The organism is Acinetobacter sp. Gutcm_16 (assembly GCF_028649355.1).
Taxonomy (GTDB): Bacteria; Pseudomonadota; Gammaproteobacteria; order Pseudomonadales; family Moraxellaceae; genus Acinetobacter; species Acinetobacter johnsonii.
This window is the reverse complement of sequence record NZ_JAQSUV010000035.1, coordinates 1-57,671: the sequence shown is the minus strand read 5'-3', so window position 1 is coordinate 57,671 and position 57,671 is coordinate 1. Positions and strand designations below refer to the sequence as shown.

Genomic DNA, 57,671 nt, shown 5'->3' with positions numbered 1-57,671 from the left:
CCAGCACGCGAACGACGAACTGCATTGGATACTGCAACTACAGCATCATCCTGCCCAACGACACGGTTATGTAAGAACTCTTCCATATGCAGAAGTTTCTCACGTTCACCTTGCATCATTTTGGCTACTGGAATCCCCGTAGCAGCACTAACGACTTCTGCAATTTCATTGTCAGTGACTTTGTTACGCAGTAGTTTCGGCTCTTCTTTTTCCTCAACGACTTCTTCTTCATTGAGACGTTTTTCCAGCTCTGGAATCACACCATACTGAAGGCGCGACATTTCACCCAAGTCGTTTTCACGCTGCGCTTTTTGCAACGCAATACGAGCCTGATCCAATTCAGCTTGAACTTGTTTGGTACCTTCAACTAAGGTTTTTTCAGCTTTCCAAACTTCTTCTAAATCATTGTATTCGCGTTGAACTTCGATAATTTGCTTTTCAAGATGAGCGACTTCCGCACGACTACCTGCATCTTCATCTTTTTTCACTGCTTCAAGTTGTAGTTTCAATTGAATCAAACGACGTTCAAGTTTATCCAGAGCTTCTGGCTTAGAGTCCAGCTCCATTTTGATACGAGAAGCCGCTTCATCAATCAAATCAATTGCTTTATCAGGCAATTGACGGTCGGTGATATAACGATGTGACATTTTCGCTGCTGCAATGATGGCAGAGTCTAAAATTTTCACACCATGGTGCACTTCGTAGCGCTCTTTCAACCCACGTAAAATCGCAATGGTATCTTCCACACTCGGCTCATCGACCAACACTTTTTGGAAACGACGCTCTAGCGCAGCATCTTTTTCAATGAATTGGCGATATTCATCTAATGTGGTTGCACCAACACAGCGTAGCTCACCACGTGCCAGAGCAGGTTTGAGCATATTACCTGCATCCATCGCACCATCGCCTTTACCAGCGCCTACCAGCGTGTGTAATTCATCGATAAATAAAATGACTTCACCATCTTGTTTAGACAAATCTTTCAGTACTGCTTTTAAGCGCTCTTCAAACTCGCCACGATATTTAGCACCCGCAAGCAATGAACCCAAATCTAAGGATAAAACACGTTTACCTTGTAGGCTTTCAGGCACTTCGCGGTTAATAATCCGCTGTGCCAAGCCTTCAACAATGGCTGTTTTACCCACCCCTGGTTCACCAATCAACACTGGGTTATTTTTGGTACGACGCGACAAAACTTGAATGGTACGACGAATTTCATCATCACGCCCAATCACAGGATCTAACTTACCTGCAAGTGCGCGTTCAGTTAAATCAATGGTGTATTTATTCAGAGAATCACGTTGATCTTCATGATTGTTGCTCATGACTTTCTCATCACCTCGAATTTTTAAAATGACTTTGCGTAAGCTTTCTGCTTGCACGCCCACACTGTTGAGTAGCGTTTTAGTTGCCCCCACTTCGGCCAAGGCTTGCATCACCCAATCGGTAGACAAAAACTCATCGCCTGCTTTTTGCGCGAAGCTATCTGCCAAATTCAGTGCTTTGACTGCCTCTGAACTTAAGTTGACGTCCCCTGTGGGATTAGTCAGTGTTGGTGCATCAGCTAGTGCTTGTTTTAATTTGCTTTGTAAAGCAGGTAAATTGGCACCCGCTTGTTGCAACAAACTCAGATTAGAGGTTTCTTCTAACAATGTTGATAAGATATGAATACCTTCAATTGCGGTATGGTCTTTCCCCACTGCAAGTGATTGAGCATCTGAGAGAGCTTGCTGTAAGCGGTTTGTGAATTTTTCAAATCGCATTCTTGTTTTCCTCACAACAAATTTCGAACTTGATGGATATATGGGAACAATTGCTCAAAATTCAATTCAAATTTAATTAATTTTTCTACATTTTAACTTATTTTTCATTAGCTTATCTTAACAATAAATTCATAAGACTCGGTTATAAGATGGGTCTTATCCGCCTTATTTTCAAGCGCCAACCTAGATTATTTATGTATTAAAGACCACGACGACCTATCAATCCGTGACAACCAAAATCATTTGATCAATTATTAATCAAACAAACAACGCATTTTTCTATTTATTCGTGTGATGAATTGTGTCCCAGTTTACGGAATCAAAACAAAAGCGTGAAGCATGAAAAAGGCCGATCACTAGATCAGCCTCAAATGACTTAAAAGTCAGCGTTTAATTTGCTTCAATAATCTCAAAATCATGGGTGATTTCAACCCCACCATCCATCAACATTTTGCTCGCAGAACAGTACTTTTCTGCCGATAATTCCACAGCTTTTGCGACTTGTTTTTCCTTCACCGCATGACCCGTAATCACGAAATGTAAGTGGATTTTTGTGAACACTGCAGGGATGCTATCTGCCCGCTCTGCCTTGAGTTCACAGCGTACATCGGTAATTTCTTGGCGTGATTTTTTAAGTATGGTTACGATGTCAAAAGAGGCACAACCACCCAGTCCCGTCAGGATCAATTCCATTGGTCTTGGACCACGGTTTTCACCCCCATATTCTGGCGATCCATCCATGATAACACTGTGACCACTTTGAGTTTTTGCTTCGAAAGCAACATTCTCTAACCAATGAACAGTTGTTTGCATTGCAAGTACCTAAAAAAAGCTATAGATTGACGAAGTGACTGTACACTAACATAAATTGAGTTGATAAGGAATTTCAGCTCTGACTGTGTGACAAGTTCACCCTAGGTCTGTGCGATCTATATTTTATCCATTTTCGGAACCGTTAGCATGACTTCAAGCTTTTCACAATTAAGCACTGATGCGCTGTCTCCAGGTCAACTCCCCGAGTCAGTCAAAGCATTATTAAAACGCGCATATATTAATCGTTATCCTAAGCGTACCACCATCGTAGACGCAGGCTCAGAATCTAAATCTTTATATTTGATTTTAAAAGGTTCGGTCTCCATTATTCTGCGTGAAGACGATGAACGTGAAATCGTGGTCGCTTATTTAAATGCGGGTGATTTTTTTGGGGAAATGGGTCTATTCGAAGCAAACTCACAACGTACTGCTGAAGTGCGTACCCGTGATGTCTGCGAAATTGCTGAAGTGACTTATGAAAACTTCCATGAGCTCAGCAAACAATACCCTGACCTAAGCTATGCAGTATTTGCACAGCTAGTTCGCCGTTTAAAAAATACCACTCGTAAAGTGACTGACCTTGCATTTATCGACGTTTCAGGTCGTATTGCACGTTGCCTAATCGACTTATCTTCGCAACCTGAAGCGATGATTTTACCAAATGGCCGCCAAATTCGTATTACGCGTCAAGAGATTGGACGTATTGTCGGTTGTTCACGTGAAATGGTTGGTCGTGTTTTGAAAACACTCGAAGAGCAAGGCATGATCGAAACTGATGGTAAAGCCATCTTAATTTTTGATGCCTCTTTAGAAGAGTCAAAAGCGAATGCTGATGACTATGAAGACGAAGAATAAGACTTTTCTTCGTAGCTGATACAGCCAAAAGCAAATCTTAGGATTTGCTTTTTTTTGCCTTTAAATCTGCTTCTGTTTTGACAAATTCATGACAAACTTTGTAAAAATAGTGATTTAACCTACTGGGCATAACTGTGTAACCTAATTCGACCGGAAAAACGCAGTCCATAAAAGGAAATGTTGAATGCAATTTAAACCTTTAGCCAATACAGGCATTTTGGTGCCTGAAATTTGTCTCGGCACCATGACCTTTGGTGAGCAAAACACTCAAGCTGAAGCCTTTGAGCAACTTGACTATGCTTTGGCGCAAGGCATTAACTTTTGGGATACTGCTGAAATGTACCCTGTTCCTCCAAAACCTGAAACACAAGGTGCAACCGAAAGTATTATTGGCCAATGGATTGCCCAGCGCGGCGGTCGGGACAAGTTATTTCTAGCCTCTAAAATTGCAGGGCCATCTCAAGGTGGTAGTCATATTCGTGATGGACAGACTCGTTTTAATGCAAGCGACATTTCTTCGGCTCTAGATGGCAACCTAAAGCGTTTACAGACCGATTATATCGATTTATATCAGCTACACTGGCCACAACGTCCAACCAACTTTTTTGGCAAATTAGGCTATGAAAACAGTGAAGCTCATAACACGCAAACCGTGACCTCTTTGCAAGAAACACTACAAGCACTAGAAGCAGAGATTCAAAAAGGACGTATTCGTTATATTGGCTTATCTAATGAAACACCATGGGGCACCATGAAGTTTCTACAAATTGCAGAACAGCTCGGCCTGTCTAAATTTGTCAGTGTGCAAAATCCATATAGCCTATTGAACCGTACTTATGAAATTGGTATGTCAGAAATTGCGAAATATGAAGGCGTTGGTTTACTCGCCTATTCCCCACTCGCTTTTGGCTATCTCACAGGTAAATTCCGTAATGGTGCACGCCCAGCGAATGCTCGCGTGACGCTTTTCAGCCGCTTTAGTCGTTATAGCAACCCAGAGAGTGAATGGGCTACGGAACAGTATGCACAATTAGCTGAACGGCATGGTTTAACGCCGACGCAACTGGCTTTAGCCTTCATCAAGCAGCAGTTTTTTGTGACCAGTACGATTATTGGTGCGACCAACTTAGACCAGTTGAAAGAAAATATCCAAGCCTTTGAGATAGATTTATCGGAAGAAGTTTTACAGGGTATTCAAGCTATCCATCAGCAACAACCTAATCCTGCGCCATAGATATTTCTTAGTCAGCTGTTCAGGTGAAATACGACTTCACCTGTCACAAATAATTGATGATTTTCAAAATCATCAACTGACAATAAAAAAGGACGCCATGGCGTCCTTTTTTACTCAAAAACAAATTAACGTCTTTGATTATAAACCGCTTGAGCAGCGGCTAAGTTCTTACGCATTGCTTCAATACGTTGGCTATTTGACGGGTGTGTCGACAGGAATGAAGAACCGCCTGCTCCATCAAGCTTATTCATTTTTTCCCACAGACTAATTGCGGCTTGAGGGTTATAGCCTGCTTTAGCCATCAACATTAAGCCGCCTTGGTCTGCACGACTTTCTAGGCTACGTGAGTAAGGCAAACCAATACCAATTTGACTACCTAGCTGCGCTGCTGCTGAACCCGTTTGACCTACACCTGCTGCACTTAGACCAATTCCCAATGCCAAATCCGTTAATGCCTGCGCACCAACCTTACTCTTCGAGTGCTCTTCTAAAGCATGCACCATCTCATGTCCCATCACCGCTGCAATTTCAGCATCCGTTAGGTTCAATTTATCGACAATACCTGTGTAGAACACCACCTTACCACCAGGTGCAACATAGGCGTTGACCTGATTTGACTTAAGTACCGCCAACTGCCAGTCAAATTTCGTTCCAGTTTGGTTCATTTGATCGGCATATGGCTTCAAGCGATTGAATACACCATAAATACGCTTATAGGTCGTAGATGAGGTATCTAAGGTCTTTGTGCTTCGCGCTTCATTCACTGTTTTGTTGAAGCCTTGGGTTGCTGCTGCATTTAATGTTGCAGTGTCTGCACCTGCCACTTCCGCAAAAGTTGCACAACCTGAAATGGTAACAACACTTGCTGCACACAAACTCATTAATATTTTATTTTTCATTATTGCTTAACTCCATCCATCTCAAAGCATTTTACATAATGTGCTGAATTATATTGAATAGATTTAAAGTGTTAAATATCATCACCGCGTTTTATCATAGCAATTATGTAAAAATATCTTCACAATTAAGTACAATAAGCCAAATTTCAGCGGTAAAGCTTTATCTACACGCCACCTTAAACCTAGTTACATAAACTGAATTAAAAGCCAATAAACCAAACACAGGATATTTAAACCCAAATACAGGTGGCTTAAGGGTTCAATTTTTTCCTCAAGGGTCGCACTTTTACGCTTTGCAAACAGAAATGCATTTTGGAGCAGTATGATTGGCACCAAGATACAAGCAATAATCACAGACAATCCAATGAGTGCACTATAAATCACATCTGGATCAGTGGTTTGCCCTTGAATAATCATCATCGCGATTGTTGGCGCACCACCCATAGCAAAAAGTAGTGAGTAAAAAATAGTTCCCGCGATATTCTTTTGCATCCTGCCTGCTCATCTGTTTATTGTGCATTTTATTCTATCAAGCACGTATACATTATGTCGTGCTTATTCATGCAACTTTAGTCGGGAAAATCATTCCAGCTCAGCAGCTTAAATCAATATCTGTAACGCTCATGTACAGATGGATCGCACAAATAAAAAACCCTGTACGAGACAGGGTTTTTTACTCAATGCTTTATCGTTTAAGCGTCAAATGGATGACGTAAAACAATCGTTTCTTCACGGTCTGGACCTGTAGAAATGATATCGATTGGGCATTCGATTAATTGTTCAATGCGTTTTACATAGTTGATCGCTGCTTGTGGCAATTGATCCATTGATTTCGCACCAAAGGTAGACTCAGACCAACCCGGCATCGTTTCGTAAATTGGTTTTAAAGTTTCAAATGCAAGCGCATCAGAAGAACCAACACAACCAGAATCTGCCGCTTCGTAACCTACGCAGATTTTCACTTCTTCTAAACCATCAAGAACGTCAAGTTTAGTTAAGCAAATACCTGAAAGTGAGTTTACGTCTACAGAACGACGAAGGATTTCAGCATCGAACCAACCACAACGACGTTGACGACCCGTAGAGGCGCCAAATTCAGAACCTACAGTCCCTAAGTGCTTACCAATCGCATCACCTACGTCATTTGCAGCGTCATAAACCAACTCAGTTGGGAACGGACCTGCACCTACACGTGTTGTGTATGCTTTGGTAATACCCAATACATAGTCAAGATGTAATGGACCCAAACCAGAACCTGAGCTTACGCCACCAGCAGTCGTGTTTGAAGACGTTACATACGGATATGTACCATGGTCAACATCTAGAAGAGAACCTTGAGCACCTTCAAACATGATGTTATCACCGTTTTTACGGTAATTATGCAGCTCAGTAGTGACATCAATCACAAGTGGTGCAACCACTTCACGCCATTGATCACACAGCGCAAGTACATCTTCTAATTTAACTGCTTCTACGCCGTAGAATTGCGTTAATTGGAAGTTATGGTACTCAAGAAGTTCAGTTAACTGAGCTTTAAGATGCTCACCACCACGAACCAAGTCTGCAACACGAATTGCACGGCGTGCAACTTTGTCTTCATACGCAGGACCAATACCACGACCAGTGGTACCAATTTTCGCATTACCGCGCTTGATTTCACGCGCTTGGTCAAGTGCAATATGGTTTGGCAAAATCAGTGGACAGTTCGGAGAAATACGTAGACGTTCTTTAACTGGCACGCCTTCTTTTTCAAGAATGTCCATCTCTTTGATGAGCGCTTCAGGAGAAAGCACCACACCATTACCAATTAAGCACAGTACGTTTTCACGTAAAATACCAGATGGAATGAGGTGTAATACAGTTTTCTTACCACCAACGACAAGTGTATGACCTGCGTTATGTCCGCCTTGATAACGAACGACCGCAGCCGCTTGATCTGTGAGCAGGTCGACGATTTTACCTTTACCTTCGTCGCCCCATTGGGTACCGAGTACCACAACATTCTTGCCCATAATAGCCTCATTGCATCATGCTGTTAAAATTGAAGAACTTCTCAGGTTTTAGCTTACCTGAAGAAGTGATTAAATCTGTTCTACAGTCCATTGACCTGCAACATTCACCAACTGGTGCGTTGCATATGGAAGCGTAGTTAAATCATCCTGCCCCAAAAGTTGAATCACGCTCATGCCTTGAGCACGCGTGTGTTCAATCGCTTGGATCAAATCTGTTTGAGTACCTTTGGGAGCAACCACAAGACTGTTTTGCTGAAAACGACCTGCACTAAGTGCATATAAGTCACAACTAAAGCCTGTTGCTGGGCGTGCACGCCCAAAGTGCTCACCAATTCCGTCATAGCGTCCACCTTGTGCCAATGGCGCAGCACGGTTTGGTGCATAAACGGCATACATTAAGCCCGTATGGTAGTGATATGAGCGCAGCTCAACCACATCAATACCCATCTGAAGATTTGGCCAACGTGCTTGAATCTCAGATTGTGTAGTTTTTAATGCATCAAAAGCGTGCTTAAATTCTGCATCGGCAAGGACTTCTGAACTTAAATGCATTTGCAAGGCATCTAAGTCACTTGCATAACGACCTAAAGTATAAAAGTCAGCACCAAAGTTTAAATCTTGGGTAAATTCAGCCAATTCTGGCAGAGCTTTACGTTGGTATAAATCAGAGAGTTGGCGTTCAGTCGCTTTGTTTAAACCCGCAACCTTCACCATACTACGGAATAAGCCCACATGGCCTAAATCCAAATGGATACCGTCTGCAAAACCTGTTTTTTCAAGCAGGCTGATCATCACATCAATCAGTTCCACATCGGCATCGATGCTGTCTGAACCGAATAGCTCAGCACCTAGCTGCAAAGGTGTACGCGTGGTATTAAAGCCCTGTGGTTTGGTATGTAGGACTGTTCCTGCATAGCAATAGCGAGCGACGCCTTCAACTGGATGTACATGCGCATCAATACGAGCCACTTGTGGTGTCATATCGGCACGCACACCAAGCAAACGACCAGAAAGCTGATCAATCACTTTAAAAGTGGCTAAGTCTAAATCTTGATTCGATTCTGAAAGAGAAGATAACGATTCGATGTATTCAATGAATGGCGTGTACACCAACTGATAACCTCGAGTTGCGAGGAAATCTAATGCTTGACGACGCAAAGTTTCAATCACTTGCGCCTGTTCTGGTAGTACATCAGCTACACCATCAGGTAATAACCATGTCTCTGAAATGGGCATGTTGTAAACCTAAAATCTTGTCTGCGCGGAACGAATCCGCATAAAAAAATCGGGGCACACCCGATTTCTCTTAGTCTATCACGATACAATGTGCTGTGCATTAGACAATTTCGGAAAATTTAATTTATCGTTTCGATGTCATCGTTAACAACTTTATAAATTCTTACCGATTTTGAGCGAGCCATTCAAAACATGGCTTTAGACAATGCCCAAGTATCAGAATAAATAATATTAACTCATCCTAGTGCTCTGCACAGATTGGAAAAATTCATATAAGACTTTGTTTTATATTTTATTTCCAATTATACCTGTGCTTGCACAAAAAACACATTATTTTATACTTCAGCTCAATTTAACAGCAACAATAAATACAACGGCGTTATACAGATAACACTTTTAATCACATATTTTTTACTTGGGGAAAATTCGATGGAAATGCACAGCAACTTATATTACAAGCATTCAGATGCTCAAATCATGTCAAAATTAGACCGATTATTTCAAGAACATCGCGGCGATGCGAGTCAATTTACGGCTTTAGTCTGTGACATCAATCCAGAACATGGTGCTGAACTGGCCGAAGATATTTTAAATACCGTCGATAATATCGAGTTTGACTTAGGTCCTGAATCGCTATACTCCCTCGCGGGTTATTCCATCGCACACTTTGTCCATGGTTCATCAGGTGATGAGTTCATGGAAGCTATTTTATTCTTCCTGAAAGCCTTGCTTCCAGACATCCATGCGCAAGCATGGGGTTGCGGTGATGATGATCCTTGGGAGTTTTGGTTCAAATTTGAAGGTGATGAACTGGTTCGTGAAGATGATGAACCTTTAAATGATCCTGAAGAAGATGAAGAAATTAAAGCCAGTATTTATGCATGGTGGCACGCAGATCTGCCTAAAGAAATTAAAGAAGGCTTTTTAAACGAAGAGTCATAATATCCTAAGTAGCATGACTAGAGTACAAGTCCTATCACTTTGAGTCATGCTGTCACATTCACGGGCAATTTCGCTATCAACTTTTGAGTTACCAAATCGGCAATTCTGTGGTTTGTTTGATATTTTGTAATGGAATTTCTGTTTTAATACTTTGTATATTGGGGATTTTATTTAGACGATGGATTTGAAACTGTCGATAGGCGTCTAAGTCTGCAACCACAATACGTAAAAAGAAATCACAATCCCCTGCCATTAAATGACACTCGACCACTTCAGGAACTTCACGAATCGATTCAACAAATTGGTTCACCGTTTGCGGATCCTGACTCTTTAGCCAAATGCGTGCAAACACGGTCAATCGCAGATTCACTTTAGCAGGATCTACCAAAGCCACATAAGCCCGAATAATCCCGTCTTCTTCTAGTTGTCTTACTCGTCTTAAACACGGTGAAGCAGACAGTCCAATGCGCTGAGCCAGTTCATTATTTTGAAGTTTCCCATCGACTTGTAGTACTTGTAATATACGCTTATCTGTTTGATCCATAAATTCCACCCCTAAAGCATAATTTTGCTCAGACTTAACCAATCACAGCATATTATTCCAAACAAGCTCTATATTAAGCTAAATAAAGCAAAAAATATCTCTGGAAAAACCCTACACTTATTCACCTACTGCACCAAAACCTAGCACGCATAGGCGATTTAAAATGTTCTCCCTTAGAAATACAACTCAAGAACTCAATGATTCTACCGATTACGTCGAGTTTAAACGCGGTATTAAAACATCTATCCCCATGCTGCTAGGCATTATTCCTTTTGCTTTGGTCTTAGGTACACAAGCCACTCAAAAAGGCTTTAGCCATTTAGAAGTTCCATTATTTACTGGCCTAAACTTTGCGGGCGGTTCCGAGTTTGCCGTACTCGAAGTCTGGACCAATCCACCAAATTTTCTCGTTTTAATTTTCATTACGTTCCTAGTCAATAGCCGTCACTTACTCATGGGTGCAAGTCTCGTGCCCTATTTACGCCATTTGCCTAATCGACAGGTTTTCCCTGCCCTGTTTTTCATGTGTGATGAAAGTTGGGCCGCAGCGCTTGCCGATGCAGAAAAGAAGAAAAGATTTGGGCTACAACAGGCCTTTAGCATGTCCTACTACGCAGGCATCTGTTTTGCTCTGTATTTGATGTGGGTCAGTTTTACCAGCTTAGGAGCCATTCTTGGTCCTTTGCTAGGCGATGTTCACCGTTATGGATTTGATATGGCCTTTGCTGCAGTATTTTTGGTTTTACTACGTGGTATGTGGAAAGGCTTCAGCGCCGCACGCCCTTGGCTTATCAGTCTAATCAGTGCGGCCATTGCTTATTTATATTTACCGACGGGTTGGTATGTGCCTATTGGGGCAATCTGTGGCATCGCCTCTGCCTTCTTATTTATTCAGGAGGATGAGCTATGATCCACAGCACAACACTTATCGCGATTTTATTGGTCGCAGCAACCACTTATCTGACGCGTATATTGGGCTATGTTTTGCTGAAAAATAAAACTTTAAGCAACAAACAACGAAAGATTTTGGAAGTTGTTCCCGGCTGCGTACTTATTTCAGTAATTGCACCTTATTTTGTCAAAGACAATGTCGCAGATCTACTCGCCATTGCCATCACATTGATTGCAGCTTCACGCTTTTCACTTTTACCAACCGTTGTGATTAGTATGCTGAGCGCGGCATTATTACGTACCGTGCTCATCTAAACTTAATTTTTAGCGTTCAGGCTGTACGGCTTTAGCGAGAATATTCACCAATTCAGCGTTTTGTAACTCAACTTTTTGCAACTTAGACGTGGTCTGTTCGATCACTTCCTGTTGCACATGCATCTTTTTTGCAAGATCTTGCATAATTTCCAAGGTCTTTTTTAAGTTTTCTTCAAGATGATGTACTTTTTCTTGCAGTTGATTCTGCTCTACGCTTGGATCAGTTTTATCTGCCTGATTTTTAAATTGAAACCAAATTAAAAATACGACAGCAACCGCCAACAGCAAAATAAATCCCCAAATTAAGATCAACATAAGCACCGCTCTACATTATTTTCGTTTATAGATTCATGATAACCACAAGTCAGTATTCGGTCTATGCCTATCATCTTGTTTTCAGAGTAAAAGATGCTTAAAAATAAAGCCCTTTATGTGGTTGACGTACTAAAAGATTCACACAAATCTAATAAGCGGTTTGCATAGCCCCATTCATTGTCATACCACGCAAAGACTTTGGCTTGATGCCCGACCACCATGGTTTGCGTTAAATCAACAATAAGTGAATAGGGTGAATGATTAAAATCTGAAGATACCAAAGGTTCATCCGTCACATCCATAATTTCACGGTAGTCCGACTTCGCCGCCTGAATCAGTACTTCATTGATTTTATGGTCGGTAATCGGTGTTTGCGAAATAAAAGTTAAATCAATTGCAGCTACATTAATAGTCGGCACACGGATGGAATAACCATCAATACGATCGGCCATTTTTGGCATGACTTGTTTTAAAGCACCGAGGGCTGACGATGTGGTGGGAATAATATTTTGACCTGAAGCACGAGCACGTCTTAAATCACGATGCGCATGATCTAATACAGACTGATCGGCAGTCACTGCATGAATTTCGGTCATGAGTGCAGTATCAATTCCAAAAGCATCATCAATGATTTTAACCAAAGGCACTAAGGCCTGTGTTGTACATGACACACTGGAAATGATTTGGTCACTGGCTTTGACCTCATGATGATTCACCCCATACACAATGGCGGCATCAACCGAATCAAAAGGTGCCGCGCCAATAATCACCCGCTTTGCACCTGCGCTGATATGCCCTGTTGCCGCTTCGCGCGAGCGAAATAAACCTGTGCACTCTAGAACCACGTCTACATGGAGACTTGCCCAAGGTAAATCTTGCGGGCTTTCCTGACGCAAGACTTCAACTTTGAGTTGTGCTTGATTATTTGATAAATGCAGAAAAATACGTTCATTTTCATAACTTAAATCGACTTTCCCCGGAAAGCGCCCATGCGTGGTGTCATATTTAAATAAATGCAATAAGGTTTCTACATCTGCTACATCATTTACCGCGACGATTTCAAACTGAAAGTTCTTTGGATTTTCAAACCAAGCGCGTAGTACATTACGTCCGATTCGACCAAATCCATTTATCGCCACTCGTTGCATGACTTGCCCTTATGTATAAAATGATGAAAGATAAAGCAGGCCTATATTAATGGATTTATACAGATTTGGTTAAGCTTTCTTTTTCTATGACCCATCAGTGAAGATGATGAATATGAACCCTTAAGTCATAAGTTGACCAGCCTGACCACCTCGCACTAATCACCTCATCTCCACGAAATGATATAAATATCCAACAATAACAAGCAAAATCTTAGAACTATCGAATACATAGAAATGTCATCAATTCGCCTTAAAGTGATTGGTGCAACATCCTTTTTCCGTTATAATTTGGCGTTTTAAAAATTTTAAGCCAGTATCTGAAGTCAGCGTATTTAGAATAAGACTTTCTTCAGATACTATTAGCCAAATCGAAATTATGGAGTGACTTGGTTGTGAGTACTCGTTTTATGACATCAGCTGAAATTCGCGAAGCTTTTTTAAGCTACTTTGAATCGCAAGGGCATACACGTGTCGCGTCGAGTTCTCTAGTTCCCGCCAACGACCCTACTTTGTTGTTTACCAATGCGGGTATGAACCAATTTAAAGATTGTTTCTTAGGCCTAGAAAAACGTGATTATGTCCGCGCAGTGTCTTCACAAAAATGTGTCCGCGCAGGTGGTAAACACAACGACTTAGACAATGTCGGTTATACCGCACGTCACCATACCTTCTTTGAAATGTTAGGTAACTTCTCATTTGGCGACTATTTCAAACGTGATGCGATCAAATTTGCATGGGATTTTCTAACAGGTGAAGCTTGGTTAGCACTGCCTAAAGACAAACTCTATGCAACGGTTTACCACACCGACGACGAAGCATTTGACATCTGGAACAAAGAAATTGGTTTAGATGCATCTCGTATTATTCGCATTGGCGACAACAAAGGTGGTCAATACGCATCAGATAACTTCTGGGCAATGGGTGATACAGGTCCTTGTGGTCCATGTTCTGAAATTTTCTTTGACCATGGCGACCATATTTGGGGTGGCTTACCGGGTACACCTGAAGAAGATGGCGACCGTTTCATTGAAATCTGGAACAACGTTTTCATGCAGTTCAACCGTACTGCGGATGGCGTATTGCACCCTCTTCCTGCGCCTTCTGTTGATACAGGTATGGGCTTAGAGCGTATTTCTGCTGTTTTACAACACGTTAACTCAAACTACGAAATCGATTTATTCCAGCACCTTTTAAAAGCAGCCGCTGAAATTATTGGTTTAGATACCGCTGCACTTGAAGCAGAAGCTCGCGAAAAAGGTACACCAGTTCAATATCCTGCATCACTTAAAGTGGTTGCGGATCACGCACGTTCATGTTCATTCCTGATTGCTGATGGTGTAAACCCTTCTAACGAAGGTCGTGGTTATGTACTGCGTCGTATTATCCGTCGTGCAGTACGTCATGGTAATAAATTGGGTGCAACAGGTTCATTCTTCCACAAAATGTTGCAACCTTTAATTGAAGTAATGGGTGCTGCATATCCAGAACTTGAAGCGCAGAAAACGCGTATTGAAGCTCAGCTACTTAAAGAAGAAGAGCAATTTGCAAAAACCTTAGAGCAAGGTTTGAAATTGCTTGAAGGTGAATTAGCTCAACTGAAAGGTTCTGTAATTCCTGGTGAAGTGGTCTTCAAACTTTATGATACTTACGGCTTCCCTACTGACTTAACGGCTGACATTGCACGTGAACGCGATTTAACCATTGATGAAGCTGGCTTTGAAGTTGAAATGACAGCACAACGTCAACGTGCACGCGATGCAGGTAAATTCGCAATTGACTACAACACTGTTGTTAAAGTTGAAGGCGAAACTCAGTTTGACGGCTATGATGCAACAGTTGGCGAAGGTCAAATTATTGCGATCTATAAAGATGGCGAACAAGTTGATGAAGTGGTTGAAGGTGACGAAGCCCTCATCGTACTAAACCAAACCCCATTCTATGCAGAAAGTGGTGGTCAAATTGGTGACACAGGTATTTTCAAAAATGACACAGGTATTTTTGAAGTCCAAGACACCAAGAAATCGGGCGGCGCTTTTGTACACCAAGGTATCGTCACTGTAGGTAGCATTAAGCTTGCTCAAAATGTTGAAGCAACAGTCAAAGCAGATATCCGTGCGGCAACTGCACGTAACCACTCTGCAACTCACCTTTTGCATGCTGCACTACGTCAAATTTTAGGCGAACACGTGCAACAAAAGGGCTCATTGGTTGCGTCAGATATCTTACGTTTTGACTTTGCCAACGATCAGCCCGTTTCATTTGAACAACTTCAAGAAATTGAACGCTTAGTGAATGCTGAAGTGATTGCAAATACAGCAGTAAGCACTGAACTTCTAGACATCGAATCTGCGAAAGCAAAAGGTGCGATGATGTTGTTCGGTGAAAAATATGGTGATGAAGTTCGTGTACTTTCAATGGGTTCAATCATTGAAGAGAAAAACTTCTCAATCGAGCTATGCGGTGGTATTCACGTTAAACGCACAGGCGACATTGGCTTGTTTAAAATCACTTCTGAAGGTGGTGTAGCTGCGGGTGTACGCCGTATTGAAGCGGTAACAGGTACCAAAGCCATTGAAGTTACTCAAAAAGCTGACCGTGATATCAATACCATCAATGGTTTATTGAAAGCTCAAAAAGACCAAACTTTAGAAAAAGTAGAAGCCTTAGTCGACACAGCATCAAGCTTGCAAAAACAGATTGAGCAACTTAATCAAAAACTTGCCAGCTTCCAAGCTACTGAACTGCTTAGCCAAGTTCAAACGCTTGCGGGTCGTCAAACGCTAATCACGACTGTTCAAAACATGGATGCGAAATCACTTCGCAACCTACATGACGGTGTGAAATCAAAATTAGAAAATGCAGTCATCGTACTTGCTGGTGTTGAAGGTGACAAAGTTAGCCTGATCGCCTCTGTAGCAAAAGACTTTACTGCTTCTATTAAAGCAGGTGACATCATCAAACATCTAGCAACTGAGCTTGGTGGTAAAGGTGGTGGCAAACCTGACTTAGCACAAGGTGGCGCGCCACTAAACGAGAAGTTTGCAACAGTGATGGCAGATTTAACTGCTTGGCTTGAAGCGAAATAAAACTTCACCTTTTGTGTAACTGACCCTGAATGATGCATTCAGGGTCATGGTTTATATGGAACAACTATGGCATTAATCGTTCAAAAATATGGCGGTACCTCTATGGGTACTCCAGAGCGCATTTTAAATGTTGCTCGTCGTGTAAAGCGTTGGCATGACCACGGCCACAAGGTTGTAGTGGTTGTATCAGCAATGAGTGGCGAAACCAATCGTCTACTTGCTTTAGCGAAAGCCATTACCGAAACCCCTGACCCACGAGAATTAGACCAAATGGTTTCTACGGGTGAACAGGTAACGATTTCAATGTTAGCAATGGCGCTCAATTCTATTGGCGTTGAAGCTAAGTCACTTACGGGTCGCCAAGTCGGGATCAAAACGGACAATGCGTTTACCAAAGCACGTATCGAGTCGATTGATACCGATACCATGACTGCGCATTTAGATGCTGGTCGTGTGATTGTGGTTGCTGGTTTCCAAGGCTTTGATGCCGATGGTAACACCACCACGCTCGGCCGTGGCGGTTCAGATACTTCGGGTGTAGCACTTGCTGCTGCATTAAAAGCAGATGAATGCCAAATCTATACAGATGTAGATGGCGTTTATACGACTGACCCACGTGTTGCACCAAAAGCGAAAAAAGTAGACCGTATTTCATTTGAAGAAATGCTGGAAATGGCATCACTTGGTTCAAAAGTTCTACAAATTCGTTCAGTTGAATTTGCAGGAAAATACCAAGTGCCTTTACGCGTATTATCAAGTTTTGATAATGACGATGATGGCGCATTCGACGAAGAATTTAAAAAGAACGTCGGAACACTAATCACCACTGAGGCGGAAGACAACATGGAACAACCAATTATCTCAGGTATCGCATTTAACCGTGACGAAGCTAAACTTACGATTCTAGGTGTTCCTGATGAACCAGGTATTGCATCTAAAATTTTATCGCCAATTGGTAATGCCAACATTGAAGTGGATATGATCATCCAAAATGTTGAAGAAGATGGTACAACTGACTTCACTTTCACGGTAAACCGCGGCGAACTTGCAAAAGCAACAAAAATTCTTCAAGAAACTGCTCAAGCCATTGGTGCGCGCGAAGTTGCTACACGTGATGACATTGTTAAAGTGTCAATCGTAGGTGTTGGTATGCGCTCGCATGCAGGTGTTGCAAGTAAAATGTTTACTGCACTTGCAGATGAAGGCATCAACATTTTGATGATCTCAACTTCAGAAATCAAAATTTCTGTGATTATTGAAGAAAACTACTTAGAACTTGCTGTACGTTCTCTACACACTGCTTTCGGTTTAGATCGTGAACATGGTGAATCAAGCGCACGTGCTTAAGCAATCTTGCGAAAAACTTGTCATTGTCTGACAGTTTTTGCAAAAGACTACAAAAATCAGGGGCCACTATAGTTTTTTCTATAGTGGCTCTGTTATATTAAGCCCGAGGCTTTCTTAAATTTAGATGAATGTTATACCTAATGTCACTAGATATCTAAAAATTCAAGTGTCATGCGGTTGTATTAAACATTTGTTTAAATTTTTTTAAATACAAAAAATTATGTATTTTACTTTAGTACAACTGCAGGTTTAGCGTTTTGCAAGGAGATAAACATGCTGATTTTGACCCGACGCGTCGGTGAAACATTAATGATTGGGGATCAAGTAAGTGTTACTGTACTTGGTGTCAAAGGCAACCAAGTTCGTATTGGTGTCAATGCTCCCAAAGAAGTATCTGTACATCGTGAAGAGATTTATCAGCGCATTCAGCATGAACGTGCAATGCATGAACATCTTCAACATCTTGATCAGGACTACCAACCTGCATTTGAAGATGAAGGTGCACAGCAGAATAATTTCAATCGTTAAGATTGAAACATTCAGATATAAAGCGGCCCGATTGGCCGCTTTAAATTTTTATATAGCCTCTTTTTGCTCAAGCGCCTCGATCACTTTCTTTACAGGCCCAAAACTACGACGATGCTCGTCGATGATCCCATGTTCAGCAATTGCTTCAAAATGCGCTTTGGTTGGATAACCTTTGTGTTTGGCAAAACCAAACTGAGGATATTTTCGATCCATCTCAATCATTTGATGGTCACGTGTCACTTTGGCCAAAATACTCGCTGCTGAGATTTCAGCATGCAAGGCATCACCACCCACAATTGCCTCACAGCTCATGCTTAAGCCTTGTGGAATTTTATTACCATCAACCAAGACATGTTCGGGCTGTATTGTAAGCTGTTCAACCGCGCGGCGCATCGCAAGTAAAGATGCTTGTAGAATATTGATCTCATCAATTTCAGCAGCACTTGCCTCAGCAATCGCCCAAGCCAATGCTTTTTCCTGAATTTCGACAAAAAGTTTTTCACGTTTTTTTTCAGTCAATTTTTTGGAATCATTCAACCCTTGTATCGGGTTATTCGGGTCTAAAATTACCGCAGCAGCGACTACTGAACCTACCAAAGGGCCGCGCCCTGCCTCATCTGCACCTGCAATTTGCATTTTCTACTCTCATAAAAAATGGCTGATCAACAGCCATTTTAAAAAACTTAACAATTTATTCGGCTTAGTTTAGCATTTCAGAGGCGCATGTGGCTGTTGTTTTTGTTGCCGCTAAAGCGCTATAGGTTGCCTTTGCTTTGGGATCAATAGCAGCCAAAGCCAACTGCTCTTTAGATAACACCTTCGGCGAATTATCCCCTACACAATTACAAACTTCACGTTTTTTCTTCTGCCTTTGGTCTTCAGATAACAGTTTACTGCCCACAATCCATGTCGGATTAGTTTCGATTTCATCCATACACTTTGCATGTGAGGCCATTTTAATGGCCGAGATTCCATCATCATCTGAGCCAGACAAAGGATTCGACGCACAGGCAGAAAGCATAAGCGATCCAAGCAAAGAAAGTATTAACTTATCATTTTTCATACAGACACACCCTTTGTTGTAAAAGAAATAAGGTTTCAATTGTTGTTATTCAGATTAATATAAAAGATAAATGCCAAAAAGTACAAAAAAACTGCAAAGAAGCGAGGCATGCCCCCCGCTGCTTTGATGTATTAGAACTTAATTCACCGCTTCAGCCACACATGCATTGATGGTTTTGGTTACTGCATTGCTAATAATAGTTGTACGCGCCGCAGGGTCAATAGCCGCTGTTGCCACGTCGACAGCCGTAATATTTTGTGGGGCTTTCTCACTGACACAACCACAAATTTCGGTTTGAATTTCGGTTTTTTGGTCAGCCGTCATAAATTTGGTTGCTGTTTTCCATGCTGGTAGATTATTCAACTCAGTCGTACATTTTGCATTAATGGCAATTTTAAGCGCTGCTGTACTCAGTTGTTGCGTGGTGGTCGTCGTATTGGTCGTTGCCATATCAGTCGTTGTACAAGCCGAAAGGATCAAGGCCAAAGGAGCAAGCACTGCAATCATTTTTTTCACGGAGTTATCCATTTATAACAGTTAAAGTGCGCGTATTTTGCCGAAACTTTACTGTTTACGGAAACACTATTTCCATGCCATTTTAATATCTTTCGCTTATTGCACAGTTTTAAATCAGTCATGCACCATTGGTCTGTGCAGCGTTGCAGAATATCAACGCTATGTTGCATCTACTACATTTTTGACCTATCTATAGTTCTATAAAATAGCGCAACATAAAAATGGATGTGAATCTAATGAACTCGGCAAATACCCATTACACGCGTACTGCTCAAATCCTGCATTGGCTCATGGCAATTATCTTTATTGCTGCTTGGCTGATTGGGTTTTATAGCGGAAACTTCCTCAGTTATGATGCTGATGGTAGCTTTAAAGGGGATGTCATTACCTTACATAAGAACATTGCAACCACGATTATCTTTCTGGTGGTGATTCGTATCTTTTGGCGTTATACCCACCCTGCACCCAAACTTCCAGACAGTATGTCACCGTTAATGCAAAAAATGGCACACCTCGGTCATTTGGCTTTATATTTCATTTTGTTGGCTTTGCCAATTACTGGCTGTTTATTTAGCTGGAGTGCTGGGCACCCTGCGCCTGTATTGTACCTTTTTGAAATTCCCCGTTTAGTACAAGATAACCCTGAATTACTCGCGATCGTAAAACCTTTACATATCTGGATTTCATGGGCAGCAGGATTGCTGTTAGTGGGTCATATTGCAGCAGCACTGAAACACCACTTTATTGATAAAGATAATGTGTTAAATAGCATGACCAAACAAGCAAAGTAAGACCAAGTTGAATTAGCCTAAAAGCATCAATCTGTTGCTTTTAGGACTTCATCCACCACACATCCTTTCAGCGTATTCAACACACCCTGTTGTACCACCTGTTTTTTGACTTGTTCATCAACCACTGCGCGCAACAAAGTTGTTGCTGGAATATCCTTTAACGCATTTTCACCCACGCAACCACAGATTTGCGTTTGAAGCTGATTCTTTTTCTCTTCACCAAGCAATGCTGTACTGACTTTCCACAGCCTTGTCGCTTCAAGCTCTACACCGCACTGATACACCACCACTGGCTTTAGTAGTTTTTGCGTTAACCCAGTATCCGTTTTGAGCAAATAAACTGCAAAGAGCACAAAAATAACCACAAGCAATGCAATGATTTTTTTCATATCGACCTCACATAAAAAAGACAGAGCGAACTCTGTCTTTAAAAGGACATCAGATTAAGCAATGGCTGCAATTTCAGCCGCCCATTTTTGCTTCTCTTCTGCCGAAATAAACGACGCTTCAAAAGAGTTTAACGCCAATTGTTTTAGCTCAGCTGCTGTTAAGTCTAACGCATCTGTAATAGCAATAAAGTTATCATTCATATAACCACCAAAGTACGATGGATCATCTGAATTTACCGTCACTTGCACACCTTGTTGCAACAAACGGCGGATATTGTGCTGTGCCATATCGTCAACGACACATAACTTTAAGTTACTGAGCGGACAAACTGTCAGCGGCATTTTCTCTGCAATCAAACGCTGCATTAATACAGGATCTTCTTCAGAACGCACACCGTGGTCAATACGATTCACTTTAAGCAAGTCTAAAGCTTCCCAGACATATTCTGCTGGGCCTTCTTCACCTGCATGCGCAACCACTAAAAAGCCTGCTTCACGCGCTTTAGCAAAGACACGTTCAAACTTTGAAGGAGGATGCCCAACTTCGCTTGAGTCCAAGCCCACACCAATGATTTGATCTTTATAAGGCAATGCCTGTGCTAAAGTTTCAAAGGCTGCTTCTTCACTTAAATGACGCAAGAAACACATAATCAAATGCGAACTAATGCCAAATTTTGCCTTGGCATCATCACATGCGCGTTGCAGACCATTAATCACTGTTTCAAAAGCAATACCGCGGTCAGTATGCGTTTGTGGGTCAAAGAACATTTCTGTATGTACTACACGGTCTTCGGCACATTTTTCAAAATACGCCCAAGCCAAGTCATAAAAGTCTTGCTCATGAATCAGTACATTTGCGCCTGCATAATAGATGTCTAAAAACGATTGCAAATTGTGAAAATTATAAGCCTGTTTTACTTCTTCAACCGACTTATAAGGAATGTCTATTTGATTACGCTGTGCGATTGCAAACATGAGTTCTGGCTCAAATGTCCCTTCAATATGCACATGTAATTCAGCTTTTGGTAAAGCACGAATGAGCTCCAATTGACTCATATCTTTTCCTCTTTAAAAATAAAAAAGGGCGTAAACTGAGTTTACACCCTTATCACTATTTGATGAATTAGCCGCCAAACAATGCGAATTTTAACGCCCAAAGCACAGCCACAATCCACACCATGTACGGTACAGTCGCCGCTTTACCGGTGAACAATTTAACCAATGCATAGCTAATAAAGCCCATCGCAATACCATCTGCAATTGAATAGGTAAATGGCATAAATACAATGGTTAAGAACGCAGGAACGGCTTCAGTAATATCATCCCAATCAATATGGGTAATTCCCTGAATCATTAACACGCCAACAAATAACAATGCTGGAGCTGTTGCAAAACCGGGTACAGATTGAGCTAAAGGTGCTAAAAACAAACATAAGATAAATAACACACCGACCACAACTGCGGTTAAACCTGTACGGCCACCAGCAGCAACACCCGCAGACGACTCAATATATGGTGTCGTCGAAGATGTACCTAATGCTGCACCTGCAACAATTGCGGTTGAGTCTGCAAATAATGCTTTTTTCAAACGTGGAAGCTTGCCATCTTTCAGTAAGCCTGCACGGTGTGACACGCCAACCAATGTACCTGTTGAGTCAAACAAATCGACCAAGAAAAATACAAAGATGACACCAACTAAGCTTGCCGTAAATAGACCTTCAAAGTCCATTTGCATGAATGTTGGAGCAATTGATGGAATCTCACCAACAACACCTTTGAACTCGCTTAAGCCCATTGCTGTTGAAATGGCAGTTAAAGCCAAGATGCTAATAATAATGGCACCACGTACTTTAAAGTGATGTAGTACAACCACCATCAAGAAGCCAAATAAAGCCAAAAGAACCGTCGGTTGCTTTAAGTCGCCCAATCCAACCAAAGTCGCTGGATTGTCCACAATAACGCCTGCATTTTTTAAAGCAATCAGCGCAAGGAATAAACCAATTCCGCCGCCAATCGCAAGCTTAAGCGACATTGGGATTGCATTCACAATGGCTTCACGGATCTTAAACATACTGATCGCAATGAACACCAAACCTGATACAAACACTGCAGCTAAAGCAGTCTGCCAAGGCACACCCATACCCATACACACCGAATAGGTAAAGTAAGCGTTTAAGCCCATACCCGGTGCTAATGCAATTGGATAATTTGCAACAATACCCATAACCAAACAGCCAATTGCGGCTGCAAGACAAGTCGCTACAAAGACAGCACCATGATCCATCCCCGTTTCGGATAAAATCATTGGATTCACAATAATGATGTAACACATGGTTAAGAATGTGGTTACACCTGCAAGAAGCTCTGTACGAAAACTGGTTTTATTTTCACTCAGTTTGAACATACGCTCGAGCATATTTTCTGAAGATGGATTAGGAGTCGTCATGACCTAGCCCCTGTAAATAAACTTTTAAAACTGTATAACTGCCAAAAAATTTCGACACTCAGTACGATGAAAATCTGATTAAATTTCTGGAAGTTAAAGCAATGAATATGCCAAATTTCCTCAATTCAGGAAAAGTTTATTTAGCCATGAATGATTCAAACGCAGGGTCGAACCATATATACCTAAACAAAAAAGCCGCATAAACCGTATGCAGCTTTCAACAAAAACGTCATTTTAGACTCAAAATCTAAAATTCAATATATCTTGGCGCGAATTATAACACACTGATTTTTAATTGTTTTAAATTTATTTTTAATTAAAATTCAACATGATAAGTCATTTACACATGATTTTATTCTATCTTAAGCGTCAAAGTACTTTAATGGAGACCTGCTCGATTATTGTTTCAGCATCACTTTGAATCGAGCTATTGACTTTTTCAGGCACGACCTTTGCCTTTGAGAAAGGACTCAACTTTTGTACTCTAGGCTCAGCACTGTTCATGAGTTGATTCAACTGTTGCTGTTTTTTCGTTTCTGTATCCTGAAAAACAACAAACCCAAGCAAACAAACTGCAGCCACAAAAATAGGGATTAGAATTTTTTTCATGACATTCACAATATCCACAACTGCTTTAGCATGATTACAAATCATAACAAATAATACAAAGGGTCACACATTTATCAGATAAAAAGCATCTTCACACTTTATAGTTTTTTCTGATTTAATTATTTCAATAACATAAGATTAAGTTAAACGAGTGAGAAAAAAATATGATCAAAGTGCTCAATTTTGTAATATTTTATATTTCAAAAAATTACAGTTGATTAACCTTTTATGAACATAATTTGGTTTAGACAAGATCTTCGCATACGCGACCATGCTGCACTTTGGCATGCAAGCCAACATGGACCTATGCTGGCTTTAGTGATCCTATCCCCACAACAGTGGCTATTACATCATGACGCGGCTGTAAAAATTGATTTATATGTCAGACAATTGCACGATTTAAAACAGAGCCTTGCTCAGCTGAATATTCCTTTGCTCATTCTAAATATTCCGCTGTGGCAAGATATTCCAGTTCAGCTTTCATCTTTGTGTCATAGACTGAAAGTACAACAGATCTTTGCAAATATCGAAATGGGCGTGAATGAGCTTAAGCGGGATGCAGAAGTTCAACAGTACTTAATTCAGCAACAAATTGAATTTACGCTCTTCCAAGATCGAACCCTCTTTCCCTTAAACAGTATTCGTAACCAATCTGATAAGCCCTATCAAGTCTTTGGTGCTTTTAAAAAAACCTGTTATGAGCGCTTAAATATTGGCTTACCGCAGTGCTACCCTCTCACTTCTGCACAGCAACCTATACTGCTTCCTGCCGATTTAAATGCAGCCATTCCACACATTGAATCACTGATTGATGTGAATACGAATGAGTTAAATCAAATTAAAGCCTATTGGCCTGAAACGGAAATATATGCGCTTTCAGTGCTTGATGATTTTATTGATCATAAAGTTAGTGACTATCAAAAAGAGAGAGACTTTCCATTTTTAAATAGCACCAGCCAACTTTCAACTTATTTAAATCTCGGGATCGTGTCGATTCGCCAGTGTCTCAATGCCCTGTTTCGTGCCCAACACGGTCAATTCATGATTGATAACACAGGCCAGCAGACTTGGTTAGATGAATTACTTTGGCGGGAGTTTTATCAGCATATTTTATTTGATTTTCCACATGTCTCTAAACATCTGCCATTTAAAGGCAACACACAGCGTATTGTATGGCGAGATTCGCCTGAAGATTTAAACGCATGGCAACAAGGTCGTACCGGTATTCCAATTGTGGATGCAGGTATGCGGCAACTACTTGCGACAGGCTGGATGCACAATCGTGTCCGTATGATTGTTGCAATGTTCTTAACTAAAAACTTGTTGATTGATTGGCGACTGGGCGAGCAATGGTTTATGCAACATTTGGCTGATGGTGACTTAGCTGCCAATAATGGCGGATGGCAATGGTGTGCCTCCACGGGTACCGATGCTGTACCTTACTTCCGAGTCTTTAACCCTGTGAGCCAATCTCAGAAATTTGATAGCAATGGTGACTATATTCGACAGTGGCTACCAGAGCTTGCACATTTAGATGCCAAAAGCATTCATGAGCCTTATGCGAAGCAGCCGAATATGGATTTGGACTACCCCAAACCAATCGTCGATTTAAAATCGAGTCGTATTCGTGCCATTGAAGTATTTAAAGGGCTTTAAACAGTCAAAGTTTGAGCTAAGTTCCGGTTAGCCAAACGCTCATAGCACTTTTGGAAAAATGGCGTCTGGTACAGTGGTTGCGTTTCTAAAAAGTGCTTTAACACTTGCTGGCGCTTCTGCACATAAAGTGCGGGCTCAACCCAAGCATATTCTTGCTGAATTTGGCGTTCATATTCAGCAAAACGCATAGGATCACTGGCTAAAATAGCCAGATCAATATCCAATAGATAAGCCAAATCAGTGTCAGCTGTCGGTGCATGTGTTTTGGTTGCCAAAATCCATGCATAGATCTTTGCAATTTGCTCAGTTCCAAGCACATTTTTAAGCATCCGTTGCATATAGTCGGCGCTTTGCTGCTCATTGTCATGTGCTTGCGGGTTATAAATGACATCATGAAACCAAATGGCCAACTCAACAGACAAAGTATCGTCTAAGTGGGGTTTGATCTGATAAAAATGCTCTAAACATTCAACAATATGTTGAATGCTATGATAATGCCGCTGTACTTCACTGTAGGCGTCATACAGCGAGGCATGGAACTTTTGAGTGGTATCGTCATCTAAACTCAATTGCTTTGCGGTGAGCGCCCAATAGTCCTGAAACTGTTTGTATATTGCACCATTGGAATGCCCTCTCATTATGCCGCCTGTTCATCTCGTTTAAAGACCAACTCACCTTTTAATGAGCTGTCGGCATCAAAGTAATAACCATCTGTTTGGAATGATTTTAACCCTTCAATTTGATCAATTTGGTTTTCAATCATATAACGCGCCATCAAACCACGTGCTTTTTTGGCATAGAAACTAATGACTTTATATTTGCCATTTTTCTGATCTAAAAACACAGGTTTAATAATTTCAGCTTGAATTTTGCTTTCTTTTACAGATTTATAGTATTCATCCGAAGCAATATTCAGTAAAATATTTGAACCTGCCTGCTCTAAATCTTGGTTAATTAAATCGGTAATGTGATTGCCCCAAAACTCATACAGATTATGTCCGCGTGGGTTAGCCAGCTTGGTTCCCATCTCTAAACGATACGGCATCATCAAGTCCAATGGACGTAGCAAACCATATAAACCAGAGAGCATTCTTAAATGTTGCTGTGCATATTCAATGTTCGACTCTGACAAATGATAAGCATCTAAACCAGTATAGACATCGCCTTTAAAAGCAAACATAGCTTGTCGCGCATTGGCAAAGTTGAATTCTGGCTGCCAATCGCGAAAACGATCGACGTTTAAGGTGGCAATTTTTTCACTGACACTCATTAAGCTTGCAATTTCACTTGCTGACAGTTTGCGACTAACTTCGATCAATTCTTGGGAATGTTGCAGCAATCTGGGTTGTGTATACGCATCGGTAGGTAAAGCAGTTTGGTAATCTAAAGTTTTGGCAGGAGAAACAAGGGCAAGCATAGATAACCTGATTAAAAAACAATTAAACAGACTATATCAGTAGACTTATTTTATTGCCAATCTGTGTTTTTAATAAGCATAAACGGTTAAACTAACCCATTCTCCTGTTATATGTATCGATTCTCTATGTCTGAGCAGATGTTCATTCAAGGTCCAGTTGGGCAAATTGAAGTTTTTGTAGATTATCCACAGGGTGAAGTGAAAGGATTCGCGGTAGTTACTCACCCCCATCCACTCCAAGGTGGTACGCCTCAACACAAGGTTCCAGCATTGCTTGCGCAAATGTTCTTAGAACGCGGTTGCATTGTGTACCGTCCAAGTTTCCGTGGCTCAGGTCAAAGTGTTGGTCTACACGACGAAGGTCATGGCGAAACTGATGATGTTCTTGAAGTGATTAAGCATGCTCGTGCAGCACATACAACTTTACCCTTCTATGCAGGTGGTTTTAGTTTCGGTGCGCATGTCATGGCAAAATGCTATGATGCTTTACAAGAAGAAATTCGACCAAAACAAACCATTTTATGTGGTCTACCAACGGCAACGGTCGCAGGTGTGCGCCACTATGTAACACCACAACTTAAAGGTGACATCTTATTCATCCATGGCGAAGCCGATGAAGTTACCTTACTGTCTGACATGATTACATGGGCTAAACCGCAGCGCCATTTAGTGACTGTACTACCTGGTGCAAACCATTTCTTTACAGGTTACTTAAAACAGTTACGTATTGCGATTACACGTTTCCTGTGGATTTAACGCATCACTCAGTTCAGGAAAGAAATGGCTGTCTAACATTAGCCCCTTTCTTTCTTGAACTTTTTATTTTTAATCTAGATGTATCTCTTTTTCTATTCCAACGCTTAATAAGCCATTTCCAGCAGCTTCATTAGTCTTCCCTTATATCTCTTCTGTTCCCAAAATAATTTTAAGCTCCCTTTTGAGCGCTAAACTCAATCAGCACTATCTACATCAAATACCTGTTTTAAAAATAAATGAGGGTTGAACCCTGCTAATGATACTTTATGCAACAATCTACGCTTGAACTTGATATATTCTGCACATCATTATTCAAATAATAAGTTATACAATCAACATCTTAGCTCGTGAAAGCTATTCATTTAAATAATTTTTAAAATATTCAGGGATTTTATGAAAACAATTCTCGGGGCAATTTTAGTCACTATAGCCACCACATCAGCCTGTGCTCAGGACATTATAGGAACTTGGCGTTATATCGATGATAAAACTGGAGAGCCTAAAGGTCTGGTGAAAATTGAAAAGCAAGCCAATGGGACTTATGCTGGAACTGCACTAAAAGCAACTCCTCGTCCAGGTTATACAGCAAAAGAGTTCTGCACTAACTGCCCTGCACCCTACACCGATAAGCCTATTATTGGTATGCAAGTGATCACAGGTTTAAAAACTGAGAATAATATTAATTATACGCATGGTAAAATCATTGATCCCGTTTCAGGCAAGCTGTATAGCCTAAAAGGCAAAATTAGCCCAAATGGTAAAAAGCTATTCTTAAGAGGTTATTTAGGTGTTTCTGCTGTGGGACGTAGCCAAACTTGGTTGCGGGTGGAGTAAATTCTGTTTTGCATACTAGAGCCTTTGGTATTCTTTAAACCAAAGGCTCTATAAATGATCTGAGTGCTAAGTTATACGTAATTTAGCACTTTAAAGGTATTTGAATACAACGTGCTGCTAAAATTTTTCGCTCCAATTATAATCTTTATCCACATGCCCATCACTTAGCCGTAATTCAACATAAGGGCATTTAGCATGTTCTAACTTATCTGATAATATTGTTAAGTCTACTATTTCTAATTCTCTTTTATAAAATGCATCTGTCTGTAGCTTAGTCAAGCCATAACGAAGTAACCCACAATTAATTGGCTGTAAATCATCTCGCTTAAACATTTCAACTTGTAATGTATTTTCAATCTCACCAATACGGTATTCAGTTAATGATGCAACTGCAACATAATGCTCAGAACATAAAATTTGAGGGCTAAATACTTTTTTATTCAGAAAATTAATTTTTTTATTTTCAAACATATAAATATTAAAAGATTCATTTACCCATTCACATTTTTCAATTAATTTTTCGGGTGCTTCAAATTTTTCCAAAGATACAAAACTACCAAATTTTCTATTTAAAGAAGATGAATCCAATTCAAATACTGAATTCAGTTCTTGCTCATACTGCTTAGGTTCATATGTACATCCATCATAGCCACCATTTGCCAAAAGAGTTTGCTGATATAAAATATGCTGATCTGCTTTACGAATAAGTTGAATAACTGTATGCATCGAATCAATATTCTTAGAGCGATAGATTACCGTTCCTTCGTGTTGAGTCGGATATCCTACAGCGATATTTCCTGAAGTAAAATATCGTCTCCAAGAATATCCATTATCAATATAACGTGGAGGAAAATACAAAGCATATTGGTTATTCTGTTTTAACTTACATTCAGCCTTTTTATTCTTAGATTTTGAAACATCAATCGTTTTGTTAAAATCTAATTCAATCGTCTCATTGATTAAACTTGCTAAATCCACAGTATCATTAGCTACTTTCTGCCCATTCAGCCATCTGTATGAATTGTTTTGCTGTACCTGAGTTAAAGTTGGTATTACATATTCACTATTCTTAGGGCGAAATAAATATTGTTTTAGACCTTCTTCTTGAAGGCCTGTTTGATATTTAGACACATAGGATTCATTTTTATAAAGTTTAAAACTTAAAAATACAATAAGTCCAATTCCTAGAACTAAGCCTATTTTATCCCAGAAGGGAGGTATTTTCGTTAATGCTAGCGCCAAGATTAAAAAGAATCCTGAATATAACCATATCACAGCACCCACATTAACTTTAATAATTGCTGTAGAAAATCCAATACACATAAGTACACATGTAACAATACCATACATCCATGCTTTGGATTCAAACGTTTCCAGCATCTCACTTTCTTTAAAATAGCACCCCACTGCTAATAAAAAAGTTAAATTTGCCCATACAGGAAACACTTTAGGAATAGGGACGATCAAAAAATGATATAAAATTGATGTCACCATGACGCCAAAACCAACCATACCATCAACAGCAGGCACGCACCACGATAGAAAAAATAAAAATATCGCAATAAATATAGCTATTTTAGAAGACATCTTTTTTATTCTTGTAGAAATATTGACCTTAATATTAATTATTACTCCACTTGAACTCAGTAAAATTTTTATCTGTTTTTAGCGTATTTTCAACCGCTTGTGCCAATTGATTTAATAAGCTTCGTTCAGCAATTCGGTCTAACCAGTCTTGCTCCTCATCTGGATAAGAGGCAATTTCGCACACCAGATTTCCTTCGCTGTCATGACCTTGGCACGTAATAGACAGTGGCAAAGTATGATTATCGACACTCACAGCCACCTGATCACCACTTTGTGGCAATGTTTCAAAACCCAATTGACCTAACTTTTGAACCAGCAAGTCTTGTACCTGCTTCTGTACCACACCGCTTTCATTTACATCCTGCTGCTGTCCATGCTGTGCCGTAAATTGTAATTTTCTCATTGATCATCCCAAAGGCTTTTTTGTTATATGGGTTTAGCATAATGACTTAACACAAAACAGCCAAGCAAAAGCTTGGCTGTTTTCACACAAAATATTTAAGCTTTAGTCTTATTCAGTGACTTGGATCGCTAAACCAGCTTGATTGCTTAATTGCGTAAAGGTCGGGAAACTCGTAGCAACCGTTTCAGTACCAATGATTTTAATTTCACCAGAGGTGCGTAAGCCGGCCATTGAGAAACTCATCGCAATACGGTGATCATGATGTGATTCAATTTCGCCACCAGTGAAAATCGCGCCCCACTCACCTGAATGACCTTTACCCTCGATGATGATACCATCGTCAGTCGGCGTACAATCGATACCCATGGTTTTTAAACCATCCGCCATCACTTGAATACGATCTGATTCTTTCACACGCAGCTCAGCAGCACCCGTTAATACGGTTTGCCCTTCAGCACATGCCGCTGCAATGAACAATGCAGGGAATTCATCAATCGCTAATGGCACTTGATCTTCAGGCATATGAATACCTTTGAGTGTACGTGTGCCTTGAATACGAATGTCTGCAATCGGCTCACCGCCTGCAATACGTTCATTCTCAACCGTAATGTCCGCACCCATTTGCTTTAAAATCTCGATCACACCTGTGCGCGTTGGGTTAATGCCCACCGCTTCTAAAGTGACGTCTGAACCTTCAGTAATCGCAGCACCCACCATAAAGAAAGCAGCCGATGAAATATCTGATGGCACTTGAATCTCTGTACCAACTAACTTACCGCCACCTTGCAGTGAAATACGGTTGCCTTCTGTTTTCACGTCATAACCAAATGCACGTAGCATACGTTCAGTATGGTCACGTGTAGGTTCAGGTTCTGTGACCGATGTTTCACCTGCTGCCCACAAACCTGCCAATAAAATCCCAGATTTCACCTGCGCAGATGCCATTGGCAAATCATAGTGAATGCCTTGCAAAGCTTGGTTTCCAGTGATCGAAACAGGAGGTGTACCACGCTCACCTGTGGTTTGAATCTGTGCGCCCATTTCGCGTAACGGTTTAGCAATACGCTCCATTGGACGTTTTGACAGTGATGCATCACCCGTCATTACAGAGTCAAATTTTTGTGCAGAAAGCATGCCTGAAAGCAAACGCATCGAAGTCCCTGAGTTACCCATGTAAAGCGCACTTGCTGGCGCTTTTAGGCCATTTACGCCCACACCATGAATCGTCACTTCACCATTTTTAGGACCTTCAATGCTCACGCCCATATCACGGAAGGCTTGTAAGGTTGCTAACGCATCTTCACCTTCCAGGAAACCTGTCACATGCGTCGTTCCTTCCGCAATTGCACCAAACATGATTGAACGGTGTGACACAGATTTATCACCTGGCACGCTAAACTTACCTTGGAAACTCTTTTTACCCGGTAATATGGTGAATTGCTGTGTCGTCACTTTATTGTTCTCCATGAAAGGTTTTTGAGCGAGCATATGGTTAAAATGCTGGCGTGCTGCTTGCGCATGTCCAAGCAAGCCCATTAAAGCATGTGAATCTTCATCTTCAATGAGTTTACGAATCGTAGCCAGTTGGTTTTCAAAACCATCTACGGCATTTAAAATGGCTTTTTTATTGGCAAAAAAGATGTCATGCCACATTTGTGGGTCACTTGCCGCAATTCGAGAAAAATCGCGGAAGCCCCCCGCAGCATAGCGAAAAATATCTAAATTATCTTCACGGTTTGCCAGTTGTTCAACTAAGTTAAAAGCCATCAAATGCGGAAGATGACTGGTATGCGCCAAGACTTCATCATGCTTGGCCACATCCATACAAATCACTTCTGCTTTCGCAGCTTGCCATAGTTGGATCAGTTTCTCTACAGCCCAATCAGCACTGGTCGGTAATGGTGTCAAAATCACTTTATGATTTGCAAATAAATCGACCTTACCTGCATGCACACCCGTGTGTTCTGCCCCCGCAATTGGATGCCCCGGTACAAACCCAGCAGGTAATGCTTCGCCATACACGGCTTTGGCCGCGTCGACCACATTGCCTTTGGTACTGCCCACATCGGTAATAATCGTATGTTCTTGCAAATAGGGTCTGATGGTTTCCAAGACTTTTTGCGTTGCACGAACGGGTAAGGCTAAAACCACCAAGTCCGCACCTTGAACCGCCTGCACAGGATCGCTATACCCCTGTTGGATTAAGCCCAAAGCTTTGGCATCCTGTAAGGTTTTTTCCGAACGTGTAGAGGCTACAATATTTTGGGTTAAACCCTCAGCAATCATGACCCGTGCAAGACTCGAACCAATCAACCCAAGACCAATAAATGCAACTTTTTTAAATAGTGGCGCAGACATAATTTAAGCGTTCGCCTCTAAACCTAGTACGTTGGCCAAAGCCGTTAGAAATTTCGTATTTTCAGCTTCAGTTCCAATCGATACTCGTAAATGATTGGCGATGCCCACTGGACGAACAATCACCCCCTCTTTTAATAAAGCATTAAAAGTTTGTGCAGGATCAGCTTGTATATCGACCAAAATAAAGTTAGCACGAGAAGGCTCATAGTTTAGGCCTAGCGCTTTAAACCCTGTTTCAAGTTGCACCATGCCAGCTTTATTGACCACACGTGATTTCTCAATGAAATCTTCATCTTTTAGTGCAGCAACCGCTGCCACCATGGCTAAATGGTTGACGTTAAACGGCTGACGAATACGGTTTAAGAAGTCTGTCACTTCTGCCGATGCCAAAGCAAAGCCAACACGTAATGCCGCTAAACCAAAGCACTTCGACATGGTACGACTAACAATCAGGTTCGAATACTGTGCTAAAAACTTTAAGCTGTTAAAGTTCTCTGGGAAATATTCCACATAAGCTTCATCTAAAACCACAATCACATGACTCGGTACTTGTTGCATGAAGCGCTCAAATTCAGCCTCTTCAAACCAAGTTCCTGTCGGATTATTGGGATTCGCAATAAACACCAATTTGGTATTGTCTTTAATTGCTGCTGCCATCGCGTCAAGGTCATGCGAAAAACCTTGAGCAGGTACTTCAATCGCTTCGGCATTGATAGCTTGTGTGACCAAAGCATAGACTGCAAATGCGTGTTGGCTATACACCACCGAATCTTTTTCTGAAACAAATGCACGGGCAAAAATTTCTAGCAGATCGTTTGAACCATTGCCTAAAGTAATACAATCATGTGCTACACCAAACTGCGCATGAACTTGATCCTTCAAGATAAAACCACCACCGTCTGGATATCGTCCAATTGCCGCCAATTCAGCCGCAACTGCTTCTTTGACTTTGTCCGAACAACCCAAAGGGTTTTCATTTGAGGCAAGTTTAACAATATCGGTCATTCCCAATTCACGCTCTAATTCGCTGATTGGCTTACCCGGTTGATATGGTTTTAACTTCGCAATACCTTCATTGGCTGGAGCAAACGACATGTGGCCTTTCCATTCTTACAAGTGGTGTACATGGTTGAGTTTGGAACAAACCCAACCACCTTAGAGATTACAATACTGCAATCGGGTATGAACCCAATACTCGAACTTCTTTCACCAGTGGACGAATCTCTTCAATCGCCGCTTTAACATTGTCTTGTTCCACATGCCCTTCTAAGTCGATGAAGAAGACATAAGCCCATTTTTCAGGCAATGCTGGACGCGTTTCGATGCTGGTCAAACTAATGTTGTGCTTTGCAAATGGTGCAAGGATTTCCAATAATGCACCTGCACGATCATGTGCAGAAATCAGTAATGAGGTTTTATCATTACCACTTTGCGGGATTCTTTCACGACCAATCACCAAGAAACGTGTAGTGTTCTCAGGATTATCTTCAATATTGCTGTGTAAAATTTCTAAGTCATAAATACTTGCTGCAACATCAGATGCAATAGCAGCCGAATGCCATTCAGTACGAATACGACGTGCTGCTTCAGCATTCGAGCTTAAAGCAACACGTTCCACACCTGGATAGTGTGCGTCCAACCATGCACGGCACTGCGCCAAAGTTTGCTGATGTGCATAAATTTGTTTAATGCTGTCTTTACGCGTGTTTTCAGACACAAGAAACTGGTGATGAATACGCAATTCAACTTCACCAATTACATTTAAGTGTGAGGCTTTAAAACAATCCAAAGTATGGTTGACCACACCTTCTGATGAGTTTTCTACTGGCACCAAACCATAGTGTGCACTGCCTGCTTCCACTTCACGGAACACTTCATCAATAGTCGGTAAAGGACGAACCACAGCATCATGTCCAAAGTGCTTCAACACCGCAGAGTGTGTATACGTACCGACAGGGCCTAGAAATGCAATACTTTGCGGTGCTTCTAGAGCCAAACATGCAGACATGATTTCACGGAACAAACGTGCCATAGTCACATCAGATAAAGGGCCTTCATTACGCTCCATAACATTCCGTAAAACTTGCGCTTCACGTTCTGGACGGTAAAACATTGGATTCTCTTCAGAAGCAAATTTTGCTTTTGCAACAGCTTCCGCCAGTTTCGCACGACGGTTAATAAGTTGTTGAATCTGTTGATCAACAGAGTCGATATCCTGACGGATTTGGTTGAGGTCAAGAGAAGTCGTTGTGTTTTGATCGTCTTGGATCATTGTTATGTCGCCCTTCATATACATTGTGCAAACAGTATAACAATAGTTAGCTTTGAAATCTTGCGCAATAAGACTTTGCATGTTTCAGTGCTAAAAACATACAGTTGATTTAATCATCAAGTTTATCAATAAACTGCCCCAATAATAGACATCAATAAAACCACTGAGTCTTGCCTATTTTCTTCTTACTTTTATGCATAGAATATCGCCCAATCCAAATACCACGAAGATGTTTTGCAAGTCTGAGCTCTTCCCTTTTAAAGCCCTGTCTAGCTTTTGAAAAATTTTGCTACACCTTCACAAAAATCACCATTCATCCGTATTTCAGTGCGTTAGAATATCTTTTAAAATATGCTTTACTTAAGTTGACGTATTCATAACAAAGAGAGTATGCAGCAGCAGCGATTGCTCTATAGTCTCAATAAAACAAAACAATAATGAACTGTAGGTACTGTCATGCACAAAAAAATTGCAGTCTTAGTCACCTATGACTTTGAGGATGCCGAATATGCTGAACCCGTAGAAGCATTTCGAGCAGCTCGGCATAGTATTATTAACCTTGAAAGTCAGGCTGGCAAAATCATTTATGGCAAAAAGCGTAGAGCCTTTGTCACCATCGACCAAAGTATCGATGATGCCTCCGTGCATGACTTCGATGCCTTACTCATTCCAGGCGGTTTTTCGCCAGACAACCTGTGCCAAGATGAACGCTATATCTTATTTGTCAGGCACTTTGCAAACACGCAAAAACCTATTTTATGCAGTGCTGATGCACCCAAAATTTTAATGCATGCTGGAGTTGTGAAAGGTAGACGCATGACGTGTATCCATCACCTTCATCAAGACTTAAAAGATGCAGGTGCCGTGCTGTATGACACAGGTGTTGTGAATGACAATAATTTATACATTTCATCACAAACCCAATATGACCTACCCGCCTTTATACAAGAAAGTTTATTGGTACTGAACCGATAAAAAAGAGCCTACTTGAGGCTCTTTTACGCATGTTTATATCAACACCTTAAGGCTTAGCGCCCAAGCAAGCTACGTGCGACAATTTCTTTCATAATTTCATTGGTCCCGCCGTAGATGCGTTGAATACGAGCATCGACAAAGAAGCGTGAAATTGGATATTCACTCATATAGCCATAGCCACCAAAGAGCTGCAATAAATTATCTGCCACCTTCATTTGCATATCTGTTGAAAAACTTTTCAGCGCTGCTGCTGTTTCGACATCTAGCTTACCTTGCATATAAAGCTCAACGTTTTGATTATAAAAAGCAGCTGTGGCTTGTTCATCAATCTTAGCTTGAGCCAAAACAAAGCGGGTATTTTGGAACTGCGAAATATGTTGACCAAAAGCTTGGCGCTCTTTGACGTATTGAATAGTGACATCAATCGAACCACGAATTGCACCTATAGCCGTGGCTGCAATTGCCGTACGCTCACGTGGTAGCTCTTGCATCAGATAGGCAAAACCTTGACCAGCTTGTCCCAACAATTGATTTTTCGGGACTTTTACATTGTCATAAAACAACTCAGAAGTGTCTTGTGAATGTAGCCCAATTTTGTCGAGGTTGGTGCCTTTTTTAAACCCTTCTAAGTGGGTATCGACTAACATCAGTGAAACACCCTTTGCGCGGGCTTGCGGATCAGTTTTTACTGCCAACACCACAAGGTCGGCATGCTGCCCATTTGAAATAAAGGTTTTAGAGCCATTTAAAATATAATGCTCCCCTTGCAAAATGGCGTTACTGCGCATGGCTTGTAAGTCTGAACCCGCACCCGGTTCCGTCATCCCAATCGCACCGACCACCTCACCTGACACCATTTTCGGTAACCAGTACTGCTTCTGTGCTTCCGTTCCAATGTGCAAAATATAAGGCGCAGCAATTTCGGAGTGACAAGAAATTCCTGTCGATAAAGCACTAAAACCCGCACGTGCCGACTCTTCCACCAACATGAGTGAATAATGCGTTGGAACACCATAACCGCCGTATTCCTCTGGAACATCGACACATAAGAAACCATTTTCACCCAAGGCATTCCAGACTGAGCGCGGCATTAAGCCTTCTCGTTCCCACTGTTCATAGTGTGGCGCAATGTGTTCATTCATAAAACGGCGAAAGTTATCGCGAAATAGTTCTAGGTCTGCATCATAATTCAACATGTTTCTTCCTTGTAGTGACGTTGTTTTATTATTCAGTCCACATGCTAGCCATTTTTAACGCAACTGTCATGACCGCATCAGGCCATTTTTTTATGCCAATAAAAAAGGAAGCCCTTAGGCTTCCTGTTTAAGATGAACTGAAATTATGCGTGAGCATTTTCTTCAACAGCCATTTGGCGGTCTACTTCATCTGGATTTGCTAGTGCAAAATGTAATTTCTCTTGGTCTAACTGACCCACCCATTTCGCAACAACAATCGTTGCCAATGAGTTACCCACCAAGTTGGTTAAAGCACGTGCTTCAGACATGAAACGGTCAATACCTAAGATAAGCGCAAGACCCGCCACTGGAATATGACCAACGGCTGACAAAGTCGCTGCCATCACAATAAAGCCAGAACCTGTTACACCCGCAGCACCTTTCGATGAAATCAATAACACACCCAATAACGTCACTTGGTGCATGAGATCCAGCTGAGTATTGGTCGCTTGTGCAATGAAGATCGCAGCCATCGTTAAATAGATTGAGGTACCGTCTAAGTTAAATGAATAGCCTGTTGGAATAACCAAACCAACCACTGACTTTTCACAACCCGCAATCTCAAGCTTTTTCAACATACGCGGTAAAACCGACTCTGAAGATGAGGTACCCAGTACGATCAACAACTCTTCGCGAATCATACGAATCATTTTCAAAATGCTGAAGCCACAAAGACGTGAAATAGTACCTAGAACCAAGAAAATGAAAAGTAAACAAGTAATGTAGAAACAGATAATCAACTGAGCCAGTTGCGCCAAGCTACCAATACCATATTTACCGATGGTATATGCCATTGCACCAAAAGCACCAATTGGAGCAAGTTTCATGATCATGTTTACAATGTTAAAGAACACATGAGAAATTTGATCGATGAACTTCAGTACAGGTTTACCTGCATCGCCCAACTTGTGTAATGCAAAACCAAACATCAAGGCAAAAAGTAGCACTTGCAGGATTTCACCTTCAGCAAATGCACCAACCACGGTGTTTGGAATAATATGCATAAAGAAATCGACAGTCGATTGCTGCTGACCAGATTCAACAAACTTTGAGATACCAGAAGTATCTAATGTTGAAGGGTCAACGTTCATGCCCACACCTGGCTTCCAGATGTTAATGACCAGTAAACCGATCAATAGTGCAATAGTCGATACAATTTCAAAGTAAAGTAGCGCAACACCGCCTGTTTTACCCACAGACTTCATACTTTCCATACCCGCGATACCACTCACGACGGTACAGAAAATTACTGGTGCAATAATCATCTTGATCAGCTTAATGAAGCCTTGACCTAGAGGATAAAAAAGCTCGCCCCAGCCGGGTACATATTTTTCAACGCCATTGATAACTTGCGTACCACTAGGGAAAAAATGTCCTACTAAGATACCCGCAATAATCGCGACAATAACTTGAAAATATAGTGACTTATAGATTGGTTTCTTAGTCATAACGAATACTTCTGTAAATCAAAAGACTGAAAAAATCGGTATACCTATACTTCCTCATAGGTAGTTGGCTTTCTGATAAACACAAAAAAGCCCACAGTTTGGACCGCATCCAAACACCGGGTAAAAAAATCATGGTGTACAAACAACAGCACTGTGACAAAAATCACAGTTCATTCATATTTACTGCAATGGGAGAGACTAAAAACTAGCGAGTCACAATTATTGGGTAAATTTTACCTAACATTCTTTAATCAAAGTAAACTGATTTCAACCATAATGTATAAAATCTAAACAATATGACTCATACTTTAGTCTAATGGTGGAAAATTTATTTAAAATTAAAAGTGCTTTTTTTTTTGATTGTTCCACTAAAATAGCACAACACAGCCTTCACTTACTTTGGTTTTTTCATGAACAACAAAAGAAATATTTATAAAGATGCTGAGCACCCTTTTGCCCAATTTGTTCGCATTATTGGTAAAGGGAAAAACGGGGCACGCTCACTCAGTTATGAAGAAGCTTACCAAGCCTTTGATATGATCCTGAAAAATCAAGTGTTAGATGTACAGCTCGGTGCATTCCTAATGCTACTTCGGGTTAAGGAAGAGTCTGTAGATGAACTGGCAGGCTTTGTTCAAGCCACACGAGATCAACTGCCGTTCACGCCTTTAGAGGTCGATTTAGACTGGTCGTCTTATGCTGGCAAGCGTAAACACTATCCATGGTTTCTCTTAGCGGCACTGACTTTAGCCAAAGCAGGTTATAAGGTCGTGATGCACGGTGCATCAGGTCATACCATTAACCGTATTTATACTGAACAGGTATTAGAGTATCTCGATTTTAATATTTGCCAAACTCAAGCAGATGTGGAACAGGAATTAGCGTCGCGTAATTTTGCGTATTTGCCGCTGCACGCCATTTCCCCGATTTTAAGTGACTTAATTTCCCTACGAAATGTTATGGGTCTTCGCTCACCCATTCATACCCTTGCACGCTTGATCAATCCTTTTAATGCGAAAGCAACCCTGCAAGCTATTTTCCACCCTGCCTATCGTGGTTCGCATCAGCGAGCAGCATTTAAACTGGGTTATCAAAATAGTGCGGTCATTAAAGGTGAAGGCGGCGAATTTGAGCGTAACCCAGATGCAAAAACACTGATCTGCGGCATCAAAAATGGTGAACTCTACGAACATGAGCTCCCTAAACTTACCGACAACCGAAGCCCAATTGAAGAAGAGTTAGATTTGGCTGATTTTAAAGCAGTTTGGCTGGGTGAAAAACAGCATGAATATGGTGAAATGGCAGTGACTGAAACCATTGGCATTGCGTTATATACCATGGGAGCGTGCAATACTTATAGCGATGCCATGCAACAGGCCAAGCAGCTTTGGCACACTCGTTTCTAAGCATAAGGGACAAACAAAAGCGTGAACGTTATTCGCCACGCTTTTCGATCCAGTAAAAGTCAGCCCAGTAAGGATAACGCTTTCCTGAAGAATGAATATTTCTGAGATTCAACTGATCACCAATATGAATATCGATTTTTCGAGATTCATAAGGGCCAGATAAATAAACATCTTTTTGTTGTCCAATGAGGTTTGAACAATAGAGTTGATGGCTTTTTATCTTTTTCGATGCTTCGCCTGCATGGGCGTTATGGATGTTTATCCCAATCAATAACATCGGATAGCCATCATTTTTCATTGATGTATATTGCGTGACGGGATTTTGAAAATTTTGACTCGGTAACACAGAAACATCTAATAAACATTCAATTTTTCTTGCATCACTTGTTGTCTCTGCAAATACATTGGTCGAAATTGCAGTAATGAAGAATAAACCGAGTCGAGTGAGCTTTATTATTTTTATAAGCATAAGGATTGAAACAGTTTGAAGGTTATTCTTTTAAATTGAGTTGTTGAATCACAAAGCATCTGTTGCTGAGCGATTCAACGTATTTTTAATCAATTAAATAAAACGAATAGGTTTAAATTCTGGTTCAGGCACATGAGAATCACACTCCTCACCTTCTTCTTTATGCCCTTTATCGATATAGCCAGTACGTTCTTTTTCAGGAGTATTCTGATGCTCCCAAGCAATAACGGCTTGCATACAAGTTTGACGTTGTTCAGCAGTCAACGCAACGCCATTTGGCCATTTACCAATTTCTACAGCTGTTTTTAAACGCTCAACAATATCAGCATCTAAAATAGAAAGCATCTGTTCAATATTCATGATTTAATCCTGTTGAAAAGAGTCAAAATCTTGGTTCCACCCAAGTTTAGTTCGGCATGACATATAAAAATCATAACCCGGTGGATGTAATAAATTCAGTTTAAAGGGGTGCTTACGAATATGTAAGCTGTCTCCCACATTGAGCGAAACACTGTGTTGACCATCGGCACTGACCATCGGCAAGACACGGTTTTCACGAATCAGAAGCTTAATTTCACTGTGTCCACCCACCACAATTGGGCGTGAAGACAAGGTATGCGGATGCATCGGTACCAAAGCAATCGCATCCATCCCCGGATGCACGATTGGGCCACCACCTGACAACGAATAGGCTGTTGAACCCGTAGGCGTCGATACAATCAAACCATCACTGTGTTGACGGTAGACATATTGACCATCGATATTCAGTTCGAAGTCAATCATATGCACCGACTTGCCCGAGTGTAGTACCACATCGTTTAGCGCAATCGCATCATAAATCGTCTCGCCCTTTGAGCGAATTTCCATTTCCAATAAGAAACGACGATCTAACTGAAACTCACCTTTTAAAACTTGATCGAGCTTAAAAATCACTTCAGTCGGCTTGATATCGGTTAAAAAACCCAAACGCCCTCGGTTTACACCCATTACAGGAGTATTGAATTTGACCAAGGCACGTGCAGCATGCAGAAGTGAGCCATCCCCGCCCACCACAATCACCAAATCGACCACTTCACCCAGAAGTGCACGACTCACCGTTTGTGTATTTTTATAAGGAACCAGTTCAGCGGTTTGCGCATCAAAAACGGGATGTAACCCTAAGCTGAGTAGATGATCATGAATAAGACATAAGGTTTCGACAACTGAAGACTTATCTGGACGTCCAATTAAGCCTATGTTTCGAAATGTTTTATGTGAAATTTGCACCTGCAACATCGCTCCGCTACGATTCCCGCCTATCATAACATTATTTATTTAAATTGATTCAAAAACTAAAGTGACTGCTGCTACACACGGAATTGTCTCTATATTTCAGTTTGTTCACAGTTTAATTATTGCAAATTAGCGAAAAGCTTCGCATGATTAGCACAATTTCTCAGGATCTTATTCGTATTTATGAAGTCAGAACGTGGCATAGGTTTAATTGCACTGATCTTCTGCATCTTAGTCATTGCAGCATTCTTGGTGTTTAGTATTTATTTAATAAGACTCGACTCCGTTGTACGTGACAAGTTTGAAGGCAAACGCTGGGACATTCCTGCGAAGGTATTCGCACGCCCACTCGAAGTGTATACCAATGCCCCTGTCAATCAGGCTGACTTCACTCAAGAGTTAAAACTTTTGGGCTATAAGTCCTCGGAAAACTATACCAAATCAGGGAACTTTGTCAGTTCTGGCAATGAGCTATATGTACATACCCGTGGCTTTGACTTCGGTGATAGTGTCGAGCCTGAACAAGTGCTTAAAGTCACCTTTGCCGATGAGCAAGTGGCTGAAGTCAGTGCAACTAAACCCTCTTCTACAGGGATTGCACGTTTAGAGCCGATGCTGATTGGCGGGATTTATCCGCAGCATAACGAAGACCGTGTCCTGATTAAACTCGACAAAGTGCCTAAGCCTTTAATTGAAGCTTTAATTGCAACCGAAGATCGTAATTTCTATAGTCACCACGGCGTTTCGATTCGTGGTACGGCACGTGCGATTGTGAGTAATGTCACGGGTGGAAAACGTCAAGGTGGTTCAACACTGACCCAACAGTTGGTGAAAAACTTCTATCTCACCCCTGAAAAAACCATTAAGCGTAAAGTCAATGAAGCATTTATGGCTTTATTGGTCGAGTTTCACTATGACAAAGATGAAATTTTAGAAGCCTATCTCAACGAAGTGAACCTCGGGCAAAACGGCAACTATTCCATTAATGGTTATGGTTTGGCTTCGCAGTTTTACTTCGGGATGCCTTTACGTGAGCTAAATATTGCGCAACAAGCTTATTTGGTGGGTTTGGTACAAGGTCCAACCTTATATAACCCTTGGCGTAACCCAGAAGCTGCGAAAAAGCGTCGTAATATTGTTTTAAACAACATGTTGGTCATGGGCTATCTGACCCAAGAACAATATGAAACTGAAACAGCTCGCCCTTTAAATGTGATTGCCAAACCGACTCTCGGCCCTTCACGTTTCCCAGATTTCTTAGACATTGTACGCCGTCAATTACGTACCGAATACCAAGAAGGTGATTTGACCAACCAAGGTCTACGCATCTTTACAACGCTTGATCCGATTGCCCAAACCAAAATTCAAGATGCGTTTAAATCGACTGTTGGTCGCTTAAGCCGTGGCTCAAGCCGTCTAAAAGAGCTGCAAGGTGCGGTATTGGTTGCTCATCCTGAAAATGGCGAATTGGTTGCAGCTGTTGGTTCAACCCAAGACTTTACTGGTTTTAACCGTGCACTCGATGCCAAACGTCAAGTCGGTTCACTACTTAAACCTGTGATTTACCTCAGTGCGATTCAATCGGGACGTTACAACTGGGCCAGCCCAATTGAAGATAGCAGCATTAGTATTCAATCCAATGGTAAAGCATGGACACCCAAGAACTATAGCGGTGGTGAACATGGCGTTGTGCCAATGGTACAAGCACTGTCTAATTCATATAACTTATCAGCTGTTCGCCTTGGTCAAGAGTTTGGTTTATCGACGTTTAGTAACCACCTAAAACGTTTTGGTGTGACCAGTAACATCCCAACCTATCCATCCATTTTCTTGGGTGCGGTAGACATGTCTCCGATGGAAATGCTCAGCATTTATGGCAACTTTGCCACAGGCGGTTTTAAGTATCCGACTAAATCCATTCGTACTGTTGTCGATCAAAATGGTCGCTTGCTGACCCGTTATGGTTTAAATGTCCAACAAACCATTGACCCTGCTTCTGCCTATGTCCTGAACTATGGTCTACAACAAGTGATGACCTCAGGTACAGGTCGTTCAGCTTATAACACTCTACCAAACTCACTTCAGCTTGCAGGCAAATCTGGAACCACCAATGACACCCGTGACTCATGGTTTGCAGGTTACTCGGGCAATTATGTTTCTGTGGTTTGGCTAGGTTTAGATGACAATAAACAAACTGGCTTAACAGGTTCTTCAGGTGCGTTGCCAGTGTGGACAAGTGTAATGAGCCAGCTGCGTCAAAAACCAGTCAACTTACGCCAACCGGATGATGTGCAATGGCATTGGATTGATCGTGGCACGGGTTATCTTGCCGCTCAAGGTTGTGAGGGTGCAATGTATATTCCCCTCTTGCGAAACACCGTACCACGCAAAGCAACCACATGTGGCTTACCGCATTATCAAGTTGAACCCACTTACAATCCTGAAACAGATGGTTACCAAGCTACACCTGAACAAGGCGACAGCATAGACAACTATATTCGTGAAAGTGAATCGAACATGCAGCGAAACTTAGAAGATGAGACGCAAGTCATTTCGAGTGGTAGCTATCAACCTGAATAAATAGGACGGATTTAAATTTTGATGTGGTTTAAACGTTTAAGTATCTTAGCAACCATCGTGACTGTGGCAGGCTGTCAAAGCCTCCCACAGCCAGCTGAAAAAAAGATACCTGAAAAGCCGACACAGGCGGATAAAGAGCAGAAAACACCCTCTGGGGTCACAATTCACCCTTATGACCGCGAAGAAATTCAACGTCAGAAGATTGTGATTCCTGAACAGAAAAGCAAACAACAGTTTGATGATGGGCGACAGCTTCCTGCTTTTAAAAGCCTGATGCAAAAAACGCAAACGGCCTATCGCCAAGGCCAGTGGAGCCAAGCACAAAGCTACGCCATGCAAGCACAGCGTTTAGCACCACAGTCGAGTGAGACCTTTTTGTATTTGGCTTTAATTGCTAATCAACAAAAACAACCTGCAAATGCGGAATCGCTTGCACGTCGCGGCTTGAGTTATGCCCAAAGCAATGCCATGAAAAAGCAGCTTTGGAGCATTATCTTAAAAGCAGGTCAAATGCAGAAGAATCAGAAAACCATTCAACAAGCCCAAACAGCAATCAAAAGTCTGTCTTAAAAGCACGCTCCGTTAGATGGAGCGCTGCCCTGCTATACCATAAGCACCATAACTTTGCGCCTTGGCTAAATCGGCTAACTGTAAGCCGCCGAGAGCAAAAATCGGGATGTGAATCTCTTCTGCAATCAAACTGAACTGTTGCCAACCCAAAGTTTCACTATTGGGGTGGCTGAGTGTTTTAAGTACAGGGCTGAGCAAAAGAGCATCACAGCCAATTTCTTGTGCATGTTCAGCACTGCTACGGTCATGACAGGCCGCTATATAACGCTGTCCGATGTTCAGCTCCCCTTTACTCAATTGCATCAGTTGAGATTGTTTCAGGTGTATAGCCGCAACTGCCTGCTGTTGTAGTGGATTTAAACCTTTCCATAGTTCTATATTGACAATCACCCGTGCTAATTGTTCTACACTCAGTTCTGCAATTTTTAAAATATGTTCAGGACTGGCAGGCACTCGCCAATACAGTACTTGTTGTTCAGGCAAATCCTTCAACACATCGATTTGATCTGAAATTTTAATCACGGGTGCAGCATAAAGTCGCGTCAAAATGGCCTGATTGGCTTTTGGAAAGTTAAGATCTTGTAATTCGGCACGCTTGAACCACGCCCATGGTGAGTGAATGTCTGCCAATAGATGATTTGATACTGTGGCATGAAATAAATGCAAATTGACAATCACATCGTCATATTCAAACTGAATACAGTCAAAAACATGCCAATCTTGTATATCAACTCCAACTTCCTCTAACACTTCACGGCGACAGGCTTGTTCAGGCGTTTCACCTGCTTCCACCTTCCCTCCAGGAAATTCGTGCTTATTGCCCTGATGCTGTTCCGCCTGCCGCCAACCCACCAACACTTTACCTTGATGTAAAAGGATGGCTATAGCGACTTGAACCAAAGGTTTTGACATAATCAGATTCCATTTCAGATGTGTGGTGTATTGAGTGACTGCATGTAACGATATTGAAGTTTTTTATATTTTCAGCGAGAAAATGTTGACAGCTTCATTCGATAATGATTATCATTTAAATCGTTCAACATATACCACGGAGTCGCCAGAATGAACGCACCATTTAGCTTATTTACTCGTAACGAAACAGCCCATTCACTACCAATGCTACACTCAAACAACTTATTTGCCCTAGGCCGTGAAATTCGCATTATGCATGCTGGAGAAGAGTATCGTCTACGACTCACTCGCAATAATCGACTCATTCTTACCAAATAAGAACTATAAAAAACCCAATAACAATAATCGTGGAAACAAGCAGTATGTCAGCGCGTACTGCTTTTTAGTGTCTTTAAGTTTGATCATTTATGCTGTTTTGATAATAGATCACAATCTGCATATCTAAGTCTCAAGCGTATTTAACAGCAGCTCCACTTTTAAACCGCCTAAGTCGGATGAACTAAATAACAACTGCCCTGCATGTAAATCGACAATTTTCTGACAAATCGATAAGCCCAAGCCTGAACCTTGTGTTTTTGTACCTAAAGCCCGATAGAAGCGCTCACCCAAACGCTGGATAATCGTAGCATCGACCCCATTTCCACTATTTTCAATCCTCAGTCTGAGCTGCTGTTTTTCGATCGTGAGATTGACAAAAACTTGTGCCTGCTCGGGGCTATAGCGAATGGCATTGTCGAGCAAATTGCGAAGTGCGCTAAATAAGAGCTGCTCATTGGCCAATACATAAACCTGCTCTGCAAGCACCACGTTAATTTTAATCTGTTTTGAGTCCGCAAACGGCTGTAAAGCTTTAATCACATCCCGCATTAGCAGACTTAAGTCAAACTTAGTCTTCGCCAAGTTTTCCTTTTGCTCAGGGTCTAGCCGTGCCAGCAACAACAAATTATCCAACACCTGTACCCCACGACTGACATCTTGTTGGATCGGTTTTAACTCACTTTCAAGTTCAGGAAACTTGCGCTTGAGCACCTGAAGTCGCATTTGTATCGCAGACAGTGGAGAACGTAGCTCATGTGAAGCATCCGCGGTAAAGCGCTGCTCTGCCACTAAAGCTTGGTCTAAACGCGCCAATAAGGCATTCAGCTGAGACAGCATCGGTTGTAACTCAATCATCTCAGGTTCTGGCATAGAAATAGGTGCTAAATCATTGACCGATTTATTTGAAATTTGCTCTGAAACTTGATGTATCACCCGAAATTTACGTCGAATGGCAAAATGCATCAACAACCACTGAATACACCAGACTAAAAACAACACACCACTGAAAACTAGGATGCTTTGCCAAAAGGGATGGAAACGTTCGGACATCGACTGGGTCACTTGAACCTGTAAACCATGATTATCCTGCGCATTATAAATACGCCACAGTTTGTGCTCTGACCAATAAAACCCATAAGGTGCATCTGAAACCAAACTCAAATGATCCACGGTTATTTTTTCAGGAACATCTTCGGATGCAGTCAAAAGTTGCTGTGCATTATCGAGTCGATAGCGAATATCAAACTCATCACTAAGCTCTGCCAAGGCTTGGCCATTGCTGACCGTTAAATCATCTGCCAGCAACATATCAGCCATTTCATCCATGATTTCATCTTGCATAGACATGGTCTGATAAACCGACACCCCAATAAACATCAGCAATGCCAAAAGCCCCGCCAGTATCGAACTGAGGAGCGAACTTTTAACAAGCTGACGCTGGAGTGAAATTGGCTGAGCCATTATATGTCCTGATTCATTCTGTAGCCCAAACCACGAATGGTTTTAATACAGTGGCTACCGAGTTTTTTTCTCAATTGATAAATAAAAACCTCGATCGCATTGCTTTCGATTTCATCGCCCCATGCATAAAGACTTTCCTCAAGTTGTTCCCGCGTAACGACATATTCGGGCTTGAGCATCAATTTATGCAAAATTTGAAACTCTTTGGCGGTTAAATTAACAGCTTGACCATTTTGAGTCACACTTTTGGCCTGTGGGTCGAGTTGGATATTGGCATAGCTCAATACCTGCGAGCTACTATGCTGTTGCTGTCGAAGTTGTAAACGAATTCGAGCGGATAATTCCTCTAGACTAAAAGGTTTGACCAAATAATCATTGGCGCCCAAGTCTAGCCCTTCGACTCGATCTCGAATACTGTCACGTGCTGTTAAAAAAATCACAGGAGTCGATAGGTTCTTGCCACGGACTTTCAGCAAAATGTCATCACCTGTGGCATGTGGCAAACCACGATCTAAAAGCACACAGTCATACTGATGCTGTTCAATGGCTAAAATGGCATGGTCGCCCCGTTCCACCCAGTCGACACTGTAGCCATCCATTTCAAGCCAAGTTTTAATACTCTCAGCTTGAGAGGCATCATCTTCTGCTAATAATATCCGCACTGCTTAACCTGCCTAATCACTATTGTTTAGATCATGCCGTGAAATGGCTCAAAATACAAAAAACCACAGGGCTAATATCCATTCAAAGCCCTGTGGTTTTTTTAAGAATGCCCAATCAAAATTGAATTGAACTTGGGCAAGTGTGTTTAGAATTTCACTTGATCTACGTCAATTTCAACGCGTTTTGCTGGTTTGTAGTCAATATCTACTTCACCGATAATGGTTACAGGTGTTTTAGCCGAAATTGCTTTGCCACCCCATAACTCATCATCAATGTCGACAGTAATTGAACCAGTTTGGTCACGGAATTCATACTTCTCATCCCCAATGGCTTTGACCACATAACCTTTTAACTGGACATGACTGTCATCTTTTAATGTTAAGGCATGCTTAACCGTGGTTGGTGTTGAAGCAGCAACTGCCGCTTGGTTCACTGCCGTATTTGCTACAGCGACAGTGGTTGAGCAAATAACACCAGCAACCAATAACGCTTTCATCATCATATTCATATCCCGTACCTCTATTTAATTGTTCATCTATTTGATGAAGCTATTAAACCAAAACTAGATGAGCTGAATCTTAAGAAAGCTTCAAGTAAAGCATTAAACGCTTAGTTGAGTGGGACGACACGTAACACTTCTTCTAGCGTCGTGACGCCTTCTAAAACTTTACGTGCACCCGCAATTCTTAAAGGCTCAATGCCTTCTTTTTTGGCTTGTTGACGCAATGCGGTCAAGTCACCATTAGCACCAATCAGTTGCTTCGCCTCTAAACTCACAGGCATAAACTCATAAATACCGACTCGTCCTTTGTAGCCCGTTTGACGGCACTCGTCGCACCCTACTGCGGTAAAGACTTTTTCAGGCATCTCCATAATGTAATCAAAAGTCAGATGCTCCCATTCTTGGCTGTTGATTTGCTTTTCAACTTTACAATGTGGACATAAGCGGCGTACGAGACGCTGTGCCAATACCCCTAAAATGGTTGCCGCGGTTAAGAACGGCTGTACACCTAAATCATGCAAACGCGTCAGACTGGAAGGTGCATCATTGGTGTGCAGAGTTGACAGCACTAAATGTCCTGTAAGTGCTGCTTGAATCGCCATATTGGCCGTATCATGATCACGAATCTCACCGACCATAATAATGTCAGGGTCTTGACGCATCAGCGCACGAACACCATCAGCAAAACCAAGATCAATGCCTGTATTCACCTGCATTTGGTTAAAACTCGGCTCTAACATTTCAATCGGGTCTTCAATGGTACAGACGTTCACTTGTTCGGTAGCCAATTGTTTCAAAGAAGAATAAAGCGTGGTGGTTTTACCTGAACCCGTTGGCCCTGTCACTAAAATAATGCCGTGACTATGCGAAGTCAGTGCTTGCCAATCACTGAGCAAATGCCCTTCAAAACCCAACTGCTGAAAGCTACGCACTAAAACTTCAGGGTCAAAAATACGCATCACCAACTTTTCACCAAAAGCAGTCGGTAAAGTCGAAAGACGCAGTTCTGTTTCTTGCCCTTTCGGTGTCCGTGTTTTTAAACGCCCATCTTGTGGTTTACGTTTTTCCGCCACGTTCATTCGACCTAAAATTTTAATCCGTGAAATCACCGCGGTTAAAGTATTGGCAGGCATGTTATAAATCGTATGTAATACCCCATCAATACGGAAACGAACTTTGCCGTTGTCTTTACGTGGTTCTAAGTGAATATCACTGGCACCTTGCTCAAAAGCAAACTGTAAAACCCAGTCAACTAATTTAACAATGTGTTGGTCATTGGCATCAGGGTTCTGGCTATCGCCCAACTGTAAAAGTGCTTCTACGCCTTTATTATCACGGTCATAACTCCCAGACTTCTGGGAGTTACTGACGGCGCGACTCACCTGATAATACTCGACCATATACCGCTGTAATTGTTCAGGGCTGAGTAATACACGCTGGATTTTTTTCGGTGCAACATTCTGCTCCAAATTTGCGATCCAATCTTTCATATATGGCTGATCTGTTGCAATCAACACTTGATTGGCCTGAACTTCAACAGCCAAGATTTTATTGCGGAAGGCGAATTCTTGAGACATCACCGAAGTCAAAGCTTGCACATCGGCTTTGAGTGGATCAATCACATAAAACGGTAATTGAGTCTTTTCGGCTAACCATTGACACAGCCGATTTAATGTCAGTCTCGACTGCGGATGCGACTGATCCACCAGATTAAAATGAGCAATCCACTGTAAAGGATGCCACTTCAATTGATCGCGTTGACGGTGCGAGGTTTGTACTAGATTTTTTTCTTTTTCAGTAATTCGCCCATCTTTAAACAGTTGATCTAAGCACCAAGTAGTATCAATTTCAAAATTAAAATTCATTGTTATACGTCCCCAAACATAACTCCACTATAGCAAGATTTTCTGTATTCATTCGCACAAAGCATAAGCAAATCCTACAAATATCGAGGAGTAGCCAAGTTCTCAATAGAATCACGAATTTACTCACAAATCTTGCTCTTTTAACTTGAATCCACCTTCAGCATTCGCCTATATTTTAGACAGGTCATTAGATTTTGTGAGATAGGCTTGGACTTCAGCGCAATTTCCATCAACAGTTTAGCGTTATCTGAGATCCTCATCACCTTGGCTTCAGCGTTAGGCTGTGGACTGTTGATTGGTCTAGAGCGCGAACGAAGCAAACAACGTGAAAACCAACAGAGCTTTGCAGGACTACGCTCCTTTGCCATTTGTGCCCTTCTCGGTGCCATTTGTTTTTTATTTGGTGTCAATATTGGCATTGTTGGTACGCTGATCATCGGCGGCATAGTTATATTCTCAATGAAAAACCAAACAGAAGATTTGGGTTCAACCACTGAACTTGCCTTTGTCATGACGTATTTTATTGGCGCCATGTGCCTATGGAATACCCCTTTAGCGGCAGGTTTAGCCGTGCTCCTGACCATTATTTTAATGACCAAACATTCTATGCACAGCATTGCGGGGAAATGGATCACTGAAGCTGAATTTAAAGACGGTATCTTTCTCCTAGCGCTGATTTTAATTGCCCTGCCCTTAACGCCGAATACGCCTTTATGGGGTGCTGTGCTGAATCCCTATATTCTTTTAAAATTAGTCACACTCATTCTTGCTGTTCAAGCGCTTGCACATATTGCCAAACGACTGCTGAGCACTAAAAATGCCATGATTTTATCGGCAATCGCCTCAGGTTTTGTATCCAGTACAGCGACAGTTGCTAGCTTAGGCATGGAAGTACGTGCAGGTCGAGCACTCGCTAAACCCAATGCAGGTGCAGCGCTCATGTCCTGTATTGCAACTTTATTACAACTGCTGATTATCGTCGCAGGTGTGAGTATACTTTGGCTCAAAACCATACTGCTTCCGACCCTTGTAGCAAGTGTCCTTTTAGGGATCTGTGCTTATGCGTTGGTACGATCTGCCCCTGCACAAGAACAAAATCAACCCACTGATTCACGCATGTTTAGCCTAAAAGAGGCTGGCATTATTGCCCTGACTTTGACGCTCATCCAAGCTGGTGTGTATGGACTTAACCTTTGGCTGGGAGATGCAGGTTTAATTGCTGGGACTTTGCTGGCTTCTTTGTTTGAGATTCATGCAGCGATGGCAACAGTGGTCATGCAAGGGGCACCGACAGACACGGCAGCAATGTCTGCATTTATATTAGGTTTGACTGCACACGCTGTTGCCAAGTCCATTAATGCCGCCTTAACAGGTGGTAAGCAATACTTTATTGCTTTTGCCCCGATTCAGATTTTGCATATGGTGGTTTTGATTGGGCTATTGTATTGGAGCTTATCTCTTTAAATCTCTCATTCTACGGCCGTGATATTCACTGTAGTTTCACCCACTGTAAAAGCGATATCAACAGTAGCAAATTTCATTTTATATACCCGCGCTTCATCCTTCTGATACGCTGGTCTGGGATCTAAAGATAAAACGGCTTCAAGCTCTTGCACGGTCTGTACAGACAATTTCCCACTCGTCAAAAGCTGCTGCTTCTGTTCGATCGCCCGATTCGACCATATCACCGATTTACGTTTAGGTTCATCTTGCGCATAGCCACTTTCCGCTTCTATAACGGCATCTGAGTAGTGAATATAGGGTTTGATATCCACAATCGGGGTGCCATCTAGCAAATCACTTCCTGTGACATACACTCGAACCGATTTCCCTTCTTTTTTAACGTACTTGAGCTTTACCACCGATAGACCAATCGGTGAAGGACGATACATACTACGCGTAGCAAACACCCCTATTTTTTTATTCCCTCCTAAGCGTGGCGGACGAACTTGTGGACGAAACTGGGTTTTTTCTGGATTTTTATTGTCATGAAACTGCCACACCAACCATAAATGACTAAATGCCTCAATCCCTTCAAAGGCCAGAACATCATTATAGGGTGCTAGCATTTCAATATACGATTCCACTTGAACCAAATTAGGCTGACGAGGAATACCAAACTTTTCCTTATAAGAAGAGTGCATATAGCCAATAATTGGCAAGGTTAAATCAGTCATCATCACTTTTTCTAATAAGCTCAATTAAATATATTCAGTTTATCGAGAATGATTTTAGATTAGAATAGCAACCTGTTCTAATTTGATAATTTATTGAGACCTTTAATGGCTGCTTTCAACGTCGAAAAGATTACTCACGTCCACCATTGGAATGATACTTTATTCTCTTTTAAAACGACGCGCGACACTGCTCTACGTTTTAAAAACGGTCAATTTGTGATGATCGGCCTTGAAGTAAATGGCAAACCGTTAATGCGTGCTTATTCTATCGCTAGTGCAAACTACGAAGAAGAACTTGAGTTTTTCTCAATTAAAGTTCCAGATGGCCCGTTAACCTCTATTTTACAAAAAGTTAAAGTGGGCGACGAAATTTTGGTATCTAAAAAACCGACAGGAACTTTAGTACTTGATGACTTAAACCCAGGTAAAAACTTATACCTACTTTCTTCTGGTACAGGTCTTGCGCCGTTCTTAGCAACCATTCGTGACCCTGAAACCTATGAACGTTTTGAGAAAGTGATTGTGGTTCATGGTACACGCTTCATTTCTGAATTGGCTTACCAAGACCTTATTTTAGACGAACTTCCGAACAATGAGTTCTTTGAAGAGCTAGGCATTAAAGATAAATTGGTTTACTACCCAACAGTTACTCGTGAAGAGTATCCAAACCAAGGTCGTGTAACAACAGTAATTGAAACTGGCGAGATTTTTGAGAAGATCGGTTTACCACGTTTTAACCCAGAAACGGACCGTGCAATGCTTTGCGGTAGCCCTGCATTCCTCGATGACGTTGCTGCACTTCTAGACCAACATGGTTTAAAAGAGTCGCCACGTATGGGTGTACTTGGTGACTACGTTATTGAACGTGCATTCGTTGAAAAATAAGATCGTATAAAGATATTAAAAAACCGAAGCTTAGGCTTCGGTTTTTTATTTACTCTACGCATAGTTTTATCTAATATTAAAAAAAATAACAAATCTAGAATTTAAACCCATGACCTTTCCAGAACTCAAATTTAAAGACTATTTACATCCAAAACCCAAGCCCAGCGGTCTCGATGTACAGTGCAAACTCCAGCATTTTGCCCTCATTACTTATGCCGTTGACCCAGCTCGTTTTAAAGAGATCATTCCAGCACGATTTAAGTTAGACACGATAGAATACCAAGGCAAACAACATGCACTGATGTCGGTAGTGCCCTTCATCGATGTCGATTTCAGCTCTGCGGTTTATCCTTTTCCAAAATTCACTATGGAGCAAACCAATTATCGGGTCTACGTGATTGATCAGGAAACACAGGAACGTTGTGTTTGGTTTTTAGGAACGACTTTGGACTCTTGGACGCTAATCGTTCCTCGTTATGTCTGGCAACTACCGTGGCATCCTGCACAGATTGAGTTTGATTGTCAGCAAGATGCAGAGGGTCGATATACACAATATAAAATGCGAACTCAATCGGCATGGGCCACTTCAGATGTACATTTGTCTCAGTCGGAACATGACCAATGGCTTTTTGAAGGCTTTCCCAATTTAGAAAGTTATCAGGTCTTCTTGACTCATCCTTTAGCAGGATTTTACCATCGCCGCGATGGAAAACTCGGCAGCTATCGTGTGTGGCATGGCCGCTTAAATCCGAAACCTGCAACGCTGCACTATGCTCGCTTTGAACTTTTAGCAAGGCTCAATCTTGTATGCTATGAAGATCAGCTCAAACCCTATAGTGTTCTGATTGAACCAATCAATGAATTTACCATTTATTTACCCCCAAGGTGCCTTAATCATTCGGCTGAATAACACAATAAATAATGAATACCCTACAGTTTTTAAGGAATATTAAGCATGATGAATAAATTTCAGCCAAAATAATCAGAGATTGGTTGTTTTTCTCCACAAAGTCTCTATAATTCAACAAAACAGACAAGTCTGTCTATTTTTGCTGAAATACTGAATGACCGAAAACATTCAGAGGGTACAAAAAATATAAGAAGGCACTTTAAGTTGCTCATATCCATATCATGCATTATTGTCAAATAATGTGCGATATGGAACATAATCATTATCAGCAAAGCGCGATAACCTAACCGTTATCGCGCTTATTTATTTGTACGTGATTTATTTTAAACGCATTTAAGCCAGCAATATAATGTGTATTGGGTTAACTTTAAGATTAAATTTTATACATTAGATAGCTGAAAGTTCCATTTGGATTAAAGTATTCACACGCTTCCAATAATCTTCCAAATGCACTTGGTTCGGATCAATTTGAGCTTGTATGGTCATGCCATCCAAAATACTCGATAGAAATGCAGCCAACTGTTCATCCTGCTTTACACCTAGACGATTCAAAGCCTGACATAGCTTGCCTTTCAACCATTCTTTATAATCAATTGCAGGCTGTAACGAAGAAGGATAAAGTTTTGAAATTTCTTCAACTGCCTTTTGGAACATACAACCATTAAAATCCGCAGTATGAAACCAAGCATGGTACCATTCAAAAATTGCACGAATATGGGAGAGATAATCACTTGGGTCACATGCAGCAATCGTCGCTTCAAGCGACTGCTGTAAATTTTGGTTTCTGGTCACTAAGCATTCTTCAATTAATTTAGCTTTAGATGGGAAGTATTTGTAAAACGTCATTTTAGCAACGCCAGACTCACTAATAATCCGATCCACACCGATAGAATTATAACTATGTGAGTTAAAGAGATTAAGCGCTGTGTTAATGATGTCTTCTTTTTTTGACATTTATTTTACCTGATGCACAAAACTTTAAAATTAAGCCATTAACCCAAAAGAACAGCACATGAAAACGAAATACATCGATTGAAGACGATATTATATATCAAATTTAGAGCAACACCGTTTTTTTATAAAAAACAATACCGGTATTAATTCAAGCATTTGAAATATATAGTTTTTAAAATAAATAAAACACTAGAAGAGTCGGATCTTTTTCACTATGATAAAAATGATGACAATTAAAATTTACCTCGTATATGAATGCACTCTCCTTCACCCAGTCTGAACATACCCGCACAGAAGTTTTGCGCTTTATTGAACGATCCTTAGGCTCAATGTCATGGGCAGCCAATACTCAAGCGATCATTCATTTAAAGCAAACGACAACCGAACATGTTTTATTTCAACATCCGATACTGACACGGCTGCATCAATGCCAACTCAGCCTTGAACAGCTGAAATTTATTCATCTGAATTATTTTACCGCCATTGTTAAAATTTTCACTGATGCTTTGAGTATGGCTATGTATCAAGCACTGCAACTTGAGCACGACAGTAATATCGTGGAGCAAGACCGTATTGCAGCCAAGATATATGCACGTTATTTGTTGTCACTAAATCTTCTAGATGAATTGGGTTTTAATACCCACCAACTTGAGAAAAGCTCACCCTCTAAATCGCATTTGGTCTATTTCCTTCAACTGATGCAGCAACTTGAACTCAATGTCGCCGATCAAAAACAGACCGAACCTGAAGCATTTGCAATCGCACAATTTATTCAAGAACATATTCATTCTTATGCAGACTTGCTGCTCATTTTGGCTTGTACTGAATTACAAGTGATTAAGTTTAGTGAAGCACTCAGAACTAATCTCGCAGCCTATGATCCTTTATTTACTCAAGGCTACTATGCATGTCATGGCCTTGCAGAAACATGTGATACGACCCTTGCTAACGATGACAATCATGAAGACGATATTTGGGTGCTATTCACACAATGCTATAAACCTGAACAGGCTCTGTATTTCCAGCAACTTCAAACTGAATATTTAAGTCTATGGAATAACTTTTGGAGCAAGATGAATTTGGTATTAAGCTAAACTTTAATCTAAATTTCGTCCAACATGACATATTAAAGCTTGGAAAAATCATTCAATTCATACATGAAAAGTCATGCTGGAATAAGTATTGAAGTCAATAACATTGTGTGAAAAGTCTTCTCAACGCTTAATTTAAAGTTTCAACCGCACTTTTTTTATCAAAATAATCTTCTGGATAAGGATCTTGACCTTTTAAATTTTTTCTATAATCCATAACACTGATGTTGATTCCATCATTAATTAAATAATCATTATAAAAATCCTGCTCTTTAGGATCATCAAAACCTAGTTTTTCAAATATTTGCTCTGATAAATTTCCAAAATTTTCATATGATTTTCTATAACCAAAATAATTTACAAAAGCCATCAATGGAATACAGATAAAAATACTTATAAGTATCCACATTATTAAATATAGAAAAGAATCCCAAGAATAATTAAAATCAAAGATATAAAAAAGTAAAAGCATTATTGACATCCCACCCCAATAAATTAAAGTAAAATAATAGGTTTGCATAATAATCGCTTTATAGCCTTTTTTTACTGAACGCCCCATTTCATAGATCATATACAATAAGCCTGATTTAGGATCAAGAATGGCATAGACCTGATAACGTCCATCTACAGGCTTGTCATTAATTATAGCTATCAGTTCATCATTTTCTTTAAAACGAGCCGTTGTAAATTGCCCCAGTAAAGAATGTCCTTCTATTTCCCCAGTAAACGTGATGCCATCTTTAGCTTTACCTGCCATCACCAAAATAGGAGCACTGGTAAGCAACGAACTACTTTCAGCCAGCACACCTGCAAAAGCAGTCCCAGCAGCAATTCCACCCACATTTTGATTTACGGGTATTTTGGATTTGGCTTTTTCTAAAGAATGGATTGGGCCTTCTACCAGTTTTAGGTTTAATTGTAGACCAGTCATCATTCACTAACTTTTTTCTTAT

At 41.1% G+C, this 57,671-nt stretch carries 57 protein-coding genes (1 of these 57 running past the window's edge); 21 read left to right on the top strand and 36 right to left on the bottom strand.

The genetic code is table 11. From position 1 onward, the window contains the following. Positions 1–1,763: the 5' portion of an ATP-dependent chaperone ClpB gene (gene clpB, locus PTT44_RS12680; protein ID WP_168158937.1), read on the bottom strand. 817 nt of this gene lie to the left of the window's left edge; only the first 1,763 of its 2,580 coding nucleotides appear in the window; its start codon is at positions 1,761–1,763; its stop codon lies off the left edge, out of view. A gap of 390 nt (positions 1,764–2,153) precedes the next feature. After that, a complete protein-coding gene (locus PTT44_RS12675) occupies positions 2,154–2,576 on the bottom strand; it encodes an OsmC family protein (RefSeq protein ID WP_004982311.1) in 423 nt (140 codons plus the stop codon). A gap of 147 nt (positions 2,577–2,723) precedes the next feature. Between PTT44_RS12675 and crp the strand changes: the two genes are divergently transcribed. Both crp and PTT44_RS12665 read left to right on the top strand, forming a co-directional pair. Next, the gene (gene crp / locus PTT44_RS12670; RefSeq protein WP_004696183.1) at positions 2,724–3,431 is read left to right on the top strand and encodes a cAMP-activated global transcriptional regulator CRP; all 708 of its coding nucleotides are present in this window, start codon (positions 2,724–2,726) and stop codon (positions 3,429–3,431) included. Between the two features lie 184 nt (positions 3,432–3,615). Beyond that, positions 3,616–4,665: an NADP(H)-dependent aldo-keto reductase gene (locus PTT44_RS12665; protein ID WP_273795664.1), complete on the top strand. Its 1,050-nt coding sequence runs from the start codon at positions 3,616–3,618 to the stop codon at positions 4,663–4,665. Positions 4,666–4,790: 125 nt separating this feature from the next. Here PTT44_RS12665 and PTT44_RS12660 read toward each other — a convergent pair whose 3' ends face one another. From PTT44_RS12660 to PTT44_RS12645, 4 genes are all read right to left on the bottom strand, one after another. Next, positions 4,791–5,564 (bottom strand): M48 family metallopeptidase, encoded by a 774-nt coding sequence (locus PTT44_RS12660; RefSeq protein ID WP_004982314.1) that lies wholly within the window; start codon positions 5,562–5,564, stop codon positions 4,791–4,793. Between the two features lie 186 nt (positions 5,565–5,750). Beyond that, positions 5,751–6,056, bottom strand: a complete 306-nt coding sequence (locus PTT44_RS12655; RefSeq protein ID WP_004696180.1) for a hypothetical protein — start codon at positions 6,054–6,056, stop codon at positions 5,751–5,753. A gap of 200 nt (positions 6,057–6,256) precedes the next feature. Further along, positions 6,257–7,576: an adenylosuccinate synthase gene (locus PTT44_RS12650; protein WP_004696178.1), complete on the bottom strand. Its 1,320-nt coding sequence runs from the start codon at positions 7,574–7,576 to the stop codon at positions 6,257–6,259. A 69-nt stretch (positions 7,577–7,645) separates the two neighbouring features. Further along, positions 7,646–8,812 carry an ATP phosphoribosyltransferase regulatory subunit gene (locus tag PTT44_RS12645; protein ID WP_168158939.1) on the bottom strand — a complete coding sequence of 389 codons (1,167 nt, stop codon included), beginning with the start codon at positions 8,810–8,812 and terminating at the stop codon, positions 7,646–7,648. 429 nt (positions 8,813–9,241) lie between these two features. Between PTT44_RS12645 and PTT44_RS12640 the strand changes: the two genes are divergently transcribed. Beyond that, a complete protein-coding gene (locus PTT44_RS12640) occupies positions 9,242–9,754 on the top strand; it encodes a hypothetical protein (protein ID WP_168158940.1) in 513 nt (170 codons plus the stop codon). An 88-nt stretch (positions 9,755–9,842) separates the two neighbouring features. Here PTT44_RS12640 and PTT44_RS12635 read toward each other — a convergent pair whose 3' ends face one another. Next, positions 9,843–10,298 carry an Lrp/AsnC family transcriptional regulator gene (locus PTT44_RS12635; RefSeq protein ID WP_062033751.1) on the bottom strand — a complete coding sequence of 152 codons (456 nt, stop codon included), beginning with the start codon at positions 10,296–10,298 and terminating at the stop codon, positions 9,843–9,845. A gap of 163 nt (positions 10,299–10,461) precedes the next feature. On the opposite strand from PTT44_RS12635, the gene PTT44_RS12630 reads away from it, so the two are divergent. Together PTT44_RS12630 and PTT44_RS12625 are read left to right on the top strand one after the other, a co-directional pair. Continuing rightward, positions 10,462–11,208, top strand: coding sequence for an AzlC family ABC transporter permease (locus PTT44_RS12630; RefSeq protein ID WP_062033748.1), 747 nt, complete (start codon positions 10,462–10,464; stop codon positions 11,206–11,208). Further along, positions 11,205–11,504, top strand: coding sequence for an AzlD family protein (locus tag PTT44_RS12625; RefSeq protein ID WP_005400577.1), 300 nt, complete (start codon positions 11,205–11,207; stop codon positions 11,502–11,504). Before PTT44_RS12630 ends, PTT44_RS12625 begins: the two co-directional genes overlap by 4 nt. A 9-nt stretch (positions 11,505–11,513) precedes the next feature. Here the strand turns inward: PTT44_RS12625 and PTT44_RS12620 are convergent, their stop codons facing one another. Further along, the gene (locus PTT44_RS12620) at positions 11,514–11,819 is read right to left on the bottom strand and encodes a hypothetical protein (RefSeq protein WP_004696167.1); all 306 of its coding nucleotides are present in this window, start codon (positions 11,817–11,819) and stop codon (positions 11,514–11,516) included. A 113-nt stretch (positions 11,820–11,932) separates the two neighbouring features. Then, complete coding sequence (gap, locus tag PTT44_RS12615; RefSeq protein ID WP_168158941.1) at positions 11,933–12,967, bottom strand: type I glyceraldehyde-3-phosphate dehydrogenase; 1,035 nt, start codon at positions 12,965–12,967, stop codon at positions 11,933–11,935. 392 nt (positions 12,968–13,359) lie between these two features. Between gap and alaS the strand changes: the two genes are divergently transcribed. The 3 genes from alaS (at position 13,360) to csrA (ending at position 17,928) form a co-directional block, all read left to right on the top strand. Continuing rightward, the gene (gene alaS / locus PTT44_RS12610; protein WP_171527532.1) at positions 13,360–16,053 is read left to right on the top strand and encodes an alanine--tRNA ligase; all 2,694 of its coding nucleotides are present in this window, start codon (positions 13,360–13,362) and stop codon (positions 16,051–16,053) included. 66 nt (positions 16,054–16,119) lie between these two features. Beyond that, complete coding sequence (locus tag PTT44_RS12605; protein ID WP_005400573.1) at positions 16,120–17,400, top strand: aspartate kinase; 1,281 nt, start codon at positions 16,120–16,122, stop codon at positions 17,398–17,400. 273 nt (positions 17,401–17,673) lie between these two features. Continuing rightward, on the top strand, positions 17,674–17,928 hold the full coding sequence (csrA, locus tag PTT44_RS12600) for a carbon storage regulator CsrA (RefSeq protein WP_004982340.1): 255 nt from the start codon (positions 17,674–17,676) through the stop codon (positions 17,926–17,928). 48 nt (positions 17,929–17,976) lie between these two features. Here the strand turns inward: csrA and rnhB are convergent, their stop codons facing one another. From rnhB to PTT44_RS12585, 3 genes are all read right to left on the bottom strand, one after another. Continuing rightward, on the bottom strand, positions 17,977–18,564 hold the full coding sequence (gene rnhB / locus PTT44_RS12595) for a ribonuclease HII (RefSeq protein ID WP_168158942.1): 588 nt from the start codon (positions 18,562–18,564) through the stop codon (positions 17,977–17,979). A 64-nt stretch (positions 18,565–18,628) separates the two neighbouring features. Continuing rightward, a complete protein-coding gene (locus PTT44_RS12590; protein ID WP_168158943.1) occupies positions 18,629–18,991 on the bottom strand; it encodes a hypothetical protein in 363 nt (120 codons plus the stop codon). A 138-nt stretch (positions 18,992–19,129) separates the two neighbouring features. After that, positions 19,130–19,507 carry a hypothetical protein gene (locus PTT44_RS12585; protein WP_168158944.1) on the bottom strand — a complete coding sequence of 126 codons (378 nt, stop codon included), beginning with the start codon at positions 19,505–19,507 and terminating at the stop codon, positions 19,130–19,132. Between the two features lie 236 nt (positions 19,508–19,743). Between PTT44_RS12585 and PTT44_RS12580 the strand changes: the two genes are divergently transcribed. After that, the gene (locus PTT44_RS12580) at positions 19,744–20,298 is read left to right on the top strand and encodes a cytochrome b (protein ID WP_004696150.1); all 555 of its coding nucleotides are present in this window, start codon (positions 19,744–19,746) and stop codon (positions 20,296–20,298) included. A gap of 26 nt (positions 20,299–20,324) precedes the next feature. Here PTT44_RS12580 and PTT44_RS12575 read toward each other — a convergent pair whose 3' ends face one another. The 4 genes from PTT44_RS12575 to PTT44_RS12560 form a co-directional block, all read right to left on the bottom strand. Further along, the gene (locus tag PTT44_RS12575) at positions 20,325–20,687 is read right to left on the bottom strand and encodes a hypothetical protein (RefSeq protein ID WP_005400570.1); all 363 of its coding nucleotides are present in this window, start codon (positions 20,685–20,687) and stop codon (positions 20,325–20,327) included. A gap of 54 nt (positions 20,688–20,741) precedes the next feature. Beyond that, positions 20,742–21,743, bottom strand: coding sequence for an adenosine deaminase (locus PTT44_RS12570; protein WP_168158945.1), 1,002 nt, complete (start codon positions 21,741–21,743; stop codon positions 20,742–20,744). Between the two features lie 67 nt (positions 21,744–21,810). Then, positions 21,811–23,133 (bottom strand): NCS2 family permease, encoded by a 1,323-nt coding sequence (locus PTT44_RS12565; RefSeq protein WP_004696144.1) that lies wholly within the window; start codon positions 23,131–23,133, stop codon positions 21,811–21,813. Between the two features lie 369 nt (positions 23,134–23,502). Then, positions 23,503–23,742, bottom strand: a complete 240-nt coding sequence (locus PTT44_RS12560; RefSeq protein ID WP_252726130.1) for a hypothetical protein — start codon at positions 23,740–23,742, stop codon at positions 23,503–23,505. Between the two features lie 228 nt (positions 23,743–23,970). Here PTT44_RS12560 and PTT44_RS12555 point away from each other — a divergent pair, with 228 nt between their 5' ends. Beyond that, positions 23,971–25,398, top strand: a complete 1,428-nt coding sequence (locus PTT44_RS12555; protein WP_168158947.1) for a cryptochrome/photolyase family protein — start codon at positions 23,971–23,973, stop codon at positions 25,396–25,398. Here the strand turns inward: PTT44_RS12555 and PTT44_RS12550 are convergent. Both PTT44_RS12550 and yaaA read right to left on the bottom strand, forming a co-directional pair. Then, on the bottom strand, positions 25,395–26,036 hold the full coding sequence (locus tag PTT44_RS12550) for an HD domain-containing protein (RefSeq protein WP_168158948.1): 642 nt from the start codon (positions 26,034–26,036) through the stop codon (positions 25,395–25,397). The genes PTT44_RS12555 and PTT44_RS12550 overlap by 4 nt on opposite strands. Continuing rightward, the gene (gene yaaA, locus PTT44_RS12545) at positions 26,036–26,815 is read right to left on the bottom strand and encodes a peroxide stress protein YaaA (RefSeq protein WP_168158949.1); all 780 of its coding nucleotides are present in this window, start codon (positions 26,813–26,815) and stop codon (positions 26,036–26,038) included. Before yaaA ends, PTT44_RS12550 begins: the two co-directional genes overlap by 1 nt. Positions 26,816–26,941: 126 nt before the next feature. Between yaaA and PTT44_RS12540 the strand changes: the two genes are divergently transcribed. Next, entirely contained in the window at positions 26,942–27,571 is a 630-nt protein-coding gene (locus PTT44_RS12540; RefSeq protein WP_010327145.1) for an alpha/beta hydrolase, read from the top strand. Positions 27,572–27,964: 393 nt separating this feature from the next. Further along, a complete protein-coding gene (locus tag PTT44_RS12535) occupies positions 27,965–28,405 on the top strand; it encodes a DUF2147 domain-containing protein (RefSeq protein ID WP_168158950.1) in 441 nt (146 codons plus the stop codon). Positions 28,406–28,522: 117 nt separating this feature from the next. On the opposite strand, the gene PTT44_RS12530 is transcribed toward PTT44_RS12535, so the two are convergent. From PTT44_RS12530 to pheA, 5 genes are all read right to left on the bottom strand, one after another. Continuing rightward, positions 28,523–29,992, bottom strand: a complete 1,470-nt coding sequence (locus PTT44_RS12530; RefSeq protein WP_168158951.1) for a hypothetical protein — start codon at positions 29,990–29,992, stop codon at positions 28,523–28,525. 34 nt (positions 29,993–30,026) lie between these two features. Next, positions 30,027–30,395: a hypothetical protein gene (locus PTT44_RS12525; protein ID WP_168158952.1), complete on the bottom strand. Its 369-nt coding sequence runs from the start codon at positions 30,393–30,395 to the stop codon at positions 30,027–30,029. A gap of 108 nt (positions 30,396–30,503) precedes the next feature. Further along, positions 30,504–32,753, bottom strand: a complete 2,250-nt coding sequence (locus tag PTT44_RS12520) for a bifunctional prephenate dehydrogenase/3-phosphoshikimate 1-carboxyvinyltransferase (RefSeq protein WP_168158953.1) — start codon at positions 32,751–32,753, stop codon at positions 30,504–30,506. A gap of 3 nt (positions 32,754–32,756) precedes the next feature. Beyond that, positions 32,757–33,848 carry a histidinol-phosphate transaminase gene (gene hisC / locus PTT44_RS12515; protein WP_168158954.1) on the bottom strand — a complete coding sequence of 364 codons (1,092 nt, stop codon included), beginning with the start codon at positions 33,846–33,848 and terminating at the stop codon, positions 32,757–32,759. Between the two features lie 67 nt (positions 33,849–33,915). Further along, on the bottom strand, positions 33,916–35,025 hold the full coding sequence (gene pheA / locus PTT44_RS12510; protein WP_004696123.1) for a prephenate dehydratase: 1,110 nt from the start codon (positions 35,023–35,025) through the stop codon (positions 33,916–33,918). Between the two features lie 456 nt (positions 35,026–35,481). Between pheA and PTT44_RS12505 the strand changes: the two genes are divergently transcribed. After that, positions 35,482–36,000: a DJ-1/PfpI family protein gene (locus PTT44_RS12505; protein ID WP_168158955.1), complete on the top strand. Its 519-nt coding sequence runs from the start codon at positions 35,482–35,484 to the stop codon at positions 35,998–36,000. 53 nt (positions 36,001–36,053) lie between these two features. Here PTT44_RS12505 and PTT44_RS12500 read toward each other — a convergent pair whose 3' ends face one another. Continuing rightward, the gene (locus tag PTT44_RS12500; protein ID WP_168158956.1) at positions 36,054–37,196 is read right to left on the bottom strand and encodes an acyl-CoA dehydrogenase family protein; all 1,143 of its coding nucleotides are present in this window, start codon (positions 37,194–37,196) and stop codon (positions 36,054–36,056) included. A 143-nt stretch (positions 37,197–37,339) separates the two neighbouring features. Beyond that, complete coding sequence (locus PTT44_RS12495) at positions 37,340–38,683, bottom strand: dicarboxylate/amino acid:cation symporter (protein ID WP_087012100.1); 1,344 nt, start codon at positions 38,681–38,683, stop codon at positions 37,340–37,342. A 410-nt stretch (positions 38,684–39,093) separates the two neighbouring features. Here PTT44_RS12495 and PTT44_RS12490 point away from each other — a divergent pair, with 410 nt between their 5' ends. Continuing rightward, complete coding sequence (locus tag PTT44_RS12490; protein ID WP_168158957.1) at positions 39,094–40,089, top strand: glycosyl transferase family protein; 996 nt, start codon at positions 39,094–39,096, stop codon at positions 40,087–40,089. 28 nt (positions 40,090–40,117) lie between these two features. Here PTT44_RS12490 and PTT44_RS12485 read toward each other — a convergent pair whose 3' ends face one another. The 3 genes from PTT44_RS12485 to PTT44_RS12475 all read right to left on the bottom strand — a co-directional run bounded on the left by PTT44_RS12485 (position 40,118) and on the right by PTT44_RS12475 (position 41,860). Continuing rightward, on the bottom strand, positions 40,118–40,558 hold the full coding sequence (locus PTT44_RS12485; RefSeq protein WP_168158958.1) for a hypothetical protein: 441 nt from the start codon (positions 40,556–40,558) through the stop codon (positions 40,118–40,120). Positions 40,559–40,651: 93 nt separating this feature from the next. Continuing rightward, the gene (locus PTT44_RS12480; RefSeq protein WP_058869973.1) at positions 40,652–40,918 is read right to left on the bottom strand and encodes a YeaC family protein; all 267 of its coding nucleotides are present in this window, start codon (positions 40,916–40,918) and stop codon (positions 40,652–40,654) included. 3 nt (positions 40,919–40,921) lie between these two features. Continuing rightward, on the bottom strand, positions 40,922–41,860 hold the full coding sequence (locus tag PTT44_RS12475) for an NAD(+) kinase (protein ID WP_004696112.1): 939 nt from the start codon (positions 41,858–41,860) through the stop codon (positions 40,922–40,924). Between the two features lie 153 nt (positions 41,861–42,013). Between PTT44_RS12475 and mrcB the strand changes: the two genes are divergently transcribed. Together mrcB and PTT44_RS12465 are read left to right on the top strand one after the other, a co-directional pair. Then, complete coding sequence (gene mrcB / locus PTT44_RS12470) at positions 42,014–44,410, top strand: penicillin-binding protein 1B (RefSeq protein ID WP_168158959.1); 2,397 nt, start codon at positions 42,014–42,016, stop codon at positions 44,408–44,410. Between the two features lie 21 nt (positions 44,411–44,431). After that, complete coding sequence (locus PTT44_RS12465) at positions 44,432–44,980, top strand: tetratricopeptide repeat protein (RefSeq protein ID WP_168158960.1); 549 nt, start codon at positions 44,432–44,434, stop codon at positions 44,978–44,980. A gap of 12 nt (positions 44,981–44,992) precedes the next feature. Here PTT44_RS12465 and PTT44_RS12460 read toward each other — a convergent pair whose 3' ends face one another. Beyond that, positions 44,993–45,892, bottom strand: coding sequence for an NUDIX domain-containing protein (locus tag PTT44_RS12460; RefSeq protein ID WP_273795663.1), 900 nt, complete (start codon positions 45,890–45,892; stop codon positions 44,993–44,995). A gap of 150 nt (positions 45,893–46,042) precedes the next feature. Here PTT44_RS12460 and hemP point away from each other — a divergent pair, with 150 nt between their 5' ends. Continuing rightward, on the top strand, positions 46,043–46,210 hold the full coding sequence (gene hemP / locus PTT44_RS12455; RefSeq protein WP_004696105.1) for a hemin uptake protein HemP: 168 nt from the start codon (positions 46,043–46,045) through the stop codon (positions 46,208–46,210). Positions 46,211–46,333: 123 nt separating this feature from the next. On the opposite strand, the gene PTT44_RS12450 is transcribed toward hemP, so the two are convergent. From PTT44_RS12450 to PTT44_RS12435, 4 genes are all read right to left on the bottom strand, one after another. Continuing rightward, on the bottom strand, positions 46,334–47,671 hold the full coding sequence (locus tag PTT44_RS12450; protein WP_168158962.1) for a sensor histidine kinase: 1,338 nt from the start codon (positions 47,669–47,671) through the stop codon (positions 46,334–46,336). Beyond that, positions 47,671–48,333 carry a response regulator transcription factor gene (locus tag PTT44_RS12445; RefSeq protein WP_159152862.1) on the bottom strand — a complete coding sequence of 221 codons (663 nt, stop codon included), beginning with the start codon at positions 48,331–48,333 and terminating at the stop codon, positions 47,671–47,673. The genes PTT44_RS12450 and PTT44_RS12445 overlap by 1 nt, the downstream gene beginning before the upstream one ends. Positions 48,334–48,479: 146 nt before the next feature. Then, positions 48,480–48,842: a NirD/YgiW/YdeI family stress tolerance protein gene (locus PTT44_RS12440; protein WP_168158963.1), complete on the bottom strand. Its 363-nt coding sequence runs from the start codon at positions 48,840–48,842 to the stop codon at positions 48,480–48,482. A gap of 101 nt (positions 48,843–48,943) precedes the next feature. Then, positions 48,944–50,701, bottom strand: a complete 1,758-nt coding sequence (locus PTT44_RS12435) for a GspE/PulE family protein (RefSeq protein ID WP_168158964.1) — start codon at positions 50,699–50,701, stop codon at positions 48,944–48,946. A 207-nt stretch (positions 50,702–50,908) separates the two neighbouring features. On the opposite strand from PTT44_RS12435, the gene PTT44_RS12430 reads away from it, so the two are divergent. Then, entirely contained in the window at positions 50,909–52,165 is a 1,257-nt protein-coding gene (locus PTT44_RS12430; protein ID WP_168158965.1) for an MgtC/SapB family protein, read from the top strand. A 5-nt stretch (positions 52,166–52,170) separates the two neighbouring features. On the opposite strand, the gene tsaA is transcribed toward PTT44_RS12430, so the two are convergent. After that, positions 52,171–52,881, bottom strand: a complete 711-nt coding sequence (tsaA, locus tag PTT44_RS12425; protein WP_168158966.1) for a tRNA (N6-threonylcarbamoyladenosine(37)-N6)-methyltransferase TrmO — start codon at positions 52,879–52,881, stop codon at positions 52,171–52,173. Positions 52,882–52,983: 102 nt separating this feature from the next. Here tsaA and PTT44_RS12420 point away from each other — a divergent pair, with 102 nt between their 5' ends. Both PTT44_RS12420 and PTT44_RS12415 read left to right on the top strand, forming a co-directional pair. Continuing rightward, positions 52,984–53,763, top strand: coding sequence for a ferredoxin--NADP reductase (locus tag PTT44_RS12420; protein WP_004696086.1), 780 nt, complete (start codon positions 52,984–52,986; stop codon positions 53,761–53,763). A gap of 109 nt (positions 53,764–53,872) precedes the next feature. Next, positions 53,873–54,673 (top strand): DUF2071 domain-containing protein, encoded by an 801-nt coding sequence (locus tag PTT44_RS12415; protein ID WP_168158967.1) that lies wholly within the window; start codon positions 53,873–53,875, stop codon positions 54,671–54,673. 387 nt (positions 54,674–55,060) lie between these two features. Here PTT44_RS12415 and PTT44_RS12410 read toward each other — a convergent pair whose 3' ends face one another. Then, entirely contained in the window at positions 55,061–55,627 is a 567-nt protein-coding gene (locus tag PTT44_RS12410; RefSeq protein WP_168158968.1) for a TetR/AcrR family transcriptional regulator, read from the bottom strand. A 251-nt stretch (positions 55,628–55,878) separates the two neighbouring features. Here PTT44_RS12410 and PTT44_RS12405 point away from each other — a divergent pair, with 251 nt between their 5' ends. Further along, the gene (locus PTT44_RS12405) at positions 55,879–56,721 is read left to right on the top strand and encodes a hypothetical protein (RefSeq protein WP_168158969.1); all 843 of its coding nucleotides are present in this window, start codon (positions 55,879–55,881) and stop codon (positions 56,719–56,721) included. A gap of 127 nt (positions 56,722–56,848) precedes the next feature. Here the strand turns inward: PTT44_RS12405 and PTT44_RS12400 are convergent, their stop codons facing one another. Next, positions 56,849–57,649, bottom strand: a complete 801-nt coding sequence (locus PTT44_RS12400) for a putative type VI secretion system effector (RefSeq protein WP_168158982.1) — start codon at positions 57,647–57,649, stop codon at positions 56,849–56,851. Positions 57,650–57,671 lie beyond the last annotated feature (22 nt).

What these genes read in the sequence shown, in the direction of transcription:
- PTT44_RS12675 (WP_004982311.1), bottom strand. Translation starts at nt 2,576, where the DNA reads ATGCAAACAACTGTTCATTGGTTAGAGAATGTTGCTTTCGAAGCAAAA.
- crp (WP_004696183.1), top strand. Translation starts at nt 2,724, where the DNA reads ATGACTTCAAGCTTTTCACAATTAAGCACTGATGCGCTGTCTCCAGGT.
- PTT44_RS12665 (WP_273795664.1), top strand. Translation starts at nt 3,616, where the DNA reads ATGCAATTTAAACCTTTAGCCAATACAGGCATTTTGGTGCCTGAAATT.
- PTT44_RS12660 (WP_004982314.1), bottom strand. Translation starts at nt 5,564, where the DNA reads ATGAAAAATAAAATATTAATGAGTTTGTGTGCAGCAAGTGTTGTTACC.
- PTT44_RS12655 (WP_004696180.1), bottom strand. Translation starts at nt 6,056, where the DNA reads ATGCAAAAGAATATCGCGGGAACTATTTTTTACTCACTACTTTTTGCT.
- PTT44_RS12650 (WP_004696178.1), bottom strand. Translation starts at nt 7,576, where the DNA reads ATGGGCAAGAATGTTGTGGTACTCGGTACCCAATGGGGCGACGAAGGT.
- PTT44_RS12645 (WP_168158939.1), bottom strand. Translation starts at nt 8,812, where the DNA reads ATGCCCATTTCAGAGACATGGTTATTACCTGATGGTGTAGCTGATGTA.
- PTT44_RS12640 (WP_168158940.1), top strand. Translation starts at nt 9,242, where the DNA reads ATGGAAATGCACAGCAACTTATATTACAAGCATTCAGATGCTCAAATC.
- PTT44_RS12635 (WP_062033751.1), bottom strand. Translation starts at nt 10,298, where the DNA reads ATGGATCAAACAGATAAGCGTATATTACAAGTACTACAAGTCGATGGG.
- PTT44_RS12630 (WP_062033748.1), top strand. Translation starts at nt 10,462, where the DNA reads ATGTTCTCCCTTAGAAATACAACTCAAGAACTCAATGATTCTACCGAT.
- PTT44_RS12625 (WP_005400577.1), top strand. Translation starts at nt 11,205, where the DNA reads ATGATCCACAGCACAACACTTATCGCGATTTTATTGGTCGCAGCAACC.
- PTT44_RS12620 (WP_004696167.1), bottom strand. Translation starts at nt 11,819, where the DNA reads ATGTTGATCTTAATTTGGGGATTTATTTTGCTGTTGGCGGTTGCTGTC.
- gap (WP_168158941.1), bottom strand. Translation starts at nt 12,967, where the DNA reads ATGCAACGAGTGGCGATAAATGGATTTGGTCGAATCGGACGTAATGTA.
- PTT44_RS12605 (WP_005400573.1), top strand. Translation starts at nt 16,120, where the DNA reads ATGGCATTAATCGTTCAAAAATATGGCGGTACCTCTATGGGTACTCCA.
- csrA (WP_004982340.1), top strand. Translation starts at nt 17,674, where the DNA reads ATGCTGATTTTGACCCGACGCGTCGGTGAAACATTAATGATTGGGGAT.
- rnhB (WP_168158942.1), bottom strand. Translation starts at nt 18,564, where the DNA reads ATGCAAATTGCAGGTGCAGATGAGGCAGGGCGCGGCCCTTTGGTAGGT.
- PTT44_RS12590 (WP_168158943.1), bottom strand. Translation starts at nt 18,991, where the DNA reads ATGAAAAATGATAAGTTAATACTTTCTTTGCTTGGATCGCTTATGCTT.
- PTT44_RS12580 (WP_004696150.1), top strand. Translation starts at nt 19,744, where the DNA reads ATGAACTCGGCAAATACCCATTACACGCGTACTGCTCAAATCCTGCAT.
- PTT44_RS12575 (WP_005400570.1), bottom strand. Translation starts at nt 20,687, where the DNA reads ATGAAAAAAATCATTGCATTGCTTGTGGTTATTTTTGTGCTCTTTGCA.
- PTT44_RS12570 (WP_168158945.1), bottom strand. Translation starts at nt 21,743, where the DNA reads ATGAGTCAATTGGAGCTCATTCGTGCTTTACCAAAAGCTGAATTACAT.
- PTT44_RS12565 (WP_004696144.1), bottom strand. Translation starts at nt 23,133, where the DNA reads ATGACGACTCCTAATCCATCTTCAGAAAATATGCTCGAGCGTATGTTC.
- PTT44_RS12560 (WP_252726130.1), bottom strand. Translation starts at nt 23,742, where the DNA reads ATGAAAAAAATTCTAATCCCTATTTTTGTGGCTGCAGTTTGTTTGCTT.
- PTT44_RS12555 (WP_168158947.1), top strand. Translation starts at nt 23,971, where the DNA reads ATGAACATAATTTGGTTTAGACAAGATCTTCGCATACGCGACCATGCT.
- PTT44_RS12550 (WP_168158948.1), bottom strand. Translation starts at nt 26,036, where the DNA reads ATGAGAGGGCATTCCAATGGTGCAATATACAAACAGTTTCAGGACTAT.
- yaaA (WP_168158949.1), bottom strand. Translation starts at nt 26,815, where the DNA reads ATGCTTGCCCTTGTTTCTCCTGCCAAAACTTTAGATTACCAAACTGCT.
- PTT44_RS12540 (WP_010327145.1), top strand. Translation starts at nt 26,942, where the DNA reads ATGTCTGAGCAGATGTTCATTCAAGGTCCAGTTGGGCAAATTGAAGTT.
- PTT44_RS12535 (WP_168158950.1), top strand. Translation starts at nt 27,965, where the DNA reads ATGAAAACAATTCTCGGGGCAATTTTAGTCACTATAGCCACCACATCA.
- PTT44_RS12530 (WP_168158951.1), bottom strand. Translation starts at nt 29,992, where the DNA reads ATGTCTTCTAAAATAGCTATATTTATTGCGATATTTTTATTTTTTCTA.
- PTT44_RS12525 (WP_168158952.1), bottom strand. Translation starts at nt 30,395, where the DNA reads ATGAGAAAATTACAATTTACGGCACAGCATGGACAGCAGCAGGATGTA.
- PTT44_RS12520 (WP_168158953.1), bottom strand. Translation starts at nt 32,753, where the DNA reads ATGTCTGCGCCACTATTTAAAAAAGTTGCATTTATTGGTCTTGGGTTG.
- hisC (WP_168158954.1), bottom strand. Translation starts at nt 33,848, where the DNA reads ATGTCGTTTGCTCCAGCCAATGAAGGTATTGCGAAGTTAAAACCATAT.
- pheA (WP_004696123.1), bottom strand. Translation starts at nt 35,025, where the DNA reads ATGATCCAAGACGATCAAAACACAACGACTTCTCTTGACCTCAACCAA.
- PTT44_RS12505 (WP_168158955.1), top strand. Translation starts at nt 35,482, where the DNA reads ATGCACAAAAAAATTGCAGTCTTAGTCACCTATGACTTTGAGGATGCC.
- PTT44_RS12500 (WP_168158956.1), bottom strand. Translation starts at nt 37,196, where the DNA reads ATGTTGAATTATGATGCAGACCTAGAACTATTTCGCGATAACTTTCGC.
- PTT44_RS12495 (WP_087012100.1), bottom strand. Translation starts at nt 38,683, where the DNA reads ATGACTAAGAAACCAATCTATAAGTCACTATATTTTCAAGTTATTGTC.
- PTT44_RS12490 (WP_168158957.1), top strand. Translation starts at nt 39,094, where the DNA reads ATGAACAACAAAAGAAATATTTATAAAGATGCTGAGCACCCTTTTGCC.
- PTT44_RS12485 (WP_168158958.1), bottom strand. Translation starts at nt 40,558, where the DNA reads ATGCTTATAAAAATAATAAAGCTCACTCGACTCGGTTTATTCTTCATT.
- PTT44_RS12480 (WP_058869973.1), bottom strand. Translation starts at nt 40,918, where the DNA reads ATGAATATTGAACAGATGCTTTCTATTTTAGATGCTGATATTGTTGAG.
- PTT44_RS12475 (WP_004696112.1), bottom strand. Translation starts at nt 41,860, where the DNA reads ATGATAGGCGGGAATCGTAGCGGAGCGATGTTGCAGGTGCAAATTTCA.
- mrcB (WP_168158959.1), top strand. Translation starts at nt 42,014, where the DNA reads ATGAAGTCAGAACGTGGCATAGGTTTAATTGCACTGATCTTCTGCATC.
- PTT44_RS12465 (WP_168158960.1), top strand. Translation starts at nt 44,432, where the DNA reads ATGTGGTTTAAACGTTTAAGTATCTTAGCAACCATCGTGACTGTGGCA.
- PTT44_RS12460 (WP_273795663.1), bottom strand. Translation starts at nt 45,892, where the DNA reads ATGTCAAAACCTTTGGTTCAAGTCGCTATAGCCATCCTTTTACATCAA.
- hemP (WP_004696105.1), top strand. Translation starts at nt 46,043, where the DNA reads ATGAACGCACCATTTAGCTTATTTACTCGTAACGAAACAGCCCATTCA.
- PTT44_RS12450 (WP_168158962.1), bottom strand. Translation starts at nt 47,671, where the DNA reads ATGGCTCAGCCAATTTCACTCCAGCGTCAGCTTGTTAAAAGTTCGCTC.
- PTT44_RS12440 (WP_168158963.1), bottom strand. Translation starts at nt 48,842, where the DNA reads ATGAATATGATGATGAAAGCGTTATTGGTTGCTGGTGTTATTTGCTCA.
- PTT44_RS12435 (WP_168158964.1), bottom strand. Translation starts at nt 50,701, where the DNA reads ATGAATTTTAATTTTGAAATTGATACTACTTGGTGCTTAGATCAACTG.
- tsaA (WP_168158966.1), bottom strand. Translation starts at nt 52,881, where the DNA reads ATGATGACTGATTTAACCTTGCCAATTATTGGCTATATGCACTCTTCT.
- PTT44_RS12420 (WP_004696086.1), top strand. Translation starts at nt 52,984, where the DNA reads ATGGCTGCTTTCAACGTCGAAAAGATTACTCACGTCCACCATTGGAAT.
- PTT44_RS12415 (WP_168158967.1), top strand. Translation starts at nt 53,873, where the DNA reads ATGACCTTTCCAGAACTCAAATTTAAAGACTATTTACATCCAAAACCC.
- PTT44_RS12410 (WP_168158968.1), bottom strand. Translation starts at nt 55,627, where the DNA reads ATGTCAAAAAAAGAAGACATCATTAACACAGCGCTTAATCTCTTTAAC.
- PTT44_RS12405 (WP_168158969.1), top strand. Translation starts at nt 55,879, where the DNA reads ATGAATGCACTCTCCTTCACCCAGTCTGAACATACCCGCACAGAAGTT.
- PTT44_RS12400 (WP_168158982.1), bottom strand. Translation starts at nt 57,649, where the DNA reads ATGACTGGTCTACAATTAAACCTAAAACTGGTAGAAGGCCCAATCCAT.